Origin of the sequence: Rhizobium sp. TRM95796 (assembly GCF_025779995.1) — a bacterium.
GTDB lineage: Bacteria > Pseudomonadota > Alphaproteobacteria > Rhizobiales > Rhizobiaceae > Rhizobium_E.
The window spans coordinates 1-57208 of record NZ_JAOXHE010000009.1 but is presented as its reverse complement, the minus strand read 5'-3'; the positions used below and the strand labels follow the sequence as shown (position 1 = coordinate 57208).

General features: G+C 62.2%; 48 protein-coding genes and 1 pseudogene (1 of these 49 cut by a window edge). 26 read left to right on the top strand and 23 right to left on the bottom strand.

All coding sequences use genetic code 11. The features are described 5' to 3' along the window. Positions 1-563: the 3' portion of a DUF3095 domain-containing protein gene (locus OCK01_RS18665; RefSeq protein ID WP_263825227.1), read on the top strand. It extends 595 nt beyond the left edge of the window; the window shows 563 of its 1158 coding nt (coding positions 596-1158); its start codon lies beyond the left edge, outside the window; its stop codon occupies positions 561-563. Here OCK01_RS18665 and OCK01_RS18660 read toward each other — a convergent pair. The 7 genes from OCK01_RS18660 to OCK01_RS18630 form a co-directional block, all read right to left on the bottom strand. Continuing rightward, positions 553-1836: a nucleotide sugar dehydrogenase gene (locus OCK01_RS18660; RefSeq protein ID WP_263825436.1), complete on the bottom strand. Its 1284-nt coding sequence runs from the start codon at positions 1834-1836 to the stop codon at positions 553-555. The two genes, OCK01_RS18665 and OCK01_RS18660, sit on opposite strands and share 11 nt — an antisense overlap. A 236-nt stretch (positions 1837-2072) precedes the next feature. After that, positions 2073-3140: an ABC transporter ATP-binding protein gene (locus tag OCK01_RS18655; protein WP_263825226.1), complete on the bottom strand. Its 1068-nt coding sequence runs from the start codon at positions 3138-3140 to the stop codon at positions 2073-2075. Beyond that, positions 3137-4060, bottom strand: a complete 924-nt coding sequence (locus tag OCK01_RS18650; RefSeq protein ID WP_263825225.1) for a carbohydrate kinase family protein — start codon at positions 4058-4060, stop codon at positions 3137-3139. Before OCK01_RS18650 ends, OCK01_RS18655 begins: the two co-directional genes overlap by 4 nt. Continuing rightward, positions 4061-5083 (bottom strand): SIS domain-containing protein, encoded by a 1023-nt coding sequence (locus OCK01_RS18645; protein ID WP_263825224.1) that lies wholly within the window; start codon positions 5081-5083, stop codon positions 4061-4063. It abuts the gene before it with no gap. Then, positions 5080-5925: a carbohydrate ABC transporter permease gene (locus OCK01_RS18640; protein ID WP_263825223.1), complete on the bottom strand. Its 846-nt coding sequence runs from the start codon at positions 5923-5925 to the stop codon at positions 5080-5082. The genes OCK01_RS18645 and OCK01_RS18640 overlap by 4 nt, the downstream gene beginning before the upstream one ends. Then, entirely contained in the window at positions 5925-6809 is an 885-nt protein-coding gene (locus OCK01_RS18635; protein WP_263825222.1) for a carbohydrate ABC transporter permease, read from the bottom strand. Before OCK01_RS18635 ends, OCK01_RS18640 begins: the two co-directional genes overlap by 1 nt. A gap of 75 nt (positions 6810-6884) precedes the next feature. Further along, positions 6885-8123 carry an extracellular solute-binding protein gene (locus tag OCK01_RS18630; RefSeq protein WP_263825221.1) on the bottom strand — a complete coding sequence of 413 codons (1239 nt, stop codon included), beginning with the start codon at positions 8121-8123 and terminating at the stop codon, positions 6885-6887. 212 nt (positions 8124-8335) lie between these two features. On the opposite strand from OCK01_RS18630, the gene OCK01_RS18625 reads away from it, so the two are divergent. The 9 genes from OCK01_RS18625 (at position 8336) to OCK01_RS18585 (ending at position 20525) form a co-directional block, all read left to right on the top strand. Next, positions 8336-9547 carry an ROK family transcriptional regulator gene (locus tag OCK01_RS18625; RefSeq protein ID WP_263825220.1) on the top strand — a complete coding sequence of 404 codons (1212 nt, stop codon included), beginning with the start codon at positions 8336-8338 and terminating at the stop codon, positions 9545-9547. 186 nt (positions 9548-9733) lie between these two features. Next, positions 9734-10696: a polysaccharide lyase gene (locus OCK01_RS18620; RefSeq protein ID WP_412179035.1), complete on the top strand. Its 963-nt coding sequence runs from the start codon at positions 9734-9736 to the stop codon at positions 10694-10696. Between the two features lie 119 nt (positions 10697-10815). Next, positions 10816-12711, top strand: coding sequence for a dipeptide ABC transporter ATP-binding protein (locus OCK01_RS18615; protein ID WP_263825219.1), 1896 nt, complete (start codon positions 10816-10818; stop codon positions 12709-12711). Continuing rightward, positions 12708-14609, top strand: coding sequence for an ABC transporter substrate-binding protein (locus OCK01_RS18610; RefSeq protein WP_263825218.1), 1902 nt, complete (start codon positions 12708-12710; stop codon positions 14607-14609). Before OCK01_RS18615 ends, OCK01_RS18610 begins: the two co-directional genes overlap by 4 nt. Positions 14610-14611: 2 nt before the next feature. Further along, positions 14612-15610, top strand: coding sequence for an ABC transporter permease (locus OCK01_RS18605; RefSeq protein WP_182829707.1), 999 nt, complete (start codon positions 14612-14614; stop codon positions 15608-15610). Next, positions 15607-16782, top strand: a complete 1176-nt coding sequence (locus OCK01_RS18600) for an ABC transporter permease (protein WP_182829708.1) — start codon at positions 15607-15609, stop codon at positions 16780-16782. The genes OCK01_RS18605 and OCK01_RS18600 overlap by 4 nt, the downstream gene beginning before the upstream one ends. A 68-nt stretch (positions 16783-16850) precedes the next feature. Further along, the gene (locus tag OCK01_RS18595) at positions 16851-18062 is read left to right on the top strand and encodes a glycosyltransferase family protein (protein WP_263825217.1); all 1212 of its coding nucleotides are present in this window, start codon (positions 16851-16853) and stop codon (positions 18060-18062) included. A gap of 58 nt (positions 18063-18120) precedes the next feature. Beyond that, positions 18121-19365, top strand: a complete 1245-nt coding sequence (locus OCK01_RS18590) for a glycosyltransferase (protein WP_263825216.1) — start codon at positions 18121-18123, stop codon at positions 19363-19365. Then, positions 19362-20525 carry a glycosyltransferase family protein gene (locus tag OCK01_RS18585; RefSeq protein ID WP_263825215.1) on the top strand — a complete coding sequence of 388 codons (1164 nt, stop codon included), beginning with the start codon at positions 19362-19364 and terminating at the stop codon, positions 20523-20525. Before OCK01_RS18590 ends, OCK01_RS18585 begins: the two co-directional genes overlap by 4 nt. Positions 20526-20534: 9 nt before the next feature. Here OCK01_RS18585 and OCK01_RS18580 read toward each other — a convergent pair whose 3' ends face one another. Further along, positions 20535-21200, bottom strand: a complete 666-nt coding sequence (locus OCK01_RS18580) for a class I SAM-dependent methyltransferase (RefSeq protein ID WP_263825214.1) — start codon at positions 21198-21200, stop codon at positions 20535-20537. Between the two features lie 303 nt (positions 21201-21503). Here OCK01_RS18580 and OCK01_RS18575 point away from each other — a divergent pair, with 303 nt between their 5' ends. The 3 genes from OCK01_RS18575 (at position 21504) to OCK01_RS18565 (ending at position 25736) form a co-directional block, all read left to right on the top strand. After that, a complete protein-coding gene (locus tag OCK01_RS18575) occupies positions 21504-24218 on the top strand; it encodes an ABC transporter ATP-binding protein (protein WP_263825213.1) in 2715 nt (904 codons plus the stop codon). A 45-nt stretch (positions 24219-24263) separates the two neighbouring features. Then, positions 24264-24725, top strand: a complete 462-nt coding sequence (locus OCK01_RS18570) for a cyclic nucleotide-binding domain-containing protein (RefSeq protein WP_182829714.1) — start codon at positions 24264-24266, stop codon at positions 24723-24725. A gap of 105 nt (positions 24726-24830) precedes the next feature. Further along, a complete protein-coding gene (locus OCK01_RS18565) occupies positions 24831-25736 on the top strand; it encodes an MBL fold metallo-hydrolase (protein ID WP_263825212.1) in 906 nt (301 codons plus the stop codon). Between the two features lie 12 nt (positions 25737-25748). Here the strand turns inward: OCK01_RS18565 and OCK01_RS18560 are convergent, their stop codons facing one another. From OCK01_RS18560 to OCK01_RS18550, 3 genes are read right to left on the bottom strand one after another with little or no spacing between them, the layout of a single operon-like run. Continuing rightward, positions 25749-26477 carry a polysaccharide deacetylase family protein gene (locus OCK01_RS18560; RefSeq protein ID WP_263825211.1) on the bottom strand — a complete coding sequence of 243 codons (729 nt, stop codon included), beginning with the start codon at positions 26475-26477 and terminating at the stop codon, positions 25749-25751. A 3-nt stretch (positions 26478-26480) separates the two neighbouring features. After that, positions 26481-27572 (bottom strand): glycosyltransferase family 4 protein, encoded by a 1092-nt coding sequence (locus OCK01_RS18555; RefSeq protein ID WP_263825210.1) that lies wholly within the window; start codon positions 27570-27572, stop codon positions 26481-26483. Positions 27573-27622: 50 nt separating this feature from the next. Continuing rightward, on the bottom strand, positions 27623-28003 hold the full coding sequence (locus OCK01_RS18550; RefSeq protein ID WP_263825209.1) for a winged helix-turn-helix transcriptional regulator: 381 nt from the start codon (positions 28001-28003) through the stop codon (positions 27623-27625). Positions 28004-28105: 102 nt separating this feature from the next. Between OCK01_RS18550 and OCK01_RS18545 the strand changes: the two genes are divergently transcribed. Continuing rightward, the gene (locus OCK01_RS18545) at positions 28106-29119 is read left to right on the top strand and encodes a zinc-binding alcohol dehydrogenase family protein (RefSeq protein WP_263825208.1); all 1014 of its coding nucleotides are present in this window, start codon (positions 28106-28108) and stop codon (positions 29117-29119) included. A gap of 41 nt (positions 29120-29160) precedes the next feature. On the opposite strand, the gene OCK01_RS18540 is transcribed toward OCK01_RS18545, so the two are convergent. After that, on the bottom strand, positions 29161-29709 hold the full coding sequence (locus OCK01_RS18540; RefSeq protein ID WP_263825207.1) for a cysteine hydrolase family protein: 549 nt from the start codon (positions 29707-29709) through the stop codon (positions 29161-29163). 94 nt (positions 29710-29803) lie between these two features. On the opposite strand from OCK01_RS18540, the gene OCK01_RS18535 reads away from it, so the two are divergent. After that, on the top strand, positions 29804-30781 hold the full coding sequence (locus OCK01_RS18535; protein ID WP_263825206.1) for a GlxA family transcriptional regulator: 978 nt from the start codon (positions 29804-29806) through the stop codon (positions 30779-30781). A gap of 3 nt (positions 30782-30784) precedes the next feature. Here the strand turns inward: OCK01_RS18535 and OCK01_RS18530 are convergent, their stop codons facing one another. From OCK01_RS18530 to OCK01_RS18520, 3 genes are read right to left on the bottom strand one after another with little or no spacing between them, the layout of a single operon-like run. Further along, positions 30785-31057 carry a hypothetical protein gene (locus tag OCK01_RS18530; RefSeq protein ID WP_263825205.1) on the bottom strand — a complete coding sequence of 91 codons (273 nt, stop codon included), beginning with the start codon at positions 31055-31057 and terminating at the stop codon, positions 30785-30787. A 53-nt stretch (positions 31058-31110) separates the two neighbouring features. Further along, positions 31111-32184, bottom strand: a complete 1074-nt coding sequence (locus tag OCK01_RS18525) for an ABC transporter substrate-binding protein (RefSeq protein WP_412179034.1) — start codon at positions 32182-32184, stop codon at positions 31111-31113. A 27-nt stretch (positions 32185-32211) separates the two neighbouring features. Further along, on the bottom strand, positions 32212-32865 hold the full coding sequence (locus OCK01_RS18520; RefSeq protein ID WP_263825204.1) for a TetR family transcriptional regulator C-terminal domain-containing protein: 654 nt from the start codon (positions 32863-32865) through the stop codon (positions 32212-32214). 330 nt (positions 32866-33195) lie between these two features. Here OCK01_RS18520 and OCK01_RS18515 point away from each other — a divergent pair, with 330 nt between their 5' ends. Genes OCK01_RS18515 through OCK01_RS18500 form a run of 4 tightly spaced genes read left to right on the top strand, consistent with a single transcriptional unit; the run spans position 33196 to position 37865 of the window. Next, on the top strand, positions 33196-34815 hold the full coding sequence (locus OCK01_RS18515; RefSeq protein ID WP_263825203.1) for a phytoene desaturase family protein: 1620 nt from the start codon (positions 33196-33198) through the stop codon (positions 34813-34815). Continuing rightward, entirely contained in the window at positions 34802-36364 is a 1563-nt protein-coding gene (locus tag OCK01_RS18510; protein WP_263825202.1) for a phytoene desaturase family protein, read from the top strand. The genes OCK01_RS18515 and OCK01_RS18510 overlap by 14 nt, the downstream gene beginning before the upstream one ends. Further along, a complete protein-coding gene (locus OCK01_RS18505; protein ID WP_263825201.1) occupies positions 36361-37587 on the top strand; it encodes an aminomethyltransferase family protein in 1227 nt (408 codons plus the stop codon). The genes OCK01_RS18510 and OCK01_RS18505 overlap by 4 nt, the downstream gene beginning before the upstream one ends. Positions 37588-37595: 8 nt before the next feature. Further along, positions 37596-37865 carry a hypothetical protein gene (locus OCK01_RS18500; RefSeq protein WP_263825200.1) on the top strand — a complete coding sequence of 90 codons (270 nt, stop codon included), beginning with the start codon at positions 37596-37598 and terminating at the stop codon, positions 37863-37865. On the opposite strand, the gene OCK01_RS18495 is transcribed toward OCK01_RS18500, so the two are convergent. From OCK01_RS18495 to OCK01_RS18485, 3 genes are read right to left on the bottom strand one after another with little or no spacing between them, the layout of a single operon-like run. Further along, the gene (locus OCK01_RS18495) at positions 37862-38953 is read right to left on the bottom strand and encodes an ABC transporter ATP-binding protein (protein ID WP_263825433.1); all 1092 of its coding nucleotides are present in this window, start codon (positions 38951-38953) and stop codon (positions 37862-37864) included. The genes OCK01_RS18500 and OCK01_RS18495 overlap by 4 nt on opposite strands. An 11-nt stretch (positions 38954-38964) precedes the next feature. Continuing rightward, positions 38965-39771 carry an ABC transporter permease gene (locus OCK01_RS18490; RefSeq protein WP_263825199.1) on the bottom strand — a complete coding sequence of 269 codons (807 nt, stop codon included), beginning with the start codon at positions 39769-39771 and terminating at the stop codon, positions 38965-38967. Further along, positions 39768-40667, bottom strand: coding sequence for an ABC transporter permease (locus OCK01_RS18485; RefSeq protein ID WP_263825198.1), 900 nt, complete (start codon positions 40665-40667; stop codon positions 39768-39770). The genes OCK01_RS18490 and OCK01_RS18485 overlap by 4 nt, the downstream gene beginning before the upstream one ends. A gap of 200 nt (positions 40668-40867) precedes the next feature. Here OCK01_RS18485 and OCK01_RS18480 point away from each other — a divergent pair, with 200 nt between their 5' ends. Next, positions 40868-42271, top strand: coding sequence for an aminotransferase (locus OCK01_RS18480; RefSeq protein ID WP_263825197.1), 1404 nt, complete (start codon positions 40868-40870; stop codon positions 42269-42271). A gap of 294 nt (positions 42272-42565) precedes the next feature. Here OCK01_RS18480 and OCK01_RS18475 read toward each other — a convergent pair whose 3' ends face one another. The 3 genes from OCK01_RS18475 to OCK01_RS18465 all read right to left on the bottom strand — a co-directional run bounded on the left by OCK01_RS18475 (position 42566) and on the right by OCK01_RS18465 (position 45195). Beyond that, positions 42566-43177: a hypothetical protein gene (locus tag OCK01_RS18475; RefSeq protein WP_263825196.1), complete on the bottom strand. Its 612-nt coding sequence runs from the start codon at positions 43175-43177 to the stop codon at positions 42566-42568. A 458-nt stretch (positions 43178-43635) separates the two neighbouring features. Next, on the bottom strand, positions 43636-43920 hold the full coding sequence (locus tag OCK01_RS18470; protein WP_412179033.1) for a DUF982 domain-containing protein: 285 nt from the start codon (positions 43918-43920) through the stop codon (positions 43636-43638). Positions 43921-43980: 60 nt separating this feature from the next. Continuing rightward, positions 43981-45195 carry an aromatic ring-hydroxylating oxygenase subunit alpha gene (locus OCK01_RS18465; RefSeq protein WP_263825194.1) on the bottom strand — a complete coding sequence of 405 codons (1215 nt, stop codon included), beginning with the start codon at positions 45193-45195 and terminating at the stop codon, positions 43981-43983. A 209-nt stretch (positions 45196-45404) separates the two neighbouring features. Here OCK01_RS18465 and OCK01_RS18460 point away from each other — a divergent pair. Next, positions 45405-47732 (top strand): annotated as a pseudogene (locus tag OCK01_RS18460) (membrane-bound PQQ-dependent dehydrogenase, glucose/quinate/shikimate family). Here OCK01_RS18460 and OCK01_RS18455 read toward each other — a convergent pair. Continuing rightward, positions 47729-48739: a LacI family DNA-binding transcriptional regulator gene (locus OCK01_RS18455; RefSeq protein ID WP_263825193.1), complete on the bottom strand. Its 1011-nt coding sequence runs from the start codon at positions 48737-48739 to the stop codon at positions 47729-47731. The pseudogene OCK01_RS18460 and the gene OCK01_RS18455 sit on opposite strands and share 4 nt — an antisense overlap. A gap of 273 nt (positions 48740-49012) precedes the next feature. Between OCK01_RS18455 and OCK01_RS18450 the strand changes: the two genes are divergently transcribed. Then, positions 49013-49159, top strand: coding sequence for a DUF1127 domain-containing protein (locus OCK01_RS18450; protein ID WP_182829733.1), 147 nt, complete (start codon positions 49013-49015; stop codon positions 49157-49159). A 566-nt stretch (positions 49160-49725) separates the two neighbouring features. Beyond that, the gene (locus OCK01_RS18445; protein WP_263825192.1) at positions 49726-50976 is read left to right on the top strand and encodes an SAM-dependent methyltransferase; all 1251 of its coding nucleotides are present in this window, start codon (positions 49726-49728) and stop codon (positions 50974-50976) included. A 33-nt stretch (positions 50977-51009) separates the two neighbouring features. On the opposite strand, the gene OCK01_RS18440 is transcribed toward OCK01_RS18445, so the two are convergent. Then, the gene (locus tag OCK01_RS18440; protein WP_412179032.1) at positions 51010-51981 is read right to left on the bottom strand and encodes a sugar-binding transcriptional regulator; all 972 of its coding nucleotides are present in this window, start codon (positions 51979-51981) and stop codon (positions 51010-51012) included. 246 nt (positions 51982-52227) lie between these two features. Between OCK01_RS18440 and tal the strand changes: the two genes are divergently transcribed. The 3 genes from tal (at position 52228) to OCK01_RS18425 (ending at position 56957) form a co-directional block, all read left to right on the top strand. Beyond that, positions 52228-53187, top strand: a complete 960-nt coding sequence (tal, locus tag OCK01_RS18435) for a transaldolase (protein ID WP_263825191.1) — start codon at positions 52228-52230, stop codon at positions 53185-53187. 466 nt (positions 53188-53653) lie between these two features. Then, positions 53654-55681 carry a GumC family protein gene (locus OCK01_RS18430; RefSeq protein WP_263825190.1) on the top strand — a complete coding sequence of 676 codons (2028 nt, stop codon included), beginning with the start codon at positions 53654-53656 and terminating at the stop codon, positions 55679-55681. A gap of 4 nt (positions 55682-55685) precedes the next feature. After that, positions 55686-56957 (top strand): UDP-phosphate alpha N-acetylglucosaminyltransferase, encoded by a 1272-nt coding sequence (locus OCK01_RS18425; RefSeq protein WP_263825189.1) that lies wholly within the window; start codon positions 55686-55688, stop codon positions 56955-56957. Positions 56958-57208: the final 251 nt, after the last annotated feature.

The following is a 57208-nucleotide window of genomic DNA, read 5'->3' as shown; positions in this document are numbered from 1 at the left end:
CGATCATCGCGATGCCCGGTCCCGCGAATGATATGCCCGCCTTCGCGCGTCTGGTCGAAAAGATCGTGGCGATCACCGGCAGCGAAGAGCGCGACGGCCATCCCGTGCCGGCCGAGGGACCGGAGCCCAGGGTGTCCGGGGACGGCATTCGCATCGAAGGGCGCGCCGGTCCCCCCGCCGGCAGGATCAAACGCTTCCTCAAGGCGGTGGCGGCGACTGTTTTCGCCTTTGCGCTGATTCGATGGAAGATCACTGTGGGGCGGTTCGACCCCGTCGTCTATCGCCGCGATGTGGCCGACAACAGCGATTTCCGCAAATTCGACGACGGGCTCAAGATGACCGTGGATATCGATTCTCGCCGTCTCGCCGAGATCGAAGCGCTTTTGCGCGACGCGGCGGCGAGAGGCGTCTGCCGCTACGGCTTGAGCAAGCAGGACGCGGCGCTGATGACCTGTATCGTGCTGACTGCGCTCGAACGGGATCACATGCATTTCATCGACGGCGCGGCTGGGGGCTACGCCCGCGCCGCCGAGCATTTGAAGGCGTCGGCGCTCATGCTTTGACGATGTGATCGGCGGCGATGCCCATCCGCCCGAAGACGTTCCTTGTGTCGACGATCAGCGGCGACCACGCTGCGATGGACGCATAGTCGACGTCGTCGTGATCCGTCGCCAACAGCACCGCATCGAAGCCGCGCACCATCTCTTCGGTCAGGGGCGTCGAGGCGCGGCCCTTGAAGCAGAGATATTCGCGTGTTGCGGGAATGGACTGCACATGCGGATCATGGAAGGCGGCCTCGCCGCCGCGCGCTTCGATCAGTTCGATCAGCTTCAGCGACGGGCTTTCGCGAATATCCGGAACGTTCTTCTTGTAGGCCAGGCCCAGCACCAGCACCCGGCAGCGACTGAGCGCGCGGCCGAGCTTCATGTCGAGCGCCTCCGCCAACCGATCCACCACGTAGCGCGGCATCGAGGAATTGATCTCGCCGGCCAATTCGATGAACCGGGTCGGCAGCTCATATTCATGCGACTTCCATGTCAGGTAGAACGGATCGATCGGGATGCAATGGCCGCCGAGACCCGGGCCGGGATAAAAGGCCATGTAGCCGAACGGCTTGGTCTTGGCCGCATCGACCACTTCCCAGATGTCGATACCCATGGCGTCGTAGACGACCTTGAGTTCGTTCACGAGCGCGATGTTGACGGCGCGAAAGACGTTTTCGGTAATCTTGACCGCCTCGGCCGCCGCCGTGGACGAGACCGGCACGACCTTTTCAACCACCGCGCCATAGAAAGCCTGCATCAACGACGAGGCCTCTGCGCCGTCGCCGGCAACGATCTTCGGGATGCTGGCGGTGCGGAAATTGCGGTTGCCGGGGTCTTCCCGCTCCGGCGAGAAGCCGAGGAAGATGTCGGTGGCGGATTTCAGGCCGGTTTTTTCGAGAATCGGGCGCACCACTTCATCAGTGGTCCCAGGATAGGTGGTCGATTCGAGAACGATCATCTGTCCTCGGCGCAAAGTCGCGGCGATCGCCTCGGTCGTCTTGACGATATAGGAGAGATCCGGAGCGCGATGCTTGGTCAGCGGCGTCGGCACGCAGATGACGATGACGTCGCAGTCTCCGAGACGCTCGAAATCCGTGGTCGCCGCAAATGCGCCCGACGCGACGTGGCCGGAAAGGGTGTCGCTTGCGACCGCCTCGATATAGGAGGAGCCGGCCTCGATCCGCACGATTTTTTCCGGATCGATATCGAAGCCGATGACGCCGAAACCTCCATGGGCGACGGCCATCGCCAAGGGCAGGCCGACATAGCCTAACCCGATGACCCCGACCATTGCGGACCTGGATGCGATCTTCTCGGACAAGGCGGAAAAAGTGGAGACGGGTTCGGTCAAGACGGCTCTCTCGGGCTGATGCGTTGACGCCTTATAGAGGGCTCCGGGCACAGAGTGTCAAGCAAGGGCCGGGGACACAGCTTCGTGAAAGCTCGGCCGCCCCGGCTGGAACCTGTCGAAACATGTTGTAGCGTTGCTCTGACCTCTATCCGTGGCGAGACGGAAGGCAATCCGCCTCAGTTGAGGCGGAGACCGGTTTCGGGATCGAAGAGGTGCAGCGCTGCGAGCGGCGCGGTGAGTTCCAGCGTCTCACCCGGTTGGACGCGGCTATAGGGCGGGGCGGAGGCGAGCACCTGCTGTCCGCCGACTTTCCCGGTGAGGATGATCTCGGGCCCCGTCAGTTCCGTCACCTCGATCGTCACGGGCAGGCGCACGCCTTCGCCGCCAGGCTTCAGGGCTTCCGGCCTGACCCCGACGATGACAGGTTTGCCCGTCGCGATGGCCTCGGCCCCCGATGGCAGGGGAAGCGCGATATCGGCGCCGTCGATCGTCAGACCGTTTTCGCTGCGCCGGGCGTGGAGCAGGTTCATCGGCGGCGCGCCGACGAAGGTTGCGACATAGAGCGTGGCGGGACGATTGTAGATCGCCTCCGGCGTGTCCAACTGTTCGATCCGGCCGTTGCGCATCACCGCGATGCGGGTGGCGAGCGTCATCGCCTCGATCTGGTCATGCGTCACATAGACGACGGTGGTCTTCATCATCTGGTGCAGTCGCTTGAGCTCGGTCCGCATCTCCATACGCAGCTTGGCGTCGAGATTGGACAGCGGTTCGTCGAACAGGAAGACCTTGGGATGACGGACCAGCGCGCGACCGATGGCCACGCGCTGGCGTTGCCCGCCCGACAACTGGCTTGGCTTGCGGTCGAGCAGGTTTTCGATCTGCAGGAGGCGCGCGGCGTCCAGCACGGCTTTGTCGCGTTCGGCGGCGGGGACTTTACGCATTTCGAGCCCGAAGCCGATGTTCCGCGCCACGGTCAGATTGGGATAGAGCGCATAGGACTGGAACACCATGGCGATGTCGCGGTCCTTGGGATGCACGCCGACGACCGAGCGGTCGCCGATCCGGACATCGCCGCTGGTCGGTTCGGCGAGCCCTGCGATGATGTTGAGCAGCGTGGACTTGCCGCAGCCGGACGAGCCCAGGAGCACGAGGAATTCGCCGCTCTCCAAAGCGATGTCGATGCCCTTGAGCGTTTCGACATCGCCATAATTCTTGCGGATCTTGTCGATGGTGAGCGCGCTCATGCGGCGTCTCCTTGATGACTCATGTCGTAGCGGCGCGGAAATGTCGACACCGCGCGGGATGCGATGGCGACGCCGGCTTGAAGGCAGGCGGTCAGCGGCTCTTGCCGGGCCAGCGCGTCGAGGAATCCGGCATTGAAGACGTCGCCGGCGCCGATCGTGTCGATGACGTCCACTTTGGGCGCGGCAGCCTCATGCAACGCTCCATCCGCGCCGATGGCGACGGCGCCGTCCGGACCGCGCTTGACCACGACGATCGCGCCCTCCGGCATGATCGCCTTCAGCGCGCGCGCCGCCTCGATCGGGTCTGCGACGCCCGTTAGCGTGGTCGTCTCGATCTCGTTCATCAGCGCCAGACGGCAGCGGCCGAGCCAGGCGCGGGTCGCCGCGCAATTGGCCTCCGTCCAGCCGTCGAGCGGCCAGCCCGTGTCGAGCGCGACGGATGCGCCCTGCGCGTCCAGCCAGTCGAACAGCGCCGCGTAATCACGCGTCAGCGCATCGGTAAGGAAGGAGCCGCAGAGAAGGACGTAGCCGCCTGCGAGTCCAGAGTTTTCCAGCATCGTCCGCGTATCGCCGAGGCTGAAATGCGGCAGATGGCCTTTGGTGGTGAAGAAGGTGCGCTCGCCGTCGGGATGGGTGATGCCCACCGAGATCGTCGTGCCTTCGGGGCGCGCGGGCCAAGCGCTGGCATAAGCGCCGAACTCGCCTTGCAGCCAGCGGCCGAACTGGTCGTCGCCGATATTGGCGGCGATGGTGAAGGGCGTGCCCAGAGCCATCCAGGCGAGCGCCGTGTTGCCCGCGGCGCCGCCGACGCGCAATTCGTTGTGGTCGACGATGATCTCGGTTCCCGGCTGCGGCCAGGGCGCGGCGGGACCCATGATCAGGTCGACATTGACGTTACCGATGACGGCGAGCGGCTTCATTCATTCGCTCCGGGTGATCTTGGACGAGCGGACCGGCGTGCCGGCGTCGGGCACACGCGCCTCGGCAAAAGCGACCATCAGCCGCTGGGCCGTCGGCAGCATCGCGAAAATGGCCGCCATGCCGCTCGCCGGCTTGAAGGGAATGGTGATAGCGCCGTCGACCGGGGCTTCGCCCGAGGCGTCGAAGATTACCAGCGGCGCTGCGGTCTGGGCCACCGATGTCGCCATCGCCGTCACCAGTTCGGATGTGGCGTCCTGGCCGCGGAACAGCGCGACGCCGATCTCCGGCGACAGCATCTCCATCGGGCCGTGACGCAACTGACCGCCTTCGAGCGAGAAGCAGGGCAGGCGCGACAGTTCGGTGAGACCAAGAGCCAGCGCTTCGGCGACGCCCTGCAGGCGGCGACCCGACGTCACCACGGTCCGCAATTCTGAAAAGGCGGCGAGCGCTGGAGAAATGTCGGGATTCTCAGGCGCGTTGAGTGCAACGAGGGCGGCGGAGGGATCTTCGCCGAGCGCTTCGAGCACGGCGAGATGCAGCGCAAAGGTGATGGTCAGGCTGCGCGTGGCCGCAAAGGCGCGTTCGGTGCCGCCCACACCGACGAGGCTCTGCGCCGCGCCGGCGAGGAAGGAGCCGGCTTCGAGCGTCAGGCCGAATGTATCGGTGGTCGCGCCGGTCTCCTTGAACCAGCGGATGACTTCGGCGCTTTCGCCGGATTGCGAGGCAACGATGACCGTCTTGCCGTCGAGCGACAGCGGCGCACCGAGTTGTTCCGACAGCGGGATGGCCAGGGCGTCGATGCCGAGGGCGCGGTAAAGCGGCTCGACCGCGCGGCTGACGGCATGGGAGCCGCCCATGCCGAGCAGCAAAAGGCGGCCGGTCTTTTTCAGCGAGGTTGCAATCGCGACCGCGCCGTCGCGGGCGGCCTCGTAGGAGGAGATGGCGTCCGCATGCTGGCGGGCCATTTCGCGGTCGATGGCGAGCAGTCCTTCCGGACGCGTCTTGGTCTCGGTCATGGTCATCCCTTTACGCCGCCATTGGTGAGGCCTGATATCAGCGCCCGTTGCATCAGAAGACCCACGGCGACCGGCGGCAAAGCGGCGAGCACGCCGGCTGCGGCAATGAGCCCGTAATCGGAAACGCGGCCGCCGGCGAGATCGGCGATGGCCACGGTGAGCGTCTTGGCGCGCTGGTCGGAGGTAAACAGCAGCGCATAGAAGAATTCGTCCCAGGCGAGCAGGAAGGCGAACAGCGCCGAGGTCGCCATCACCGGCAAGGCCAGCGGCAATGTGACGATGCGCAGGGTCTGGAACAGGCTTGCTCCATCGATCATCGCCGCCGATTCCAGTTCGCGCGGAATGCCGTCGAAGCCGGATTTCATCAGCCAGGTGGTGAAGGGCGCAAGGATGGTGAGATAGACCAGCGCCAGGCCGAAGACATTGTTGAGCATGCCGAAATGCGCGAGCGCCATATAGAGCGGCACGGCAAGCGCCACGGGCGGCAGCATATAGGTGCCGATCACCAGCGTCAGCGACCAGCCCACCGACGGCGTGCGCGACACGGCCCAGCCGGCGGGAATGGCGAGCAGGATCGCCGCGATGGTCGCCATGCCTGAGACCACAAGGCTGTTGCGCAGCGAGGCGGTGAAGGCCGCGCCGGCGCTGTTCTCAACGGTCGAGAGCAACATGGCGTAACGCGAAAAATCCATCTCCGACGGCCACCATTTCAGGGGTTTGGCGGCGAGATCGGCGGCAGGCGCGATGCTCATGATAAAGAGCCAGACGAGCGGCGCGAGGATGACCAGCGCCAGGAGCAGCGCGGCGAGGTGGATGAAGATCGAGAAGAGGGGGCTCTGGCGTTCCATCAGGCGGCGCTCCCGGCGGTCTTGCGCACCAGCGCGCCATAAGCGAGCGCGAGCAGCGTGACGATCAGCGTGACGATGAGGGCGAGCGAAGCGCCAGATCCCGCCCGCTGGAAGGAGAAGGCTTCCTGATAGACGAGGATCGACAGCGTGCGGGTGGAGTTGGCCGGGCCGCCGCGCGTCATGACCCAGATGATGTCGAACACCTTGAAGGCTTCGATCGTGCGCAGCACCAGCGCCACCATCAGCGGGCCGGCGAGATAGGGCAAGATCACGAAGCGGAAACGCTTCCAGGCGCTCGCGCCATCCACCAGCGAGGCGGAAACGATGTCGCGCGGCACGGCCTGAAGGGCCGCGAGCGCAATCAGCGCCACGAGCGGGAAATTCTTCCAGCAATCGGCGACGATCAGCGCCGCCATGGCCGCGCCCGGTTCGCCCAGCCAGGAGCGATAGTCCGAGATCAGGCCGATCTGGGTGAGGGCGGCGTTGAGCGCGCCATATTCGGGATTGTAGATCAGCCGCCAGAGCGTGGCGTTGACGATGGTCGGCAGCGCCCAAGGCAGGATCATCAGCGCCCGCAGAATGGTGCGGCCGTAGAATTGCTGATTGAGGAGCAGCGCCGCAAGCACGCCGAGCACCATTTCCGCAGTGACGGAGATCACAGCGAACCAGGTGGTGGTGACCAGCGTCCGGCGGAAATTTGAGCCCGAGAGCATCTTCATGTAATTGTCGAGACCGACGAAATGGCCCGGGGTGCCGACGAGTTTGGCGTCGGTGAAGGACAGCCTGACCGTGTCGATCATCGGCCAACCGATCACGGCGATCATCACCGCGAGCAGCGGGAGCATGAGCAGCCATGCCCGGGTCGTGAGCCAGGTGCTGGACATCGTGTCCTCTCGGAATTTTCGGATTGGGTGGGTCTTTAAAAAGGCGGGCGGCGGCGAAGCCGCCCGCGGCCGGGCTCAGAGCCCGCTATTTTCGACGGCAGTCTTCAGCGCGTCTTCAGGCGAAGATTGGCCGAGCAGGGCTTCCTGGATCGCCTGTTGCAGCGCGGTCGACATTTCCTGATATTTCGGCGTGGTCGGACGCGGATACATGGCGGCGAGGCCGAGCTTGGCGGCGGCGATCAGCTCTTCCTGGCCCTTGGTGACGGCCGGATCTTCATAAGAGGACGCCCAGATCGGCAGGCTCAGCTTGGCGTATTGGTTCTGCACCTGCTGCGAGGTCATGAACTCGATGTATTTCCAGGCTTCGTCGGGATGCTTGCTGGCGGTGGTGACGCCGAGACCCATGGATCCGTTGACGGCCGAAACCTCGCTCTTGCCCGCAACGCCCGGAGCCGGGACCACGCCGACCTTGCCGGCGACCTTGCTGTCCTTCGGATCGTTGGCCATATTGTACATATAGGTCCAGTTGAGCGCGAAGGCGGCGTCGCCGTTCTGGAACACCTTGCGGACATCCTCTTCGAGGAATTCCTTGGAGTTCGGATTGGTCAGGCCCGACGTGTAGCTGTCGACCATGTATTTCAGCGCATCGAGCGCGCCGCCCTGATCGAAGACCGGCTTGCCGTCCTTAATGAAGTCGCCCTTATAGGCGCTGACCAGCGTCGTGTAATCGCAGATCGCGGCTTCGGCCTGTGACCAGGACCAGGCGATGGGGGTCTTCAACAAGCCCTTGTCCTGGATGATCTTGGCCTGTTCCTTCAATTCGTCCCAGGTCTTCGGCGGGGCCTTGATGCCGGCCTTCTCCAGGATTTCCTTGTTGTAGAACAGATATTTGGTGTCGAGGATCCAGGGCATGCCGTAGGATTTGCCGTCATATTGCACGGTGGTCCAGGCGCCTGGAAGCACACCCTTCTTCATGTCGTCGGTGATGCGCGAGGAGACATCCACCAGGACGTTGTTGGAGGCGTATTCGGCCGGCCAGATCACGTCGAACAGCACGACGTCATAGCCGCCGCCGGAACCCTGGGCGAGCACGGTCTTGTCGTGCAGGCCTTCATAGGGGACGAATTCGAGATTGATCGAAACATCGGGATTGGCCTTGGTGAAGGCCTCGGTCATGGCGCGCACATCGGCTTCGCTATAGGCGGCCTGCGCCATGAACAGCGCATTGATCTTGGTTTCGGCGAACGCCTGCGAGGCGAAGGCCGCGCCGATGGCGGCTGCGCCCATAAGGGTCATTGTCAGTGATTTCAACATGTCTGCCTCCAGTGAGTGGCTACGCTTGAGATCCGCGGCGGCCCTGAGGTCGAAGCGGTGTTCGATTGGGTTTAAAAACCCGTCGGATGTGGAGCGTCGCAGCGCGTGCGTGGCGCTTTCGCGTTCCCCGGAACTCTTCGGTTCCTTATTAAGTCAAACATCTTGACTTAATCCTTGTGGAATATTCTATGGGTGTCAAGAGGGTATTTCGCATGCATGACGTCAGAACCATCCGCGCCAAGAGCGGCACCAATCAGGAAGGCGCAGGCGCGCATAACAAGCGCGTCATCATCGACGCGCTCCGGCTGAATGGGCAGTTGTCCCGGGCTGATCTGGCGCGGGCGACGAGATTGACCAAGCAGACGGTCTCCAACCTCATCGAAGCGCTCGAACTCGACGGCCTGGTGATGTCGGAAGAGGTCGTGCGCAAAGGACGCGGCCAGCCGTCGACGCCCTATCGCCTGGTGCCGGAGGGCGCCTTCGCCATCGGTTTGCAGATCGACCGGCATGTCACCCGGGCGATCGCGGTGGATCTGGTCGGCAATGTGCTGGCGCAATCGCAGGCTGCCTTGCCGCCGGATGGACCGGCGCGGGGCGTTCGCGTCATTCTCGATCTCGTCGAGCAGACGCGGCGCGAACTCGAAGCGATGCGGCCGCAGGCCGAAAGCCGGCTGGCCGGTCTCGGCGTGGCGATGCCGGGTCCTTTTGGACTTGAGCCCGCCGCCGACGATCCCTGGATGATGGGCGCCTGGCAGGCCTTTCCGCTGTTGGAGACGCTCGCCGCCGGCACGGGTCTCGACGTGGCGCTGCAGAACGACGCCGCAGCCTGCGCCACGGCCGAGCGCATGGTCGGCGCGGCGCATGGTTTGGATCACGCCGTCTGTCTCTATCTCGGCTACGGCATCGGCGCCGGCCTCATTCTCGGCGGCGAACTCTATAGCGGCGCGCATGGCAATGCCGGCGAGATCGGCATGGCGCTGTTTTCGGATGGAGGCCGCCTGACGCCGCTCGAACATCGGGCTTCGCTCGCCTCGCTCTATCAGACGCTGGGCCTCAACCCGGCGGAAGGCGACCTGCATGACGTCGTGACCGAGCTCGTCGAAGCCGACGATCCTGGGCTTCTGGCTTGGATCGACGCCGCCGCGCGCGACCTGCGCTGGGCCGTTCACCTGATCGAGACGGTGTTCGACCCGCAGTCGATCGTCATCTCCGGCGGCGCGCCGCCGGCGCTCGCCAGCCGGTTGATCGCGGCTATCGAGCCGCTTCTGCCCTCGAACGCGGAACGGCGTGACCGGACGGCGCCGCGACTGAAGGCCGGCATGTTCGATCCCTGGGCCGTCGCGCTGGGCGCCGCCGCCGAACCGATCGGCCGCGCCTTCGAGCCGCGCTTCGCCGCCATCCTCAAGGAAGCCGCGGGCCGCTGACGGTCCCGTCGCCACCACACGCCTCTCCCTATCGCGGAACGTTCCCCGCGCGGTCACGTTTCCGTGCCGGCGATGTGAAGCACTGCATCTGGCGCCTCTTTGGTTTCCGATTATAGTGGCTGCCGAAGAATTGCGGTCGTGAGGTTGCACCGCGCTTTGACAAGCTTTTAGAGTGAGAGTGACGAAATGATCCGTGTCCTGATGTCGGGGGTGTTGATGTCTTTGCTGGCCGTTGCGCCTGTGCTCGCCGATCCTCTGAATACGCGACTTGCCGATCGCTTCGAAGGCCAGGATTTTTCCCCGGACGGAGGCCTTTATTACAAGGACAATGCCGAGCAGCGGGCAGGATCGGTCGAGTTTCAGGGCGCCGATGTCTTCGAGGGCAAGGGGGCGCTCAAACTCTCGGTTCGCCCGCTATGCGATGCCGCCGAGGACGGTTGCAGCGAGCGCGCCGAGATCTGGGAGAAGCCAGAACTTCGCACGCCCTATGAGAGCCCGGTCTGGTTCGGTTTCGCCGTCAAATTCGCAGATCCGATTCCCGATGACGATCACCGCTATCTCATCGCCCAGTGGAAACGCGAGATCGAGGCGGACGCCGAGGGCGATTACAGCCCGTTCCTGGCGTTTCGCATGCGCAACGGCAAACTGTTCGTCACGGTCGAAACCGATCTCTTCGAAGAGGGCGCGACGACCGGCGAGGACAATGTCCAGAATGCCTGTGCAACGGGCGGAACCCCGGTCTGGTTGCGCCCCAAGGTCAAGCAGATGCGCGCCTTCGTGGCCGGGGACGCCGATTGGACGCCCGGCGACGGCGGCGAGTTCAAGAGCTGCACCACCGCGATCCAGGTGACCCGGCGGGGAGAATTGCCGAAACCCTCGTCCGGCTGGATCGATTTCGCCGTCCTCAGCAAACCGGGGCCCGGCGGCGACGGCCATATCGAAATTTTCGCCAACAAGATCTGGATCGCCACCGTCAAGGGTCGGATCGGCCATCAGGGAAAAGGGCTGGGCCCCAATCAGTATTTCAAGTTCGGCCCCTATCGCGCTGCGCGTGACGGCGTCTGGTCGCTCTACTACGACGATTTCCGCCGGTCGCCCGACTGCCGCGACGTCTTGCGTGACGAAGACCTGTGCGCAGCCATCAAGTAAAACGCGGCGAATGTTCATAAAAATATTGTGAGCGGCGCATAGACGCATTCCCGGTCATGCGTTAGCCTCCCGGCAAAAAACAAAACGAAGCGTCTCAGGCGCGATGGGGAAATAGTGGAATGAGCCTTGGACGGGATCTCCTCAGGATCGAAGACCTGAGCATCTCCTTCTCTTTGTTGGGAGGGAAGATCGACGTCGTGAAAAAGGCGTCGCTGCGCGTATCTCCGGGCAAGATCACCGCGCTGGTTGGCGAATCGGGATCCGGAAAATCGGTGATCAGTCAGGCGGTCATGGGCATTCTTCCCTCGATCGCCAGCGCTTCGGGCCGGATCCTGTTCAACGACGATCTCTGTTCGCAGGGTCCGATCGACATCGTCGGCCTGCCGCGCGACGGTCGCGACATCCGGGCGCTGCGCGGTAATCGCATGGCGATGATCTTTCAGGAGCCGATGACGTCGCTCTCGCCGTTGCACACGATCGGCAACCAGATATCCGAAGTGCTCGCCATCCACGAAGACATCGACGCCGAAGAGCGCCGCCGGCGCACCGAGGAGATGCTGGGTCTCGTCGGTTTTCACGATCCAGCCCGCGCCTTCGGCATGTATCCGTTTGAATTGTCGGGCGGCATGCGCCAGCGCGCGATGATCGCCATGGCGCTGATCTGCCGTCCCTCGCTGTTGATCGCCGACGAGCCGACCACCGCGCTCGACGTGACCATCCAGGCGCAGATCCTGAAATTGCTCAAGGATCTCCAGGCCAAGCTCGGAATGGCGATCCTGCTGATCACCCACGACCTCGGCGTGGTCGCCAATGTCGCCGATGAAGTGGTGGTGATCTATCACGGCGAGATTATGGAAGCAGGCTCGGTCGAGGACATCTTCCGCGCGCCGTCGCATCCCTATCTCAAGGCCTTGCTCGCGGCCGTGCCTCATTTTGACATGGCGCCCGGCGAGCGGTTGAAGTCGCTGCGGGAAGCCAAGGTGAATGTGCATTCTCTGGTCGGTCGCGGCGACGCGGTGTCCGCGAAGGCGTCCGACGTCATCCTCAGCGTGCGCAACGTCTCGAAGACCTTCAGCAAGGGCCGCTCGATCTGGTCGCGCAAGGCGGAAACCAGCAAGACGCCGGCGGTTCGCGACGTCAGCTTCGACGTGCGACGGGGCGAATGCCTCGGTCTCGTCGGCGAAAGCGGCTGTGGCAAGACCACGCTCAGCAAAATCCTGATGCGCGCGGTGACGCCGGACGCCGGTTCGGTGACCTTCAACGGGGCCGACGGGCGCGATATCGACGTGCTGGCCGCAGAGGGCGCCGGCCTCAAAGATCTGCGCACGAAGATCCAGATGGTGTTCCAGGATCCGGTGTCGTCGCTGTCGCCGCGCACGACCATCCAGAACGTGGTGGCGGAACCGCTGGAAATACATGGGCGGGGCGACGCGGCGACGCGCGCTGAAAAAGTGGCGGCGCTGATCGAAGCGGTCGGTCTCGAAAGACGCCACCTCAATCGCTATCCGCATGGCCTTTCCGGCGGCCAGCGGCAACGCGTGGGCATCGCCCGCGCCTTGGCTTTGAGGCCGGAACTGGTGATCTGCGACGAACCGGTCTCGGCTCTCGACGTGTCGGTCCAGGCGCAGATCCTCAATCTTCTCAAGGATCTGCAGTCGGAGCTCTCGCTCACCTACATCTTCATCTCGCACAATCTCGCGGTGATCGATTACATGGCCGACCGGATCGCCGTGATGTGCCGTGGACGTCTCGTCGAGATCGCCCCGCGGCATACATTGATGCGCGCGCCGGTGCATCCTTACACCAAGTCGCTGCTGGCTGCCGTCCCCTTTCCCGACCTGGACCGCCCGCTGGATTTCAACACGCTTCTCGCCAACGGCGCCTCCGACCAGAAGAGTTGGAGCCCGCAGTTCCGGGAAGAGACGGAGGAGCAGGCGCTCGCGCCGGCGGATCTCGGCGACGGTCATTTCGTTCTGGCGAGACAGACGGTCGACGCGCGGGAGTTGCGCCCATGATGGACAGGCGGACGTTTTTGGGCGCGATGGCCGCGACCCTGCTTCCCGGCGCGGCGGGCGCAGCGGGGCGAGAGCCGAAATTCTTCGAAGAGCGCCTGCTCGCAGGCTCGCTCGATCCGATCGAGATGCGGCTTCCCCGCCATCCCCGTGTGATCAATCTCGGCGCCACGGGCCGCAAGCCCGGGGTCTATGGCGGCACGGTGCGCAGCATCATCGGCAGCCAGAAAGATATCCGCCTGATGACGATCAACGGCTATTCCCGTCTGGTCGGCTATGACGAGAACCTCGCGCTGCAGCCGGACATTCTCGAAAGCTTCGAATCGATCGAAGATCGCATCTTCACCTTCCGAATTCGCGAGGGGCACCGCTGGTCGGACGGGGCTTTGCTGACTTCGGAGGATTTCCGCTACACCTGGGAAGACGTCTACATGGACAAGGATCTCAAACGCGGCGGCCTGCCGCGCGAGTTGCTTGTCGATGGCGAAGGCCCGGGATTCGAAGTTCTCGACGCCTATACCGTCCGCTATACATGGAAATCGCCCAATCCGGATTTCCTGCCGCGAATCGCCGCGCCTCAGCCTTTGGTGATGGTCATGCCGGCGACCTATATGAAACAGTTCCATAAGCGCTATCAGGACGAATTCCGCCTGAGTTCGCTGATGAAGGAATACAAGGCCAAGAAGTGGGTCGATCTCCACATCAAGATGTCGCGCAGCTATCGACCCGAAAATCCCGATCTTCCGACGCTCGATCCCTGGCGCAACACCACGGCGCCGCCATCCGAACAATTCGTGTTCGAGCGCAACCCTTTCTTCCATCGCGTCGATGAGAACGGATTGCAGCTGCCCTATATCGACAGGATCTTGCTGAGCGTCAGCGCCAACGACATCATCGCCGCCAAGACCGGAGCGGGCGAGGCGGATCTGCAGTTCCGCGGCCTCGATTTCACCGATTACGCCTTCATGAAGGACGCGGAGAAACGCTATCCGGTGAAAGTGTCTTTGTGGAAGCGAACGACGGGATCGCAGGCGGCGCTGCTGCCCAATCTCAACGCCGCCGATCCGGTGTGGCAGAAGCTGATGCGCGATGTCCGGTTCCGCCGGGCGTTGTCGCTCGCCATCGATCGCAGCGAGATCAACAAGGTCGTGTTCTACGGGCTCGCGGCCGAAAGCGCCGATACCGTGCTGCCGGAAAGCCCCTTGTTCAAGCCCGAACTGAAGACGGCCTGGGCGACGTTCGATCCCGCCGGCGCCAACCGGCTGCTCGACGAGATCGGCCTGACGGCGCGTGACGACGACGGCTTGCGCCTGTTGCCCGATGGACGTCCGCTGCAGATCATCGTCGAGACCGCGGGCGAAAGCACGCTCGAAACCGACCTTCTGGAGCTCATCACCGATCACTGGCGCGAGATCGGCGTCTCGCTGTTCATCAAGACGTCGCAACGCGACGTATTCCGCAGCCGCGCCATCAGCGGCACGATCATGATGTCGATGTGGACCGGGCTCGACAACGGCGTCCCGACGCCCGACATGAATCCCGGCCAGCTTGCGCCGACCTCCGATGAGCAGTTGCAGTGGCCGCTTTGGGGCAGCCATTACCTGTCGAACGGGATGGAAGGCAAACCGCCCGAGATGCCCGAGGCGCAGAAACTCGTCGATCTCCTCGGCCAGTGGCGGCGTGCGAGCGGTACGGAGGAGCGGCGGCGGATCTGGGACGAGATGCTGTCGATCTATTCTGAGCACGTGTTTTCCATCGGCATCGTCAATTCGGCCCTGCAGCCGATGATGCGGGCCTCCCGCTTGCAGAACATGCCGGAGAAGGGTCTCTTCGGCTTCGATCCGACCTGCTATCTCGGCGTCTACATGCCGGACACGTTCTGGTACCAGGAGGAGGCCTGACCATGTTGCGTTACATCGCCTGGCGCTTCCTCGTAATGATCCCGACGCTGGTGATCATTTCGGCGCTGATCTTCACCATCATCGAATTGCCTCCCGGCGACTATTTCGAAAGCTATGTAGCCGAGATCCAGGCCCAGGGCGAAGCCGTCGATATGCAGGAGATCGAGGAGCTCAGGGCTGAATACGGCTTCGACCAGCCGCCCGTGCTGCGTTACTTCCACTGGGTCGCCGGCATGTTGCAGGGTGATTTCGGCTATTCCTTCGAGTACCAGCTGCCGGTCTCCGATGTGGTCGGCGACCGCTTGTGGCTCACCGTGCTGGTGTCGTTCTGCACCATCCTCTTGACCTGGCTGATCGCCTTTCCGATCGGCATCTATTCGGCGACGCATCAATATAGCTGGTCCGACTACGGTCTGACGTTTCTCGGACTGCTCGGGCTGGCGATCCCCAATTTCATGCTGGCGTTGATCCTGATGTATTTCGCCAATATCTGGTTCGGCACGTCCGTCGGTCATCTGATGGACCAGAAATATTTCGGCGAGCCGATGAGCTGGGCCAAGTTCACCTCCGTTCTCGAGCATCTCTGGATCCCGGTCCTGATCATCGGCACGGCCGGCACGGCGAGCATGATCCGCAAACTGCGCGCCAATCTGCTCGACGAGTTGCAGAAGCAATATGTGGTGACGGCGCGCGCCAAGGGCATGCATCCTTTCCGCGCGCTGGTGAAGTATCCGCTGCGTATGGCGCTCAACTTCTTCATTTCCGACATCGGCTCGATCCTGCCGGCGATCATTTCCGGCGCCGAGATCACGGCGATCGTGCTGTCTCTCGAAACCACCGGCCCGATGCTGATCAAGGCGCTGCAGAGCCAGGACATGTATCTCGCCGGCTCCTTCCTGATGTTTCTCGCTTTCCTCACGGTGGTCGGCGTGCTGATCTCGGACATCGCGCTGGCCTTTCTCGATCCCCGCATTCGTCTTCAGGGCGGGAGCACAAAATGAGTTCCTACCTGCCCGAACCCGGCGCGCCGCTTGGCCACTATGTGTCTGAAGCTCCCTTCGATCCCTATTCGATCGAACAGGATACAGCGGAACAGAGCCGTTACAACAAAGCCTCGCAACTGCAACTGATGTGGTGGAAATTCCGCCGCCATCGCCTGGCGGTGATCTCCGGGGTATTTCTCGCTCTTCTCTATTTCATCATCATGATTGCGGAATTCCTGGCGCCGTACAATCTCCATTCCCGCCATCCCGACTTCATTCACGCGCCTCCCCAGGCCGTGCACCTGTTCGACAACGGCAAATTCGTCGGACCTTTCGTCTACGGACGCGAGATGAGGCTCGACATGGATACGTTGAGGCGGGTTTACACCGAGCGCGCCGATCAGGTTCAGCCGCTGCGGTTCTTTTGCCGGTCCGATTCCTATCGGTTCTGGGGGCTCTTCGACAGCAATGTGCATCTCGTCTGCCCTGCCCAAGGCGGACAATTGTTCCTGCTGGGCACGGACCGGTTGGGGCGCGACGTGCTGTCGCGCATCATCTATGGCGCGAGAATTTCGCTCACCATCGGCCTCATCGGCATCGCCATCAGCTTCAGCCTCGGCGTCATCATCGGCGGCTGGGCGGGTTATCTCGGCGGTATTTTCGATCTCGTGGTGCAGCGCATCATAGAAGTGTTGCAATCCATCCCTAGCATACCCTTGTGGATGGCGCTCGCGGCCATCATGCCGGTGACTTGGAGCCCCATGCTGATCTATCTCGGCATAACCGCCATATTGGGCCTGCTGGACTGGACGGGCCTGGCCCGCGCGGTGCGCTCGAAGCTGCTGTCGCTGCGCGAGGAAGACTATGTCCTGGCCGCGCAGCTGATGGGCGCGAAGAGCAGTCGCATCATCGGCCGCCATCTGGTTCCCGGGTTCATGTCGCATCTGATCGCCACCGCCACGATGTCGGTGCCTGGCATGATTCTCGGAGAGACGGCGCTGAGTTTTCTCGGCCTGGGCTTGCGTCCTCCGATCACAAGTTGGGGAATTCTGCTCACAGAAGCGAAAAGTGTGAGTGTCATAGCCTTTTATCCGTGGCTGCTATTTCCTATTATCCCTGTCATGCTGGTGATACTGGCGTTCAACTTCCTTGGCGACGGTCTGCGAGACGCCGCCGATCCCTATAAATGAGGTGAGTTCGACATGTGGAAGAGTGACGCCCGCAGAATAGTCGCGTTTGCCGGATTGGGCGCCGCAGCATGACCCGCCGCCTCGAAGACGCTCGTATCCTGATGTACAGCCACGACACGTTCGGCCTCGGTCATCTCAGACGTTGCCGGACGATCGCCCATTCGCTGGTCGAAGACTATCGAGGCCTGCAGGTGCTGATCATTTCCGGAGCCACGATCGCCGGCGCCTTCGACTATCGCGCCCGCGTCGACTTCGTCAAAATTCCGAGCGTGATCAAGCTGCGCAACGGCCAATATGAGTCCATGGATCAGCACATGGACCTGCACGACACGCTGCAGATGCGCAAGTCGATCATCCGCCACACTGCCGAAACCTTCCAGCCGGACATCTTCATCGTCGACAAGGAACCGATGGGGCTCGAAGGCGAGGTGGAGGAGACCCTCGCGCTTCTGAAGGCGCGCGGAACGACATTGGTGCTGGGCCTGCGCGAGGTCATGGATTCGCCGCGGCTGCTTCAGGTGGAGTGGGAGCGCAAGGGCGCAATCCCCAAGATCGCCAGATATTACGACGAAATCTGGGTGTACGGCCCGCCGGATTTTTACGATCCGCTTGTCGAACTGGACGTGCCCGAATCCGTTCGGAAGCGAATGAATTTCGTCGGGTTCCTGCAGCGCAACGTGCCTAGGGAGGAGCTGCCGGGTCACAAGCCCGAGGGGGACTATATACTGGTGACCACCGGCGGCGGCGGCGACGGCGCCGAACTCGTGCACAACGTGATTCACGCCTACCAGCAGGATCCCGAGCTTACTCATCGCGCGCTGATGGTGCTCGGCCCCTATATGCCTGCCAAGAAACGCCGCAAGCTGATCCGCAAGGGCCGTTCCGTTCCCTATCTCGAAGTCATCGAGTTCGACAATCGCATGGAAGAGCTGGTGGCCGGCGCCAAGGCGGTCGTCGCCATGGGCGGCTACAACACCTATTGCGAGATCCTGTCCTTCGACAAGCCGGCGCTGATCGTGCCGCGCGTCCAGCCGCGCGAGGAACAGTTGATCCGCGCTCAAAGGGCCTCCGAGCTCGGGCTCGTCGACATGCTTTTGCCCGAGCAGGCGGAGGATCCGCTGCTGCTCGCCGCCAAGCTCAAATCGCTGCCGACCCAGCCTGCGCCCTCCAAGCGCGCTCAGGCCGGATTGCGCCTCGAAGGTCTGCCGCGCATTTCCGAGCTCGTCGGCCGGATTTACGATCGCAGGCAGCCGAACCGGCTGATGCTGGTCAAAGGGTGACGTGGGGGCCGCGATGGTTTAATCCCTCCGGCCGGGCTTGCGAAAACATCGAGGCGTCATGAACCGTCGGAAAATCGTCGTCATTCTGAAAGGCTATCCGCGCCTTTCGGAAACATTCATCGCACAGGAGCTTCTCGGCCTCGAACAGGCTGGCTTCGAGTTGGCGCTGGTGGCCATGCGCCGACCGACCGACAAGAAGCGGCATCCGGTGCATGACGAGATCCGCGCGCCGGTTTTCTATCTGCCTGAATATCTGCATGAAGAGCCCGTCCGGGTCGCCAAGGGCCTGTTGAAGAGCCTTGGCAAGCCGGGCTTTCGGACAGCGCTCGGCGCATTTCTGCGCGATCTGCCCCGCGACGTCAGCCGCAACCGCTTCCGGCGCTTCGGCCAAGCCGCAGTTCTCGCCGCCGAATGGCCGGAGGGATTTACCTGGCTGCACGCGCATTTCATCCACACGCCCGCATCCGTCGCCCATTACGCCAGCCTGATCACCGGCATCCCCTGGACCTGTTCGGCCCACGCCAAAGATATCTGGACGTCTCCGGACTGGGAACTCACGGAAAAGCTGATCGCCAATCGCTGGACGGTAACCTGCACCGAGAGCGGACATGCTCATCTGAGCCGGCTCGGCGGGCCGCAAGGCGATGTGCATCTCAGCTATCACGGGCTGGATCTGGCCCGCTTCGGCCCCAATGACACGCTGCGGTCTTCGAGGAACGGCTCCGATCCCGCCGATCCCGTGCGCATTCTCAGCGTCGGCCGGGCGGTCGAGAAAAAGGGCTTCGATATCCTGATCGAGGCGTTGAGCCGCTTGCCGAAAGATCTGCAATGGCGTCTCGATCACATCGGCGACGGCGAGAAGCTCGCCGGCCTGAAAGCCCAGGCGGAACGGGTTGGCGTCGCCGACCGCATCCATTGGCGCGGCGCGCTGGACCAGACCGACGTTCTCTCGGCTTACAGGACGTCCGACATTTTCGCGTTGGCCTGCCGCATCACCAGTGACGGGGATCGCGACGGGCTTCCCAATGTGCTCGTCGAGGCGTCGAGCCAGGGTCTCGTCTGCGTGTCGACCTCGATATCGGGCGTGCCGGAATTGCTGACCGACGGCGAGAACGGCTTCATGACGCCGCCGGAGGATCCGGGCGCGCTGGCGAAAGTTCTGGAGCGCGCCATTCGCGATCCCTCCCTGCGCCATAGGCTCGGCGCGGCCGCGGAGCATAAAGTGCGCAGTCGTTTCGATTTTCACACCAGCATCGCCCAGCTTTCGGCTCTGTTCGAGCGCGCCTGGAAGGCTCCGTCATGACCGAGACGCCGTTTCGTGGTGATCGCCCCCGCGTAATGTTCTATGTTCAGCACCTGCTGGGCATCGGCCATCTCGCGCGCGCGAGTCGAATCGCCAGCGCTCTGGCGGACGATGATTTCGATGTCGCCATCGTCACCGGCGGTTTGCCCGTGCCGGGTTTTCCGCCTCCGGATATCAGGCATATCGCGCTGCCCGCGATCGCCACGGGTGACAAGGGCTTTTCCGGGCTGGTTGACATCGATGGACGCCCCGTCGACGATGACTTCAAGGCGGCTCGCCGCGACCTCTTGCTGGCAGCCTATCGCGATTTCGCGCCCGATGTGCTGGTGACGGAAGCTTTTCCGTTTGGACGACGTCAGGTCCGGTTCGAGCTTCTGCCTCTGCTGGACGAGGCCGCCGCCTCGGCCAGGCGACCGCTGATCCTGGCGTCGATCCGCGATCTTCTGCAGGAGCGGGCCAAACCGGGGGCCAATGAAGACACGGTGGCGTTGATCGGGACCTATTTCGATGCTGTGATGGTCCATGGCGACCCGCGCTTCGCCAGACTCGAGGACAGTTTTCCGCTGCAGAGCGAAATTGCCGACAAGGTCGTCTACACCGGTCTCGTCGCCGCGCCGCCGCCGGCGCCCGCAACTGAGATCTACGACATCATCGTCTCCGCGGGCGGGGGCGCTGTTGGATCGGAACTCGTCAGGGCGGCCGTCGGCGCCAGCGCATTGCTGCCGATGGATCTCCGCTGGTGCGTCATTGCCGGGCCGAACCTGCCCGAAGTTGATTTTTCCGAACTGTCTCGCAGCGCTTCGGCGAATGTCGGGATATTCCGGTTTCGCAAGGATTTTCCCAGCCTGTTGACGGGGGCGCAACTGTCGGTGTCCCAGGCCGGCTACAACACGGTCTGCGATGTGCTGCGCGCAGGGGTTCGCTCGCTGCTCATCCCCTTCACCGCAGGCGGCGAGACCGAGCAGACCGCACGGGCCCAACGCCTTCGGGAGCGAGGCCGCGCGTTGATGCTGACCGAAGCCGAATTGAGCGTTGAGACGATGCGCGCCTCGATCGAAAAGGCCTTGACCGCGCCGGCCGGCGACCTGCCGGATCTCGATCTGGACGGCGCGCGCGGCACAGGAGCCATCATTCGTCATCTGCTCGAGAAGCGTCGTTGACGGGAGCGGTTACACCTCGCCGATCAGCATGAAGCGCGTGTATTTCTTCTGCGGCAGAGATCCGGCATAGAGGACCGTCGAAAGCCCCGCCTGCGCCTCGAACGCTTCGAGCGAGGCGACGCAACTGATATGGGTCGGCTCGCTGAAATAATCGTTGGACTGGAGCAGCACGCGCGCGCCCTTCGGCAGCAAGTCGAGCCAGGCCCTGAGATCGGCGATATGTTCGCAACTCGTATTGACCACGAGGTCCGCTCTATGATCGCGATAGGGAAGGGCGTACATATCCTCGGTCACGGCGTCGAAACGGTCGGCCCATGCCCCGTTCAGAGTGCGGGCCACAGGTCCGACGGTCTCGTCTATATCGACGCTGACGATTTTGCCGATCGTGAAGCGCGGATCATCGAACAAGATCCCCGCAAACACCCCGTACCAACCGCCGAGAACGAGAATAGAACCGATGTCGCCGCCAAGCGTGTCATAGACGGCGTCGCGAGCCCAGGTCTTGCAGGCGACCTGTTTGTGGTTGAACGCCACGTCGATCTCGGCTTCCGGATGGCGGGCTGCGACCTCGGCCAGCCCCTGCATGAGAGTGCTTCGCGTATAGGCGTTTACGCCGCGCAAGAGATCGAAAGCGGCTTCGCGCGAAAACGAAGCGGTGTGCTGCTGACTTGTCATGGGACCTGTAAATTTGGTGGTGCAAGTTGATGTTTTGCGTCTTATGAATAGATAGGCGGCGGGCATGGCTTCGCTAGAGGCCGGGCGGGATTTAATGGAGGGGCGACGTTGAGACCATGCGGCGACACCGGTCCTGCGCGTTGTGGACCAACGGCCAGAAGCGTCACATCGGGAAATGAGATGGCGCTGAAGCCTCGACTTTGCGCGGCCGTCGGCCAGATCGTGGAAGACGCTCACGCGGCGATTCGTTGCGTAGGGGGCTCACGCGATACGTTGTCGGCCGTGTCGCACTAAGGAGCATTCGTGGAAAAAGGTCTGCTCTCCTACATCTGGAACAACACCCGAAAACAACAGCTGTGGATTCTGCTGGTCGTCGCAGTGTCCATGGTGCCTTACTTCCTCTCCTTCGACCTGCCGAAGCAGATCGTCAACGGCCCGATTCAGGGCGACGGTTTCGAAGGCGCCGGGGCCAGGCAGATGTTCATGCACATCGCCTTCGATCTTCCCTATTTTGGAGAAGTCACGCTGTTTCCGGGAGTCGAGCTCGACCGTATGTCGATGCTGTTCGCGCTCAGCCTGGTCTTTCTGCTCCTCGTGGTGATCAACGGTCTCTTCAAGCTTTACATCAATACCTATAAAGGCCGGCTCGGCGAACGATTGCTGCGCCGCATTCGCTTCGACCTCATCGACAAGGTGCTCAGATTTCCGCCCGGCCAGTTCAAGCGGGTCAAAGGCGCGGAAGTCGCCAGCATGATCAAGGACGAAGTGGAGCCGCTGGGCGGTTTCACCGGGGACGCCTTCGTATCTCCCGCCATGCTCGGCGGCCAGGCGCTGACAGCGCTGATCTTCATTCTGGTGCAGAATCTCTGGCTCGGCATCGTTGCGGCGCTGATGGTCGGCATTCAGGGCTTCATCATTCCGCGCATGCGCCGCCGGCTTCTCGTTCTCGGCCGGGAGCGGCAATTGACGGCGCGCGAACTGTCCGGCCGCGTCAGTGAAATCTTCGACGGCATCCATACGATCCGGACATACGACACGTCGAACTACGAACGCGCCGACGTCGCCGAGCGGCTCGGCAAGATCTTCAAGATCCGTTACGACCTCTACCAGTGGAAATTCCTCGTCAAGTTCATCAACAACTTTCTCGCATCCGTAACGCCGTTCCTGTTCTATTCGATCGGCGGCTATCTGGCCCTGAAAGGCCAGTTGGACGTCGGCCAGCTCGTCGCCGTCATCAGCGCATACAAGGATCTTCCCGGACCGCTGAAGGATCTCATCGACTGGGACCAGACTCGCCAGGACGTCCAGGTCAAATATGTGCAGGTCGTCGAACAGTTTTCGGTGGACGACATGCTCGAGCCCGATATCCAGAAGCTGGCGCTCACCACTCAGCCGCTTGCCGACGCCTCGATCGCGGCCGCGAATCTCTCGCTCGCCGACGACAGCGGCGCTCAATTGCTCACCGGGGTGTCGACGACGATACACGCCGGCGAAACGGTGGCGTTGGTCGGCTCGGCTGCGGCGGGCGGCGAGGCTCTGGCCGAAGCGCTCGGGCGCATTCTCTGGCCGGCGACGGGGCGAATCCTGTTCGGCGGCGAAGATATCCGTCTCCTGCCGGAATCGGTCACCGGTCGTCACATCACCTACGCCGCCTCCGACGCGTACATGTTCCAGGGCACGCTGAGGGACAATCTGCTCTACGGGCTCAAACATGCGCCGCTGGCCGAGGCCGTCTACGATGAGGAGGCGGCCAAATACAGGAAATGGGCGCTCGCCGAAGCCAAACAAGCCGGCAACCCACTCTATGACATCAATGGCGACTGGGTCGACTACCGCGCCGCCGGCGCGAGCAGCCCAGAAGATCTGGCCGAGCAAGTCGCAGAAATTCTCGACGCCGTGCAACTATCGAAAGATATTCTCGATCTGGCGATCCGCACGACGGTGGATCCGGCGCGCTATCCCGACGTCGCCGAGCGCATCGTCGACATTCGCCGGGCCTTGCGCCAGGAACTCGAACACAACGGTCTCAAGGATCTCGTCGTCTACTTCGAGCCGAACAGCTACAACACCGAAGCGACCGTCGGCGAAAACTTGCTGTTCGGCACGGCCGTCGGTCCCGAAATGACCGGCGCATCGCTCAGAAAGAACAAATACTTCCTGTCCTTCATGCGCAGCACCGGACTGGATCTGACCTTCTACAAGATCGGCTTCGCGATCGCGGAGAACGCGGTCGATCTGTTCGGAGATCTGCCGCCCGACCATCCCTTCTTCCAGCAGCTGACCTTCATGGCCGCAGACGAGGTGCCGGAATACCAGCAGCTCCTACAGAGGCTGCGCGGCAAGCGCTTCGAAGACGTCGCCGATGACGACCGCGTCCAAATCATCCGGCTGACCTTCTCCTATATCGAGCCGCGGCACCGCTTTGGTCTGCTGACCCGCGAACTGATGGCGCGTATCGTTGAAGCGCGGCACGAATTCTACGCCGGTCTGCCGAAAGAGCTTACAGGCGCCTTGGAGCGCTACGACCCCCATAAATTCATGCTCGCCGCCAATCTGATGGACAATGTTCTCGTCGGCCGCATCAGCCACCAGCATCCCGACGGGGCCGAGCGTATCCGCAAGATCCTGGCGGAACTCCTGCATTCGCTCGGGCTCTATGAGCGGGTTCTTTCGATCGGTCTGGACTACAATGTCGGGGCTGGCGGACGAAGACTGACGATGGTCCAGCGCCAGAAGCTCAATCTGGCGCGCGCCGTAATCCGTCGCTCGACTTGCTATGTGCTGAATGCGCCGATCGCCAGCCTCGATGCGCGATTGAAGAACCAGATCTTGCGCAGCGTGCTGCAACTGTTCGAAAGGCGAGGAGACAAGCCCACGGTGATCTGGGTCCTGTCCGACGCGTCGATGGCGGAGTTGTTCGACCGGATTCTGGTTTTTGACAGAGGAAAGCTCGTGGAGGAGGGATCACATGAGGCGCTCTTGGAAAATAACGGCATTTTTAAGGAGCTTGTGTCATAAAAGCGTTCATGCTCTGATGCTAACCGCGCGTCCGTGAAGGGAGCCATGATGTTACAGGACGAAGTACAGAGTTTGAGGCAGGTTCCATTGTTTTCGCGGGTAGCGCCGTCGAAGCTGAAACTGTTGGCCTTCGCGTCCGACCGGGTGAATTATCGTTCGGGCGAGGAGTTGTTCCATCAGGGCGACGCAGGAGACGCCGCCTATGTCATTCTGTCGGGACGGGCCGACATCCTGACAGATTCCCCCAATGGGGAGATCAAGGTGGCCGAACTGGCCTACAACACCATCGTCGGCGAAATCGCAATTCTGTGCGATATCACCCGCACCGCGACCGTTCGCGCTTCTGCGCCCATGGAGGCGCTGCGCATCCGCAAAGACGTGTTTCTCAAGCTGATCGCCGACTATCCCGACATGGCCATCGAGATCATGCGCGTGCTGGCCGACCGTCTCAACAGGACGACGACGGAATTAACGGAAGCGCGCAGCCAGATCAAAAGCGTTCATTAACCGCATGAAATTATCGTAAGGCGGGCGGAACAAGATGATCTTTGCTCGCATTCGCCTATTTTATGCGCTAGCCTTCCAGAACTTGGGAAAAGGGAATGCTTACGAATGGCAGTAGCGAATTTCGTTGGCAGGAAACTGGATTGTCGGCCGGGCGGTAGCCTCGACGACGTCCGGCGCGGAGCCACAGACACAAAATTCAGACTGCGCGCCTGGGGCGTTCGCGGCAGCCTGCCGGTGTCGGGTCCCGAATTCCAGCACTATGGCGGCAACACGATCTGTATCGAGCTGCAGTGCGGCGACCACAGGCTGATGTTCGACGCCGGCTCGGGCATCCTGCCGGCGGGCAAGGCTCTTCTGGCCGAGGGCGCCTCGGAATGCCAGTTGTTCTTCAGCCACTGCCATTACGATCACATCATCGGGCTGCCCTATTTTTCTCCCATCTATGATCCTCGCTCTTCCGTCACGGTATGGTCGGGCCATAGCAGCGGCAAGATGACGACGCGGGACATGATCACCGAGTTCATCCGGCCGCCATGGTTTCCGATCGAGGTGAAAGCTTGTCGCGCCAATCTCAGCTGTCGGGATTTCATGCCGCATGACGTCTTGCAGCCCTATCCCGGCGTCACCATCCGCACCGGCATGCTCAATCATCCCGGCGGGTCGATCGGCTATCGGGTCGAATGGCAGGGACGGGTGGTGGCGATCATCACCGACACCGAGCATGTTCCCGGCGTGCTGGACCCGGAAGTCCTGGCGCTGATCGAGGGCGCCGATCTCTTCCTCTACGACACCAGTTATACCGACGAGGAAATGCCGACCTATGTCGGTTACGGTCATTCGTCCTGGCAGCATGGCATTCGCCTGGCGCGCGCCGCCGGCGCCCAGCGCGTCGGCTTCATCCACCACTCGCCATTGCGCACAGACAAGGCGTTACGGGCGATCGATCACATGGCGGCGGAAAATTTCCAGGGCGCCTTCTCGGTCTGGGAAGGCCAGGTCATCGACGTCTGAAACTGACCCGTCTTACTGCGCCGCCGCATCGACCCAGGTCGCGCCTGGGTGATTGTCGACTGTGTCGATCAAACGCGCCAGGAATGTCCATGCCTTCTCGTCATGGACGAGATGATGGCTCAGGAAGCCCATGACGCCGTCGCTGTCGCGCAACGCCTTCAACCGGATCGTGATCTCTGTCAGCAGGGGCGCATCGTCGCGGCCGCCCCGCGCGCCATGCCAGTCCATCAGATCGACATGGGTGTTGACGAGCTTGATCGGAGCAGACTTTTCGGGGCCGAACACGCTCAAGGACTGAAATCCCAGGCGGTGTAGCTCGGTCGTGATCTCGGGCGAGATTCGGTTCCACGGCGGCACGAGCATCGACACATGCCGGTCCGGATAGAGCGTTTTCAATTTTCCGAGGCCCGCTGACAGCTCCTCCAGCACATCTTCCCGCGGGCGGTGAAGGCCCAACTCCTGTTTTTTTTCTCCCGCGCTTGAATAGCTGCGATGAGACCAGCCGTGAACCGCGACGGACAGGCCGGGCGTCGCCGACAGTCGCTCGGCCAGCGCCACGCCGGTGTGTTCGGGAATGACGGCGAGCGTCGCAGGCAGACCAAGGTCGGCCGTCAGCCCGATCAGTCGCTCCAGCGCCGGTGTCGGCTCGACGGCGTCGTCGTCGCGCAACCAGAACGGCGCGGTGCGGCCCTCATCTGCCCAACGGGTGAGCTCGTCGTTCAGCACGGTCCAGGTGGTCATCGTTCAGTCCTTATGGACATGGGTTTCGAGTATATTGCCGAGACGCGCGGTGGCCGCCTCGAAAGAGCGTTCTTCGCGGGCGAAGCGGGCCGCGCCTTTCGCCAGAGTTGTGCGTCTGCTCTCATCGGTCAGTAGCGAGCGAATCGCCGTCGCATAGGCGGTGATATCCCCCGGCGCCGTTAAAAGACCGGTCTTGTCGGCGATCACCACTTCCGGCACGCCGCCGTCATTCTGGGCCACGACGGGAATTCCCGCGGCTTGCGCTTCGAGATAGGTGAGGCCATAGGCCTCGCGGCAGCCGGGCCAGAGGAAAATAGATGCGCGCGCCATCATCGCCGCAAGATCGTCTCGCGCCTTCAGTCCGTGAAACATCACGCGGTTCGCCGGGAAATGCGCGAAGGCCGCCTCGACCGTCTGCCGCATCGGTCCATCGCCGACGATGTCGAGCCGCCAATCGAGGTCTCCCAATTGTTCGAGGGCGGCGGCCAGCATCAGATAGCTTTCCAGTTTGTTGCCATCGCGCATCATCGCCGCCGTGATGAGCCGGCCGCGCTCCGGAGTCGCTACCAAAGAGATCGGCAGCCGCTGGTCCAGGAACGGCGGCAGCATGGCTGTGATGGTAGACGGGGTAATATCGATCAGCCCCTGTCGGTCACGGCCGGTGAAACAGATATTGACCGCGGCGAGATCGAGGCCCTTTTTCACCAGCGCCTGGCTGTCGGCCCAGGCGCCGATATTGCGTCGCTCGGAATAGGAGCTTTCGGCCGTCACATAGGCCATGCCGAACTCGCGACAGAGGGGTGGGCCGAGCAGGTCGGGCGACTTGTAGTAGGGGTGGTAGCAGAAAAACAAATCAGGCGCTCTGTGGTCGCGCCAGAGTTTTGCGATTTGGGCTCGCTCCGCTGACGCCTGCTGGACGAGATCGGCATAGCGTCCAGCGTCGGGCTCCTTCAGATAGGTCCGCAGGGCGGAGATGACGGAGACCTGGTGACCAAGGGCCTCCAACGCCGATAGCAACAGCAGCGCCATCAGCCTGTCTCCGGAGGGGACGGGGTGATCGACGGGCTTCAGCGGCGCATGGAAGGCGATCTTCATTCCCTGGATCTAGGACTGCTCCGGCAGTGGGTCAAGCGCAGCTTCTGAGTTCAGGCGGCGCGCTCAACGGCATCATCCTCGACTATCGGCTTTCCGAACCGGCCGATATTGACGTCGCCCCAGGCTTTCAAGGCGGTGAGGATGGGGACCATGCTCTCGCCGAGCGGCGACAGCGAATATTCCACTTTCGGCGGCACGACGGCATAGACCTTGCGGATAATGAGCCCGTCTTCCTCCAGTTCGCGCAGCTGATTGGTGAGCATGCGCTGGGTGACGCCGGGGATGTGACGCTTGAGCGCGTTGAAGCGCAATGTTCCACTCATCAGATGAAACAGAATCACCGACTTCCACTTGCCGTCGATCAGCGCGATGGCGGCCTCGACGGAACAGCCGGGGCTGCAGTCGAAACGTGAGTGGCGGGCCTTGGCCATGACAGTATCCTTTTCGACACTATACGCGAATCTTGTGCGTATTTGCATTTCGGGTAGTTAAGCGCACATAGCAGGTCATTCAACCACGTTCAGGAGCAGATCATGAAAGCCATAGGATATCAGCAGGCCGGACCTATCGATCGAGACAATGCGCTGGTCGATATCGACCTGCCCAAGCCCGTCCCGGAAGGCCGAGACCTGCTGGTCGAGGTCGCGGCGGTGTCCGTCAATCCCGTCGACGCCAAGGTGCGGCGGTCGGCCACGCCGGCGTCGGGTGACTGGAAGGTGTTGGGCTGGGACGCCGTCGGGCGCGTTGCGGCCAAAGGGGAGGCAGCGACGGGTTTCGAGATCGGCGACGCCGTCTATTATGCAGGATCCATCGCCAGAGCGGGCTCGAACAGCGAATTTCACCTCGTCGATGAACGCATCGTCGGCCGCAAGCCTGAGAGGCTCGGCAATGCCGAAGCCGCCGCCTTGCCGCTGACGGCCATTACCGCCTGGGAAATGCTGTTCGACCGGCTAGATATTCGCAAGACGGTTCCGGGCGGGGCGCCCGTCATCTTGATTATCGGCGGCGCCGGCGGCGTAGGATCGATCGCGATCCAGCTCGTCCGCGCCTTGACCGATCTCACCGTCATCGCCACGGCGTCGAGACCGGAGACGAGGGCCTGGACGCAGGAGCTCGGCGCGCATCATGTCGTCGATCACAGCCGGCCGCTCGCGCCGCAGATCGCCGAACTGGGACTTGGCGCACCGTCCTATGTCTTCTCGACCACGGAGACGCATCGCCATGTAAAGGATGTCGTCGAACTCATCGCGCCGCAGGGCCGCTTCGGACTGATCGACGATCCCGAGGCGCTCGATGTCATGGGCTTCAAGCGGAAGTCAGTGTCCGTTCACTGGGAGCTGATGTTCACCCGCTCGCTGTTCGAGACGCCCGACATGGCGCGGCAGGGCGAGTTGCTGTCGGAGGTGGCGCGCCTCGTCGATGAAGGACACGTCCGCACCACGTTGACCGAGGTGCTGTCGCCGATCAATGCGGCCAATCTCAAAACCGCCCATGAACGGATCGAGAGCGGCCGGTCCAAGGGCAAAATCGTGCTCAAAGGCTTCTGAAAAGGCGCGGCCCGGAGTCGTTCCGGGCCGCGTTCCCGGCGTCAGGCGGCCAGATAATCTTCGGTCGATACGACCTGAGCATAAGCAAAGGCGAGCGCCGACATCATCGCCGTCTGCACCTGTTCGGCCGGCGTCGTCTCGCCTGCGAATTCCAGGTCGAGCGTGGCGGTGGCGTCGTGGACGACCGTGACCGTATAGCCGTAGTCGGAGGCGGCGCGGGTGGCGGCGTCGACGCACATATGGCTCATCGCGCCCGTGATGGTTACAGACTCTATACCGGCCTCGTCGAGCTTGGCCTTCAGGTCGGTGCCCAGAAAGGCGTTGATCTGCTGCTTGACGATCTTGAGCTCGCCGTCCTTGGGCGCAACTGACGGATGGATTTCGACGCCCTCGGTGCCGGACGCGAAGAATGGCGCGTCGGCTTCGGCCGAGACATGCTGGACATGCACCACGAGGTCGCCCTTTCTGCGCGCGGCTTCCAGCAGACGGGCGGCGTTGGCGGCGGCGGCTTCGGTCTTGTGCAGCGGGAACTTGCCGCCCTCGAAATAGTCGTTCTGAAGATCGATCACGATCAACGCGGTCTTGCTCATGGAAATCTCCTCATGCTGTTCCGCTTGCGAAACTAGCCGCGCCGGCGCAGATTGCCATTGGCGGAAGTGACAATCTGAGAGGCAATTCGGACAGATGAACTGGCGTGGCGCGGCGCATATCGGCATCCTCACCTATCCCGGCGCGCAGATGTCCGCGGCTTTAGGTCTGGCCGATCTTTTCATGGTGGCCGGGGACCTGCTAGCGGAACGTCGACCGGAGGCGTCGCCGCATCTGATTGTCAGCCGACTCGTCTTCGACGTCCAAAGCGGCGCGGTGACAGGATTTCCTCTCGGCACAGAAACCCTCACCGCACTCCTGCTGCCGCCGAGCCTTGGGGATCCGCCTGTTGGCTCCAATCTCGATCCGCTGCTGCCGTGGCTCAGGGCCAGGCGAGACGAAGGCTCGGTTCTAGCCTCGGTCTGCGCGGGCGCCTTCCTTCTGGCGCGGGCGGGACTGCTTGAGGGCAAGCCGGCTACCACGCATTGGGCGCTGGTCGATGACTTCCGCGCCATGTTTCCCGAGATCGCGCTCCAACCGGACCGGTTGCTGGTGACATCAGGCGACATCATCACGGCTGGCGGGTTGATGGCGTGGACGGATCTCGGTCTGCTCATCGTCGAGCGACTGTTCGGCGCGGAAGCGATGATTGAGACCGCGCGCTTCCTGCTGATTGATCCGCCGGGTCGGGAGCAGCGCTACTACAGCGATTTCAAGCCGAACCGGGGGCATGGCGATCCGAATATTCTGAAGGCGCAGCAATGGTTTGACAGCAGGCTTTCATGTGAGGTTTCCGTGGAGGAAATGGCCGGCGTCGCCGCGCTGGAGCCAAGGACTTTCCTGCGCCGCTTCCAGAAGGCGCTTGGCATGAAGCCGATCGAATATTGCCAGCAGATGCGCGTTGCGGAGGCGCGGCGACGGCTGGAGACCAGCGCCGCCAGCATCGACCAGATCGGCTGGGAGTGCGGCTATCGCGATCCCGCTTCCTTCCGCAAGATCTTCCTGAGGATCGTCGGCTTGACGCCTGCCGATTATCGCCGCCGCTTTCATGGCGGCGAGATGGCGCTCGCCTGAGCGTCAGGCGCTCAGACGGCCCCAGTCGGAATTCCAGGTCACGCCGTCCGTCAGTTCGATGAAGACGGGCGCATCTGGCCCTTCCGCCAGCCTGTTGCCGGCGAGGCGGAAGGCGATCTCCGGCTCGAGTTCTTCGGTCGGAAACAGCGTGTCCGTTTCACCTTCTTCTGCGACCTCGCGCAGAAAAGCGCGTATTTCTCCGCCGGAGCGATAGAAGCGGATCACGAGGGCGCCCTCGGGCGTCACGCCTCTGATAAAGTGCCGGTATTCAACCATCGGCGTCCTCCTTTTCCGCGCAACGGATGGAGCGCGCCGACGGTTCCGGCGCGTCAGTAACCCGCCTTGATCTTTTCGAATTCGGCGATCATCTTTTCGCGCAGCACGATCGGTAGTGGCGACTGGAACAACGTGTTCGAAACAAAATTGCCGACATCGGCATAGCCCTTCGCCTTGAGAATAGCGGGATCGACCACGGCCATGCCCCTGGCGTTGGAATGACCATAGCCCCAGGAATCGACGAGATAGGCGGCGATGTCGGGGTTGCTGACGGCATTGAGGAAGTCATAGGCGTTTTCAGCCGGAGCCTCGCCGCCCTTCAGCTTTACATAGCCGCAGACCCAGGTGGAGTGGCCCTCGGCAGGATTGGCGTTGGTCGCCACCGGCTGGCCGTCCTTCTCCAGCGTCGTGGCGGTCTCGTTCCAACCCCACGCGAGATCGACTTCGCCGCTCGCCATGGCCTGGCTCAGATCGGTGTTCTCCGTCCAGTAAAGACGGACATTCTTGTGAACCTCACGCAGGAAGGCGGAAGCCTGTGTGAACTGCGCGTCGGTCATCTTGGACCAGTCCTTGAGGCCGATGGCGAGGCTGGCCAGCGCATAGGCGTCGTCGACATTGTCGCCGATCGAGATCCGATCCTTAAACTTGGGATCGGCGAAAGCTTTGAGCGTTGCCACCTCCTCGGGTTTGACCGTGTCGGTGCGGTAGATCATCAATGAATTGCCCCATTCGAACGGCAGGAACCAGGCTTTGCCGTCGGCGGACGTCATCAGGTCCTTCATCGCTGCGATGCCGGGCAGCACATCGTTCCAGTTGGCGAGCTTTGAGGTGTCCAGCGGTTCGATGAGACCGGCGTCGCGCCACTTTACCACGCTTTGCGAACAGGGATGGGCGAGATCGGCCTTGAAGCCGGAACGCAGCTTCTGGAAAGCTTCTTCTTCGTCGCCGAAAAAGGTGAAATCCGGTTCGTCGCCATGCTTTGCGGTATAGGCGGGATGAAATGCGGGGTCCTCGTAGCCCGACCAGTCGAAGACGGTGAGATCGGCGGCGAAGGCCGGGATGGCGACGCTCGCGGCGATCGTCGATGCGAGGGTTGATAGTCCGATCCTGCGAAGCGTTTTCAACATGCTCTTCCGCCTTTCCTTTGTTTGAAACTATGTCTTGATGGGGCCTTCTCTGCCGATGTGCTTCGGGAAGAAGCCGACGAGGCACTCGATCGCCGCCTTGTGCGCCGCCTCGCGGGTGAGGCCGTCGCTCATCATCAGGCGCAGCCACAGGCCTTCCATCGACGAGCAGATGGCGAGCGCCGCCGAGTCCGCGTCATAGGCGTAGTCTCCCTCGGCCTTCATCTCGGCGCAGAGATCCTCGAAAGTGCGCTGATATTTGAGATCGCGGGCGCCGCAGAGCGCCTGGTAAGTGGGCCTCGACTTGGCCTCGCCCCAGAAGGCGCACCAGGCGGCGAGCTTACGCTTGGTGGTCATCCGCCGGTCGAAATCCGCCGCGACCAGCGCCCAAATCCGCTCGGCGGCGCTGGGCCCCGCCTTTTCCAGGGCGTTCGACCAATGCTGGGCATATTCGTCCGCCATGAATTGCAGCGTGGCGATCAGCAGGTTTTCCTTGCTCTCGAAATGGAAGTTGACGATGCCGCGCGACAGTTTTGCCCCGTCGGCGACATTGGCGAGCGTCGTCTCGGCATAGCCGCGCTTGGCGAGCGAATCGATCGTCGCTTCGATCAGTTGCTGCTTGCGTATTTCCTTGGAAGCCTTGCGGCTCTTCTTTTCGCCCGCCATCGGCTCGGCAGTATCCATCGTAATCGTCCGCGTTGCGCCCGCCGGGCGCATGGCGCGCCCCGCTCTTTCGTATCTATGCATCTGAGGCGCATAAGCGAGGCTCCTGTCAAGCCGATGCGCGAAGGCGGCGCGGATCGGCCGCCGCCGCCGTATGGGCGCTCCGCCGAAGCTTGGATGTTGCGCATGCGCCGAGCGGCTCATTCCAGGTCCCATCGCCGTTCTGTCTTCTGTCAAAAATCTTAGCGCGATTTCATGGCTTTGCAAGATGCTTGCTGAATGATCATTCAAAATATATGGACAAGCCTATGGCGTTCATGCATCTTTTTGATCACTTCGGTGGGGATGCTGATGAAGAAATATGATGTCGTGGTGATCGGCGGCGGCCATAACGGGCTTGTCGCGGCCTGCTATCTGCAGCGGGCGGGGCTTCAGGTCGCTGTTGTCGAGAAGAATGACTGGGTGGGGGGCGCCGCCACTTCGCGCAAGCTGGCCGACGAGGTGTTCTACTCGAATTGTTCCTATGTCTGCTCGCTGTTCCGGCCAGAGATCATGCGCGATCTCGAATTGCCGCGCTTCGGCCTGCAGATCGTCGCCTATGAAGGCGGCGCGGTGCTGACGCGGGACGGCGGCTATCTCTCCTCCTATCGCGATCATCACCGCCACCGGCGGGAATTCGCCCGCTATTCCGCCCGCGACGCCGAGGCCTATGACCGCTACGCCCGTGACGTGACCAGGCAATGCCGTTTCATCCAGCCGTTGTTGATGCGGACGGCGCCCGATCCCTTCTCGTTCCGGCCACGCGATATTGGCGAATTGCTGTTTCTCGCCCGCAAGGTCGGCGATATGAGCGCCGCCGAATTTGCCCGGACGACGCGTTTCTGGACGATGTCGATCGCCGATTTTCTCGACGAATATTTCGAGACCGAGGTCATCAGGGCCTATCTGGCGATCTCCGGCATCATCGGCACGGCGCTCGGGCCGATGTCGCCAGGCACGGCCTATGTGCTGCTGCATCACTATATGGGCGAAGTCGACGGCTCCGTCGGCGCCTGGGGCTATGCGCGCGGCGGCATGGGCGCGATCACGCAGGCGCTGTCCGCCTCTTTCCAGGCTGCCGGCGGCGACATCCGGACAGGGGCGGAAGTGGACAAGGTCATCATCCGCAATGGCGAGGCCGAAGGCGTGGCGCTCGCCAATGGCGACGAGGTGAGGGGCCGCCTTGTTTTGTCCAACGCCGACGTCAAGCGCACTTTCCTCAAGCTGGTGGACGAAAAAGAGCTTCCGGAGCGCTTCGTGCATCGCGTCAAGCATTTCAAGATGCGCGGCTCGTCGGGTAAGGTGAACATCGCCCTCGACGGACTTCCGGACTTTCCGGCTCTGCCGCCGGGCTGCCATGCCATCAAGGGCGATCTGCATTTCACCGACACAGTCGAGCGGATCGAACGCGCCTATGACGACTGGAAGGACGGCCGCTGGTCGGCTGATCCCTTCCTCGACGCGATGATCCCGACCACGCTCGATCCGACCATGGCGCCGCCCGGCAAGCATTTCATGAGCTGTTTCGTGCAATATTGTCCGCCCAAGGTGGAAGGCCGCGACTGGACCAACGCCGACCGCGACGCCTTCGCCGAAACCGTGATCTCGCAGATCGCCGATTATTCGCCGGGATTCCGCGATCGTATCCTGCATATGGAGGTGCGGACGCCGAGGGAACTGGAAGCCGAAGTCGGCCTGACGGAAGGCAATATCTTCCAGGGCGAACTGACCTTTGACCAGTTGCTCTTCAACCGCCCGGTGCCGGGCTACGCCCAATATCGAAGCCCGGTGAAAGGGCTTTATCTCTGCGGCTCTTCCACCCATCCCGGCGGCGGCGTGATGGGCGCGCCCGGCTACAATGCCGCGGCCGAAGTGCTGCGCGATCTCAAACTGCCCCGCACCCATATGAGCCCGGCCCATGACATCCTATGACACAATCATCATCGGCGGCGGCCATAACGGCCTGGTCGCTGCGGCCATGCTGGCGAAATCAGGGCGCAGCACCGTCTGCATTGAGGCCTCCGACCGGTTCGGCGGCGGCGCCGTCACCCGCGAGTTCCATCCGGGATTCCGGGTCAGCGGTCTCGCCCATCTCCTCAACCGGCTCGCGCCCGAGGTCGAGCGGGCGCTGGGTCTCGATCTCTCGCGGCTAGGAGGTCGGCTGGCGTCGACGGTCGCTTTGGGCGCCGATGGCGAGGCTGTCATGCTCGACGGCGCCTATGGCGAGCGGTTGCGAGGCGTGAGCGACGCAGAGGCAGGCAAGTTCGCGGAATTGCGGACGCTGTTGCTGTCGCAGGCGGGAATTCTCAAGCGCTTTCAGTCGCGCCGTCCGCCGATGCCAGGAAAGTTCGCGGTCGCCGACATCGTCGATTTTGGATTGGCGGGACTGTTGCTCATCCGGCATGGCCGCGATTTCGGGCGCGACTTCGCCCGGATGCTGCTGATGAATGTCGCCGATGTCCTTGACGAGCATCTGACCGACGACAGGCTGAAAGGGCTGCTGGCCTTCGACGCCACGCTCGGCGTTCATCTCGGCCCGAGATCGCCGACCTCGCTGATGGGGCTCTATTATCGGCTGGCCGGCGAAAGCCTGGGCGCGGCAGGCGGACAGATCGTGCCGAAGGGCGGGATGGGCGCGGTGACGGATCTGCTCGTTGCGGCTGCGAAGTCTCACGGAGCCGATTTGCGAAGCGGGGCGCGGGTCAGTCGTATTCTGACAAGTTCGGACGGCGTAACCGGCGTCGAACTTGCCGACGGCGCAAGGCTTGTCGCGCCAGTTGTCGTCTCGGCCATTCATCCCGGCGTGGCGTTGGGCGGCCTGCTGTCGCCCGGAGAGGTCGATACCGGCCTGTCCACCGCGATCCGCAAGATCCGCAGTAAGGGCGATGCCGCCAAATTGCATCTCGCGCTCGATCGCATTCCGGATTTCACCGGCATGGCGCGACAGGATCTCTCGGGGCGGCTGGTGATCGCGCCATCGATCAATCAGGTGGAGCGGGCGTTCAATCCGGCCAAATATGGCGAGTTCTCCCCCGAGCCCGTGATGGAAATCGTGCTGCCCAGTGTCAGCGATCCCACTATGGCGCCGGGGGGCAAGGCGAGTTTATCGGCCGTCATCCAGTTCGCGCCCTATGCGCTCAAGCAGGGATGGGAAACAGGGCGCGCAGCGTTTCTCGATCGCGTCCTCGACCGGCTTGAGGCCCATGCGCCGGGGCTGAAATCCTCCGTGCTCGCCGCGGAGCTTCTCGTTCCGCCCGACATCGAACAGATCTATGCGATGCCCGGCGGGCATTGGCATCATGTGGAATTGCAGGTGGATCAGATGCTGTTCAACCGACCGGCTTACGGCGCTTCCGGTTACGATACGCCCGTTTCGGGCCTGTTCCTGGCCAGCGCGGGATCGCATCCCGGCGGCGGGATTTCCGGTCTTCCGGGTTACAACGCCGCCCGGCATATCCTGTCCAAGGGAGGCGTGCGATGACGCAGGCGCTCTCGCAGAACGCTTTGGCGCGCAGCCGTGGGCATGCGCTCGTCAATCTGGAGCCGACGCCTTTCCTACCCAGGCTCGAAGCCCTGTCGATGGAGAATGACTGGTATTCCTGGTCCGGCTTCAAGGCGCCCGGGTCGATCGACGACGAAGAACTCGAATATTTCGCGATCCGCTCGACAGCCGCTTTGTTCGACATCTCGCCGATGACGAAATATCGCATTCGCGGGCGCGACGCCGAGGCTTATCTCAACCGTCTGACCCCGCGCGACGTGCGCAAGCTCAAGCCGGGGCGGGTGCACTACACCGCCTGGTGCGACGATTTCGGCCATGTGCTGGATGACGGCACGCTGTTTCGGCTGGGATACCAGGATTTCCGCCTGTGTTCGCAGGAACGGCATCTGCCGTGGCTGCTCGACAGCGCGGTGGGTTTCGATGTCTTGATCGAGGATGAAACCACTGCTGTGGCGGGCCTAGCGCTGCAGGGGCCGACGTCGTTTGCCCTGCTGTCCGACGCGGGTTTTTCAGGCGTCGAGCGGTTGAAGCCCTTCGACATCGGCAGTTTCGCCCATGCTGGCCGCGATGTGCTGATATCCCGCACCGGCTTCACCGGCGATCTCGGCTATGAATTGTTCTGCGCTGCAGACCACGCTTTGTCGCTCTGGGATCGGCTCTGGGAACAGGCGGATCGCCATCGGTTGCGCGCCATCGGCTACCATGCGCTCAACCGCACCCGCATCGAGGCGGGCTTCATCGTCGCCAATGCCGATTTCGTGACGGCGGAGACGGCGTTGCGGGAGGATCGGCTACGCCTGCCCGACGAGATCGGCCTGGACTGGATGGTCGATCTGGACAAGCCCAATTTCAACGGACGCCGCGCCATTCTCGCGGCGCGGCGCGACAAAACGCTAAAACACATGCTGGTGGGACTCGAAATCGACGGCAATACGCCCGCGCCGCTGGCGCTCATCTATCACCGCAAGAAGAAGGAAGCGGGCCTGATCACCGCCTCGGTCTGGTCGCCGCTTCTCAAGAAGACCATTGCGATCGCCAGTCTGCGTCGTCCCTATGGAACCGAGATCACTGGCGATCTCTGGGCGGAAATCTATGCGTTGAACGAACTCGGCTACACCAAGATGATGAAGAGCGTTCGGATCGCGCCGCGCCCTTTCATCAAGCTGTCGCGTCGCACCGCCACCCCGCCCATGCGGACATAGGATCAGTGATGGCGGAGGACGATCTGGACTTCTGGCGTCAGATCCTGACCCCGACCGGCGTGGAATGGTCGGGGCGGGCGCGTTATGCGGCGGCGATGCATTTTCATCTTCAAGGCGACATGTCGGCTGGGGTCTTGGAGATCTACAGGATCTGCTCGCGGCTCGATGATGAAGACCCGCTCGACGCTCTCCGTGCCTATCATCTGGGCGCGGATTGGATAGGCCAAGCCGTCGCGATGCACGAAAAACTCGGGCTTGATCTGCACGGAGCGGCTTAGCGGGCCGCAGCTGCGTCGTCGCCCAGAAGCACAAATCCGTCGGGATCATAGGCTAACCGGACCTCTGCGCCGACCGGCAGATCGTCGGCGCCAAAAGCATTCGTCTCGATCAGCGTGACGCTGTGCTCCAAGCCCTCGATCGCGACATCGAGATGGGTGATCTCGCCGAAATAGGCGCGGTTGATCACTCGCGCCGAAAGGCTGTGGGCGTCCGTATCGCCCTCCCACAGGATGCGCAACCGTTCCGGCCGGATGCCAATCGTGGCTCTGCCGCCCTCAGTCTGGAAGCCACGGGGCTTTTCCATTCGGACCTCGCCGAACTTGCCTGTGCGCACTACGAGCTCCGCGCCCTGATCGGCGATGATGTCGGCGGAGAGAAAATTCATGCCGCCGAGAAAGGCGGCGATGCGGCGGGTGAGGGGGCGCTGATAGATTTCTTTGGGCGTGGCGACCTGGGCGATGCGGCCATCGAACATCACCGCGATGCGGTCCGACATCGCCAAAGCCTCATATTGGTCATGGGTGACCAGCACGAAGGTGATGCCGACGGTCTTCTGCAATTGCCGGAGTTCGAACTGCATTTCCTCGCGCAGTTTCTTGTCCAGCGCCGACAGCGGCTCGTCGAGCAGCAGCACCTTGGGACGCAGCACCAGCGCTCGGGCGAGCGCCACGCGCTGCCGTTGGCCGCCGGAAAGTTCATGCGACTTTCGCTTGCCGAGCGGGCCGAGCCGGACCTGTTCCAGCGCCTCGCCGATCCGCCGCTTTTCTTCTGTGGGATCGAGCCGCAGACGCTTGAGGCCATAGGCGATATTGTCGGCGACATCGAGATGCGGAAAGATCGCGTAATTCTGGAACACCATATTGACCGGGCGGTGATTGGGCGGCCGCGCGCTCACCTCTTCGCCATCGATGCGGATCTCGCCGGATGAGGGATGCTCGAAACCGGCGATGGACCGCAGAAGCGTGGTCTTGCCGCAGCCTGACGGGCCGAGAAGCGAGAAGAATTCGCCGCTGGAGATGGTGAGATCGATATCGGTCAACGCCTTGTAGATGCCGTAGCTCTTGTTGACCTGCCGGATCTCGATCATGTCGTTCTGCATCAGGGCGCTCCCATAGCGGTCAGTCGGTCTTCGGCCCGCTTGCGCAGGATTTCGGCGATCGCGAGCAGCGCGATCGACAGGACGAGAATGAGCGAACCGAGCGCGAGCACCGAGGGCAGCTTTGCCGCAAACCGCAACTGACCCCAGATATAGACGGGCAAGGTCGGCTCGGAGCCGGACAGGAAGAAGGCCAGGATGAACTCGTCGAAGGAAATGGTGAAGGACACCAGCAGGCTGGAGACGATCGCCGGCGACACGACCGGCAGGATCACCCGCCGGAACGTGCCGAACGCCGTTTCGCCGAGGTCGCGCGACGCTTCTTCAAGCGACGGATCAAGATTCTGGAAGCCGGCCGTCAGCACCGACATGGCGTAGGGCAGACAGAATACGGTGTGGCCGAGGATCACCGCGATCAACGAGGCGGAAAAGCCGAGCGACAGGATGATCGTCAGCAGCGACACCGCCACGATGATTTCCGGCAGAAACAGCGGCGCCATGATCAGCCCGCTCGCCGCCTTCTGGCCCGGAAAGCGATGGCGGCTGAGCGCGCGCGCCGCGAGAACGCCGAGCGTGGTGGTGAGCAGCGACACGGATAGGCCGACGATCAGGCTGTTGAGGGCGGCGCGCAGCATCTGCGCATTGCCCCAAACCATTTCGTGCCATTTCAGCGTGAAGCCGCTCAGCGGCAGGGTGGGCGCGGCGGCGGTATTGAAGGAAAAGACGGGGATGACCAGGATCGGCGCATAGAGAAAGACGAGATAGAAAACCAGATAGATCGACAGGAAGGGCAGCCTCAGGCTCTTCATCTTATCCTCCGCGCGACCAGCTTGAGGAGAAGCACGACGATGGCGGCGCTCAACGATACCGCGATCATGGTGGTGACCGACAACGCCGCGCCGAGCGGCCAATTGTTGCCCTTGCCGAATTGCGCCTCGATCGCGGCGGCGATCATCACGCCTTCCTTGCCGCCCACCAGCTTTGGCGTCACGTAATCGCCGACGGTCGGGATCATCACGATCAGGAAGGCCGAGATCACGCCGGGCATGGAGAGCGGCAGCGCGACGCGCAGGAAACTCTTGAAGCGGCTGTCGCCGAGATCGCGTGAGGCTTCGAGCAAGGAGCGGTCGATCTTTTCAAGCGACACAAAGATCGGGATGATCGCGAAGGCGGCCCAGGAATGCACGAGCGCGATCAGCACGGAATTGGCGTTGTAGAGCAGCGAGGTCAGCGGCTGGTCGATCAGGCCGAGGTTGAGCAGCCCGCCATTCAGCACGCCCTTATAGCCGAGGATCACCTTCCAGGCCATGACGCGCAGCAGATAGCTGGTCCAGCAGGGGATGGTGACAAGAAACAGCAGCAGGTTCTTGCGATAGCCGCCATGGAAGGAAATGTACCAGGCGATCGGATAGGACATCGCAACGGTGATCGCGCTGGTGGCGAGCGAGATGACCAGCGAGCGGGAAAGCAGGTCGCGATAGATCGGATCGGTCAGCGCCGTCGTATAGTTGGCGAGCGTGAAGGTCCTGTCGATGGTCAGGTAATTCTGGCTCCAGACGCTGTAGATGAGCACGATGAGTATCGGCAGCGCCAGTAGCGCCAGCGCATAAAGAACGGTCGGCGAGATCAGCAGCAGGCCGGCGGCGCGGCTCGACAATTGCCAGTCTCCGCCGGTTGCGGAGTGCGCGCGCGGTTCAGCCGGCATCGTCCGCGTTCCCGCGGCGGAGATGTGTCATTCCCATTTCCAGTTCCCCTATGCCTTTTATGTCTCTTGGCATGTTGTCGTCAACAATGCCGGAATCAGGATTGAAATCAAGCGGAAAATCTGAAATATTGATTGAACGGACATTCAGAATAATTCGAATTGCGCCGTGCTCAGAGAGGCTTAACCCCGGAGGTGTCGATATGGCGGCGGTCGTGAAAGATGCATATGCGGCGGAAGATCCGGCCGATCGCCTGGCCCGGGATCATCTCGTGCAGCCCTGGCCGGTGTCCGGCTCGATCGGCGCGGAGGCGCGCGGGCGCATTCTCGAAGGCGACGGCATCTATGTGACGGATCATGCCGGCCGCCGCCTGATCGATGGCCCCGCCGGCATGTGGTGCGTCAATGTCGGCCATCGCCGCCGCGAGATCGTTGACGCCATGGCGGAACAGGCGATGGCGCTGTCCTACAATTCGCCCTGGTACACCACCAATGATCCATCGGCGGAGCTCGCCGCGCGTCTCGCGGGTCATGCGCCGGAGGGGCTGCAGCATGTTTTCTACACCACCGGCGGTTCGTCTGCGGTGGAGACGGCGCTGCGCTTCATGCAGTTCCGCAACAATGTGCTCGGTCGTCCCGCCAAGAAGCGGATCGTTTCGCGCGAAGGCGCCTATCACGGCTCGACCTATCTCTCGGCCTCGCTCAACGGCCGACCGCGCGACCATGACTGGATGGACAGCGCCAGCGAACAGGTCTTGAAGCTCTCCTGCCCCAATCCTTTCCGCCGTCCCGCCGGCATGGCGGTCGAGGCGTTTTGCGCGCATCTGCTGCAGGAATTCCGCGATCTCATCGCGCGGGAAGGCGCAGATACGATCGGCGCCTTCATCGCCGAGCCGATCATGGCCTCGGGCGGGGTGATCGTGCCGCCGGACGGCTATCTCGCTGGCATGCGCGCCATTTGCGCCGAGCATGACATTCTGTTCATCGCCGACGAGGTGGTCACCGCCTTCGGCCGGCTCGGCGATGTCTTCGCTTCCGAACAGGTGTTCGGCATCGCGCCCGACATGATCACCTTCGCCAAGGGCGTCACCTCAGGCTATTTCCCGCTGGGGGGCGTGATGATCGCCGAACGCCTGTTCGAAGACTTGCGCCGCTCCAACCATTCGGATGCGATGTTCGCCCATGGCCTGACCTATTCCAGCCATCCGATCGGCTGCGCCGTCGCCAACGCCAATCTCGACCTGCTCGAAGGCGGCATTCTCGACCATGCCCGCACAGTGGCGCCCTATTTCCAGCAGAGCCTGAAGGCGCTGGAAGCGCTGCCGCTGGTCGGCGAAGTGCGCGGACTCGGCCTGATGGCCTGCGTCGAATGCGTGGCCGATCATGTCAGCAACAACCCGCTGGCGCTGGATCTCGAAGTCGGCAAACGCATCGACCGCCACTGCCAGGACCTCGGCCTCTTGGTGCGGCCGCTGATCCATATGTGCGTGATGAGCCCGCCGCTGGTGATCGAGCGCGGCGAGATCGACCGGATGCGGGAGATTTTGGACAAGGCGATCAGGTTGACGCAGGATGAGCTGGTGAGGGAGGGGCTTTGGCGGGGGTGAGGGGGCTTGACTACCGCGATAGACAATAGACTTTTGATGAATTTGGCACCACTTACCAAACTGTCCCATATGGAATGTATCCAGTATCTATCATCTCGGTGAGTTGACTACGTCGACGTTGCTGTTCTTTAATTACGTCCGACAAGCCCTGCATATAATGCTGAATCTTAGATCGGGCACCCTCGTCAACCGTTTGATTAAATACATCAGTGAAGCTCTGTAAATCCGCTTTCCTGTAATTAATACTGCGGTCTATTTGATAAATCCAATAGTTTGGATCAAAATCTAGAGTTATTAATGCACTTGGTTTCTGCCCATCTGGGTAAACGGGTAGATCGCAGTGTATGTTCCATCGGATCGTGTCATTCGCTGAGCCATCATGCGAACAGATTCGTCAGTGTCATTTTTAATGTAGTCGGTAATTTGGTCAGACAGGGCAATGAAAGGAGTGCCTTTTTCAGCGTCGCTTGACTGGAGAAACCGAACCTGACTTTCACCTTTGTACGCAGACATGTATCCGGTGCCGAAAAACTGCGCGTTCGTGTGATAGATTTTGCCGCGTATTATGCTTCCGCGACAGAGGGCTCCTTTGGCGAGAAGCTTCAAAGAAATTCCATAGCAATGAGAGAGAAGATTTATAATTCCAGCAGGTGATATTTCTACTGATATCACGACACAGTCAGAAATCTGCGTGGCCTGAAAGTCGAGATTTTCCTCAATTCGAGTCGAGCTTGGGCAGGTTGTGGGGCCAAAACCTGCTAAGCTGACCGAGCAGATATTAGGCCCGAGAGCCTCCGTTAGTTCTAGCGCTTCAGAAAATCCTTCTCCATTTTCTTCGAGTTTTGCAATTAACTGAGAAAATCCAAGTATATCTATGAAGGCGATGAACTTATCTTTCGGTTGCATTCAAGTTCCTCAAAATGAGCTCTATGGAATGATTTTTCTGTCGATCAGCTCCCCACTATATAAGAACCAACGGATGATGTTTAGCTCTGCCTGGCTCGTCGGCGGCTATTGGTAACGGTTCTTTACGGCCTCTGAGTGAGCCGAGGGTGAAGCGAGAAATTCGATACCGTGCGCTCTGCCAGCCTAACGGGAGTCTACCTGCGCATTATCATATGTGGGCAAAGCTGGCGCGTGCGCGTCTTATCACGCTACCCCTTCTTATCCTGATCCCGATGCCACTTGATCGCATAAAACATGCCAACGCCCAGCACGGCGATCTTGAGCGGGAAAAATACGATGGGGAACCAATCCCAGATGTCGGACGACTGCATATGATTTTGACCCTTGTTCAGTGAGTGAGCCCTACGCCCAAACCGGGTCTCGCGACATTCGCCATGTTGACGCAGAGAGGCGCCGCGTCACTCCCGCATCTCGATTTGCGCCTCGCGCGCGGCGGCGATGAAGGCCATGCGGGCGTCTTCGGGTTTTTTCTTGCCCTTGAGCGCGGCCTCGATCACGATCAGGGCACGGTCGAGCGCCGGGCCGTCTTCGAGCGGCCAGTCCTCGATCAGCGCCCAGGAGGCTTCGCGGAGATTGCGGATGGTGGTGAATGTGCCGGGGCCTTCGAGCGCCAGGGTCACGGGTTTGGTCCAGTCTTGGCTCACGGCAGAATCTCCAGCTTGATGATTACCCCCTCCTAGCATCGATCGGCGCCGATAATGAGAGGGGACGCGATTTCGCTGAAGGGGCCGGCGGGCGCGCCGTCAGGGCAGGGGCGCAGACGGCGCAAGGCGAAGCGCGGCGTTGACGGTCTCCATCTCGCTCTCGGCCGGCGCGGCGTCGAGCGTCATCACCGGCAGCGCCCGGCGGAGGTGGTCGTGATGGGTGCGCACGCCATATTCGAGATCGGAGAGAAAGAAGCTCGAAAAACTTTTCGACGCCATGGCCTCGTTCGACCAGACGGTCAGTTGCACATCTTCCGCCATCGTGTCGCGGTCGATGCGGGCGGCGAGATAGCGGGCGAGCCGCTGGCGACGGTCTTCCTCCGGATAGCGATAGACCGCGCCGCGCAGCAGCGTCTCGCCGGTCGATAGCGGAAATTCCTGGTAGAACTGAATGGCCTCGGGCGTGACGGCGATGACGTTGTTGGGAAACAGGCCGTAATAGATCCAGGCCTTCTCCAGCGTCTCCGGCAGGCCGATGGAGTTTTTCGACAGTTTCACATAGTTGCGCACGCTCCAGCGCCGCCCGGCATGGGGATTGTAGGTCGCGAAAGACCGGCAGACGCCGTCGACGAAGGGCTCGTCATAATAGGTCGAGCCATAGAGATCCTGCAGCGCCGGATGCGCCATGGCGACGTGATAGCCCTCATTGTCGACGTCGCGCACCGACTTCCAATTGACCGGCGAGGTCTGCGTCCAGAGCTTGCCGACAGGCACGGCCGTATCCGTCCGGTAATGGGCGAGCTGCTCGTGATAGGGGGCCATGAGATCAGCGACGGCGGGCTGATCGCCGGCGGCGAAGCGGATGAAGACGAAACCGAGCCAGACCTCGCAATCGATTTCGCTGAGGCCGAATTCGCGTTTGTCGAGCGGCGGAAAGGTGTCCGGCCGCGCCGGCCCGCGCAGCGTGCCGTCGAGATTATACACCCAGCCATGGAACGGACAGACCAGCGCATTGCGGCAGGCGCCTTTCTCGTCGGCGACGAGCCGGGAGCCGCGATGCTTGCAGATATTGTGAAACGCCCGGATTGCGCCATCCTGCCCGCGCAGCACCAGCGCCCGCTCGCCGACGATGTCCAGCGTGATATAGCTGCCGGGCGTGGGCAGGTCGGAGACATGGCAGGCGAGCTGCCAACTGCGGCGGAAGACATGCTCCTTTTCGAGCTCCAGCAGAGCGGGGCTGTGATAGGTCCAGCCGGGAAGTCCGCGTCGATCCCAGCCCTGGGGCGGTGCGGCAATCTTGGTCTGTATAGTCATCGACCTCATCCTTATTTGCTGAACGTCCATTCAATATAATTGAAAATATGAAATTAAGTCAATTCCGTAAGCCATCGCGCGAACATCAAGACTGTCCACATGTCCGGCAGCGGGATTTTCTTGGCGTCTCAAGGGGATGGCGTCTTCGCGCGTCTTTCTGCCCGCGCGTTGTTCTGTTAAAAGTCGCGGCCCGCGGAGGAGGGGCCGTGTTGATTGAAAAGCTGACATCCATAATTTGCGCGGCGATCGGGCTCGTGCTGGCGCGCGAGGGTTGGACGCTCATGTGGCTGGGCGGCAGCGTCGCCTATTTGGCCATCGGCATGGCCTATCTCGCTTCCGCGGTCCTGCTCTGGCGTCGCGACCCGGTCGTGCTTCCGGTCTTCGGACTGGTGGCTCTCTCCGTTCTCGGCTGGGCCGTCGCCGAGGCGGGCTTCGACTGGTGGGGGCTGCTGCCGCGCATCAGCGTCATCGTGCTGACCGCCCTGTGGCTCTCGACGCCATGGCTCCGCAAGCGGCTGACGCGGCGGGCTTCCCTGCCGCCGCGCCTTGGTTATCTCGGCTATCCCTTGGCCCTCGTCGTCGCGGTCGTGGGGTTCGGCGAATTCACTAATTTCGATCTGGCGCCGAATGCGGACCCGTCCGACAAGCCTGCGGCCATGACTTCGAATGCGCCGGGCGCCGACTGGCCGCATTATGGCGGATCGCTTGCGGGGCAGCGCTTTTCCACCCTCGATCTGATAACACCTGGGAATGTCAGCTCTCTCGAGGAGGCCTGGCGCTTCCAGACCGGCGACAAGAAGCGCGGGAAAGAGGTGGTCGAGGCGAGCTATCAGGCGACGCCGCTGAAGATTGGCAACCGGCTTTTCCTCTGCACGCCGCATAGTCAGGTCATCGCGCTCGATGCGACGACGGGCAAGGAAGTCTGGCGCTTCGACGCCGTCAAACAGGCGAAGGCTGCCCCGCGCAGCCAGACCTGCCGCGGCGTGTCCTATTTCCAAGATGCGGCGGAAGCCGGCGCGACATGCAGCCAACGGCTCTTCCTGCCGGCCGCCGGCGGTCGCCTGACCGCCATCGACGCCAATACGGGATCGCTGTGTCGAAGCTTCGGAGACAGTGGCGTCGTCGATCTCCTGCGCGGCCTGCCGCATGCGGAGACGGGATTTTTCTACAACACCTCGCCGCCGGTGGTCGCCAAGGGCAAGATCATCATCGGCGGCGCGGTGAGCGACAGCGCTGGCCTGAATGCTCCCTCCGGTGTGATCCGCGCGTATGACGCTGTCACGGGTCGCCTTTTGTGGAACTGGGATTCGGGCAATCCGGAGGCGACGCAGCCGCTCGGCGAGGGCCAGTTCTACACGGCCGGGTCGCCCAACAGCTGGTCGATCTCGTCTGCCGACGAGGAACTCGGGCTGGTCTATGCGCCGATGGGCAATCGGCCGCCGGATCAGATGGGGCAGGGCCGCAGCCCGGCGATGGAAAAGTTCTCCTCGGCGATCGTGGCGCTCGACATCGAAACGGGCAGGGCGCGCTGGTCCTTCTAGACGGTGCGGCATGACCTCTGGGACATGGATGTTCCGGCGCAGCCCTCGCTCTTCTCCTTCCGCGCCGCCTCCGGCGAAATGGTCCCGGCGCTCGCCGCGCCCACCAAGCAGGGCGACATCTATGTGCTGGACAGGCGGACCGGCGCGCCCCTGCTGCCCGTCGGCGAGGCGGAGGCGCCGGCAAGCCTCATTCCGGGAGAACAGACCGCGCCTCGGCAGCCTTTTTCGACCCTGTCCTTCTCGCCGCCGCCGTTGACCGAGGCGGATATGTGGGGTGTGACGCTGTTCGACCAACTCTCCTGCCGCATCCGGTTTCACTCCCGCCGCTACCAAGGGCGCTATACGCCGCCCTCGCAGCAGGGAACGATCGTCTATCCCGGAAATTTCGGCGTCTTCAACTGGGGCGGGATCGCGGTCGATCCCGAACGCCGCATCCTGTTCGGCATGCCGACCTATCTGGCTTACGTGGCGCGGCTGGTGCCGCATGAGAAGCCGAAGGAGACCCCGCCGAAGCGCATGAAGAGCGTGCTGATCGACAATGCCGGGCTGCGTTACAGCGTGCGTCTCGGACCCTTCGTGGGACCGCTCGGCCTACCCTGCCAGGCGCCGCCATGGGGCTACGTCGCCAGCGCCGATCTCGATACGGGGGCGCTGCGCTACAAACGCGTCAACGGCACCGTGCGCGATCTGGCGCCGGTTCCGCTGCGTTTCGAAATGGGCGTTCCCGGCATCGGCGGGCCGATCGTCACGCGCGGAGGCGTGGCTTTTCTGGCTGCGACGCTCGACGATTACATCCGCGGCTACGATGTCGCCAGCGGCGAGGAGCTGTGGCGCGCCAGGCTGCCCGCCGGCGGACAGGCGACGCCGATGACCTATCTCGACGCGAATGGCGATCAGATCGTGGTGATCGTCGCCGGCGGCCATGCGGCGCTCGAAACCACGCCTGGCGACTACGTCATCGCCTATCGACTTCCAAAAAATCTGCAGGAACCCTAACGGCTGCTCTCGCGCACGATCAGGGCCGGGGCGATCTCGACGTTGTCGCCCGGATGCCCATCGAGGATGTCGAGGATCAGTACTGCGGTGCGTTCACCGATCAGCCGCGACGAGGGATCGATGGTGGTGAGCCGGGGATTGGACACAGCGCCGATCTCGAAATTGCCGAAGCCGCCGACGCCGATATCCGTGGGCGGCGTGAGGCCGCGCCGCTGGCATTCGGTCAAGGCGCCGAAGGCGGACTGGTCGGAGACGCAGATTACCGCCTCTGTGTCGGGATAGGTTTCCAACAGCCGCGCCATCGCCGCGGCGCCCTCCAGAGCCGAAATCGGCGGCGGGCCGGCGGCGATCAATCGTGACGCATCGAGTCCGTGCGCGGCCATCGCGGCAATGAACCCCATGCGCCGGTCGCTGCCGCGCGTGTCGCGTCCGACATCGCCGCCGATGAAGGCGATGCGACGATAACCGACAGCCACGAAATGATCGACCATCTGCCGCACGGCGCCGGCATTGGAAAAGCCGACGTAATTGCCGATCGGCTCGCTCGGGGAATCCCAGGTTTCGATCACAGGCATATGGGCGTTCTGCAGCAGCTTGCGGGCCCGCTCGGTATGCCTGCCGCCGGTGACCACGATCGCCTGCGGCTTACGCCGGAGAAACTGCTCGATCAGCCGTTCCTCATCCTGCATGTGGTAATTCGTGTAGCCGAGCAGGATCTGCAGGCCGCGCGACGCCAGACGATCCGCCAGCCCGCCGATCGTGTCGGCGAAATTGGGGCTGCTGATCGCCGGGATGGTGACGGCGACGAAATCGGATTTCTGCGATCGAAAATTGGAAGCGGTGGAATCGAAGACATAGCCGATGTTCTCGGCGGTCGTCAGGACGGTTTCGCGCGTCTCCCGGCTGATCAAACTGTCTGGTTTGAAGGCTCGGGACACCGTCATCAGGGAGACGCCCGCGATGCGGGCGATATCGGCCATGGTCGGCGGCTTGCGATTGTCGGCCATCCCGGGCGGGGCTCCTGTTAACGGTATCATCGGGGCTTAGCCCCCGGGGCGAAACTTGGCAAGACGATCGAAGAGAATACGACCGAAGAGGGGGCCGAAGCCGGCGCTTCCAGTGTTTCCGGCGGAGATATGCGTTGGAGGCATGGGTGCAGTGAGAGCTTTGCGCTGTTAGAAAACTCTCGCAGCGCCTATATTCCAATCATCGAAACGACGCCGGGGCAAAGCGGAAACGCATAGCAGCTGACGTCACAAAGACCCGGGAAAGGGATCATCATGAACGTCGCACGCAGCATCAACGCTTGGCGCAAATATCGTCAGACCGTCAACGAACTCGGTCGCATGAGCAACCGCGAACTGAACGACCTCGGCATCGCCCGCGATGATATCCGTCGCATCGCACGCGCCTCGGCCGCGGCTTAATCGCTCTCGCCGATAGAAATCAGAAATCTCACGCAGCGCCCGCCTTCACCATGAAGGCGGGCGCTTTCTTTTTTGCGCTCGGGCTGCCTCAATCCTGTCATATTTGAACATGGATGTCCGCCCGCCCAAGTTGAGCGCATTCCCGATAAATCATATTTTTCATGAGGTTGTGGACAAGGCGGGATGACCTATCGAAAAATTGCATGGCTGCGCTGCGAAATTCAGACTTTTTGCGGTCGATCCTCCAGGCTATCTATATCCCCACGAGAGCGGCGCATCCTCCTCCCAGCGCAGCTCTTCACCGAAGCAGCTACTCCTCCTCCCAGGCTGCTTCGCAGGATTGGCGACACTCCTCCTCCCGTCGCCAAGCCGACTTTCGAAGGCCTGCCGTATCCTCCTCCCACGGCAGGCCTTTTCGATTCTCAGCTTCCCCAATAGCCATTCGGCGATCCTGACAGCGCCCGAGATTGCCGCCTTCGGCGATTTCGACTTGCGGTCGGTGTCGCTCCGACGCATTCTCTTATTTAGATTCCAGTAATCATTTGCCCTGGGGCAGGGAGGATCGTATGGCGGACGTCGCCCAAATGATTGGCAAGATCGTGCAGACAGGGTCGCTCAAGCTCGTCTTGGCCTCGGGCGAGACGCGGACCTTCGGCGACGGCTCGGAAGACACCATAATCGTTCGCATTGCCGACGCCGAAGCAGAGCGGGCTATCGTCGATGATCCTGCGCTCAAACTCGCCGAAATGTATATGGACGGCAGGCTGATCCTCGAAGCCGGCAATGTTTTCGATCTCCTGTCGCTGCTCAGGCGCAACGGCGTCCGCAAGGCAGGCAATGTCAAGCTCGCCGCCAGGACATTTGCCCGAGCTCTGTCGACACAGCTTTGGAGCCGGTTTCCAATCAACCGAAACCTGCAAAACGTCTCGCATCATTACGATCTCAGCGCCAAGCTGTTCGATCTGTTTCTCGACGAGGACTGGCAATATTCCTGCGCCTATTTCGAGCCTCCGGGCATCTCACTCGATGAGGCGCAATTGGCCAAGAAACGGCATATCGCCGCCAAACTGCTGCTCGAGGACGGCAACCGCGTGCTCGAAATCGGCTCTGGCTGGGGCGGGATGGCGATGTATCTCGCCGAAGCGGAGAATGTCGACGTCACGGGCGTAACACTGAGCGAAGAGCAATTGAAAGTGTCGCGAGATCGAGTGCAGCGCCGTGGGCTGTCCAATCGCGTGCGCTTCGAACTCACCGATTATCGGGATGTCCAGGGCAAGTTCGATCGCATCGTCTCCGTCGGCATGTTCGAACATGTCGGCGTCGGCAATTACCGCCGGTTTTTTCGTAAGGTCTCCAGCTGCCTCGATAAAAAGGGCGTGATGGTTCTGCACTCGATCTGCAGGACCAAGCCCAATTTCGCCACCAACCCTTTCATTGAAAAGTATATATTCCCTGGCGGATACATGCCCTCGATCGCGGAGGTTCTGCCAGCCGTCGAAAGCGCCGGCCTGTTGATTAAGGATATCGAGATCCTGCCGATCCATTATGCGCACACGCTCCGGGCGTGGCGCGAGCGCTTTGTTGCGCGCAAGGCCGAAGCGATCGCGCTGTATGACGAGCGGTTTTTCCGTATGTGGGAGTTCTATCTCGCCTTGTCGGAGACCGCATTCCGCCACGACCGGCTCTTCATCATGCAATTGCAATTGGCCAGACACCAGGATGCGGTGCCCTATGACCGCAATTATATCGCAGCGCGCGAAGCGACCCTGCGAGAGTTCGAGGCCGGACGCAGGCCTCTCGAAAAAGTCGTGTTCTGAGACGCGACCGGAGAGACCCCCCGCGTCGCGGCGTCAGTCCAGGCCGAGCAAGCCCCGCGCGGCCGCCTCGTCGGTCACGAGCGTATGGCAGCCGGTGCGTTTGATGGTGGCCTTGATCGCCGGAACCCGCCGCCTGCCGCCCGAGGCGAGCACGATGTGCTTCGCCTGCGATATCGCATCGAGCCCGACGGTCATCACGCGATCCTGGATCGGATGGCTGACGTCGCGTCCGTCCGCGTCCAGGAAATGACAAAGCGTGTCGCAGACCGCGCCTGTCTCGAGCAGCGACGCATGGTCCTCCGCAGAAATGAAATTGTGCGACATAGACGTGCCGGTCGGGCTGAAATCGCCGCAGCTGATCACGGCGAGGTCGAGGTTTTTGGCGCGCTCGAAAAGTTTGCCGAGGCCGCAGCGCTCGATCAGTCTCTGCTTGGTCTCGGCCGAATCCACGATCAGCGGCGCCAGCAGAAGCAGGCAATCGGCGTCGAGCTGGCTCGCGAGCCGCCAGGAGTAGTCGATCGGATTGATGACCGCATTGGTTTCCACGATGCCGCCTAGCAAGGATACGATCTGCACGTTTTCGCGCCGTGGAGGGCGGAAGGATTGTAGCGATGCGTTCAGCGTGCGACCCCATCCGACGCCGACGGCATGTCCATCCGCGATCACTTCCGAGAGAAAGCGACCCAGCGCCGCGCCGACATCGCGCGCGGTCTCGTCCGTGTTTCCTTCTCCCGGCACCACGACGGCCTCGTCGAGCCCCAGCATCTCCTCGAGGCGCAGGGCGAGCGCGGTGCAATCGCCCGGCTGCTCGTTGATCCAGATCTGCACTTCGGCGCGCTTCAGCGCTTCATCCAGCATGCGAATGACGGTGGAGCGGCTGACGCCGAGATGTTCGGCGATGTCCTTCTGCGTCAGGCCACGGTTGTAATAGAGCCAGGCGGCCCTGAGCCGCAGCGCGCGCGAATCCATCAGATGCGTATGATTGTTTCGCTCGAGTTTCGCCAACTGTCTTCGTTCTCCCAGTCATTTCTCGTCCGGCCCCTCCGCTGGGCAGGGGCGATGCAACCTTGCGCGCCGCGCCACGTTGACATGGAAGCCGCAGCTTGGCGCTCCGAAGCGCAGCGCATTTTTTCTGAAACATTTGCGCTCTTTGTTTGACATAAGTCGCATAATCCGGCAATAGACAAGCCATATATTTCTCTCGCGGATTCTCCGGCGCGCCGGGTCCGAGTAGCTCGAACGGAGGACAATGTGACATCCAAACTGGAACAACTTCGCGCCATGACCACCGTCGTGGCCGACACTGGCGATATCGAAGCCGTGGCGAAACTCAAGCCGATCGACTGCACGACCAATCCGACCATCGTGCTCAAGGCTCTCGGAACCCCGATGTTCAAGGATCAGGTCGCTGAAGCCGTTGCCTGGGGCAAGACACGGGGCGGGGCGGAAGAGGCGGTTATCGCCTCGGTGGCCGACCGTCTGGCCATTTCGGTCGGCGTCGAGCTCTCCAAGCTCGTTCCCGGCCGCGTCTCGACCGAAGTCGACGCCGACCTCTCCTTCGATATCGAGGGCTCGGTCAACAAGGCGCGCGGCGTCATCGCCGCCTATAAAGAGCGCGGTATCGAGCGCGACCGCATCCTGGTGAAGCTCGCCTCGACCTGGGAAGGCATTCGCGCCGCCGAGATCCTGCAGAAAGAAGGCATCGACTGCAATCTGACTCTGTTGTTCAGCATGGCCCAGGCTGTGGCTTGCGCCGACGCCAAGGTCTTTCTGATTTCGCCCTTCGTCGGCCGCATCCTCGACTGGTACGCCAAGTCGACGGGCCAGACCTACACGTCGGAAACCGATCCGGGCGTGGTGTCGGTGCGCGAGATCTACAATTACTACAAGACGCATGGCATCGACACCGTGGTCATGGGCGCATCCTTCCGCAACACCGGCGAGATCGAGGCGCTGGCGGGCTGCGATCGGCTGACGATCAGCCCGGCGCTGCTGGAACAACTCGACGCCGATCAGGGAACGCTCGAAAGGAAGTTGTCGCCGGAACGGTCCACGCCCGTCGACAAGATTGCCGTCGATGAAAAGACTTTCCGCTGGATGATGAACGAAGACGCCATGGCGACGGAGAAAGTTGCCGAGGGCATCCGCGCCTTCGCCAAGGACCTGGTCGCGCTGCGCGCGATGGTGAAGAAGGAATTGGCGGCCGCCTGATCCTGCGCCGAATTGATTGCGAGAACCCGCCGAGGCGCAGCCCGGCGGGTTTTCCATGCGCGCCGTGCGGAAATCGCATAGCTGCACTGCAGCAATTTTGCTGGCGCTTTTTCGCGGTCGCGGCTATACCTATCTTCAACAAGGCGATGCATCCTCCTCCCGCAAAGCCTTGTAGATCGCAGGATCCACTCCTCCTCCCAAGGGTCCTGCCTCGTAGGATGACGACGCTCCTCCTCCCAAGTCGTCATCGAGTTTACCGAAAGCCCGTCGCACCTCCTCCCGCGGCGGGCTTTCGTGTTTTCCGGCTCTGGCCGATCCGGGATCACCTTGGTGGATGCCTTGAACGCCTCCTTCGATGGCGGCGAACCCCCTTTGAATTTATCTTCCGTTAACCATAAGCCGCGATACTTGCGGACCAATGGGCGGCTTGATTCCAGCCATTCAAAGGCCGTTTCAGAACCAAGGCATGAGCATGGACATCTTCGAACTCCCGGGCATTCTGTTGCGGCGGTGGCTCTATGTCGTCGTCACGGCGGCGATTTGCCTGGTCCTTGCCGGCGCCTATGCGGTTGTGGTCAAGACGCCGACCCAGGCTATCGCCCAGATTTTGATCGATCCGGAGGGACTCTCGACGGTCCAGACGGAACTCTCGCCGCAGATCGCGGGACCCGCGCAGGATGCGGCGATGCTGGAGAGCCAGATCTACCTGATTCAATCCGCCGAGATTCTCGGCGAGGTGGTCGACAAGCTCGATTTGACCAACGACCCGCTCCTGGTCAGGAAAGCGCCACCGGACAAAGACCTGGCCCGCTCGGCGGCGATCGCCGTGATGCAGAAGAATCTCTTCGTGACGCAGCAGGGCCAGTCTTTCGTCGTCGCCGTCGCGTTCAAGCACCAGGATCCCGTCAAGGCGGCGGAAATCGCCAATGCGATTTCCAGCGTCTATCTGAAGAAGATCCACGAAGCCAAAAGCGAAGCGTCAGAGCGCGCTTCGGACGCGTTCCAGCTGCAGGCCCAGGCGCTCGCACAGCGCCTGCGCAAGGCCGAGAACGAGCTTGAGGCCTTCAAGGCGGCCAACCAGATCGTGTCGACCGGCCAGCAGGGGCTGGTGATCGACCAGCAGGTCGAGGGCGTCAACCGACAACTTCTGGCGGCCCGGGCCGATCTCGGCGCAAAGCGCGCCAGCTATGACCAGGCAAAGTCTCTGACGGTCGGCTCGGTGCAGGACGGGGCCATCCCTGAGGCCATCGCTTCGGTGCCGCTCGGGACCATGCGCGCCCGCTATGCCGATCTCGTGGCGCAAATGAACGAAAGGTCGTCGTCGCTCGGCGCCAATCACCCGCAGATGCGCGCCATCCAGAGCCAGGTCGCCGGCATGCGTCAGGCGATCGAACAGGAACTCGAGCGCATCAAAGTGTCGCTCAAAAGCGCGGTCGATCGTGGCGAAGCCAATGTCGCGGCGCTCGAACGGCGCTTGAACGACCTGACCGGCGTGAGCTTCGACGCCGGCGCCGCCGCCATTCAGGCGCGCGAGCTGCAGAGCCAGGTCGATACGCTGCGAACGCTCTACAAGACCTTCCTGTCGCGCTCGCAGGAGCTCGGCCAGCGTGACCTCGCCGACACCAACAATTCGCGGATCATTTCCAAAGCGGTCGGCGTGGCGTCCTCGTCCATGCTCGCCAAGATCATGATCGTCATCGCCGGCGGTCTGTTCGGCGTTATGGCCGGTTGCGGCATCGCGATCTTGCGCGAGCTCGGCGGCGCGCTGTTTCAGCGGGTGAGAGGCGAGGCGGCGACGACCGAGGTCCCAGCAAACTCCTCGCCGTCCGAGGCGCGCGACCGAACAGCTTTCTCACTGGACAAACCGGAACAGATTGCCGCCACGCGTCCCGATCTGCCGATCATCGCGCATCTCGTCGAGCGCTCGCCCGTTCTCGGCCGTCTCGCCAACGCTTCGTTTCGTGCGCGCGGCGACAGCGCCGAGATCGGCAGCCGCGGCGTGGGGCTGATCGTCGAGGAGATCGCGGAGCGGGTGGTCCGCGGAGCCACCGATATCGTCATCCTGTTGTCTCCCGATCGCGCCAGGCCAGCGGCGGGCCTGATCTCCAAATTGGCGGAGGGTCTGCATGCGGAGGGACTGGACATCCTTTATGCGGATGGTGACGACATGGCGCAGGACGACGCGGAGCAGGAGGACGCGCCGCTCGCGCATATCCTGCATTACTTGCGCCTCTCGCATGCCCCGTCGCTCGCGGGCCAGGCGCCGACTTTTCGCAACTTCGTCAACCGGCTGCGTCGACCGCACGTCATCCTGGTCGATGGTCGCGGGTCGGTGGCGCGCCGCCATCAGGCCGCTCTGCTCCAAGTGGCCGACGGCATACTCGTATTGGCCGAGCAGGGTTACGGCCGGGACGATCTCAGGACTTTCATCGACAACCTGCCTGATGGCGACGACAGGCTGATCGGCGCGGTGATGATCGACAGGGCGGCGTGACGGCATGGCGGCGGCGGAGACGATACGGATTGCCGAAGAGCGAAACGGGTTCTCGCCGGCCATCCAGTTCGCGCGGTTCGTCGCCGTCGCAAGCGTGTTGGGCACGCTGACGTTCAATCTGTTTCTCTGCTTCGTCAATACTCGCATCACCGCCATGTCGGACAGCCATGTGATGCTGATGGAGATGGCGTTGACCGGCGGCGCCTTCGTCGCGGCTCTGGATCGCCGTCCGGGTCTGCCGCTGTTTCTGGCGATCTTCGTCAGCTATATGCTGTTGCTGTTCGCGCTCCGCCAGCAGACCGATCTCAAGGCGATTCGCGATGTGGCGAGCCCGGCGATCTTCTTTGCGCTCGGCTACAAGCTGCGCGACCTCAGGCTCGCCGACCGTCTGGCGCTTGCGGCGGGCGTCGTCACGCTGACCTTCGCCCTGTTCGAATATCTCATGCTCGACACATACCTCGAATGGTTCAACGTCCTGGGCTATTATATTTCTCGCGGCGCCGTGACGTTGCAGGACAGCTTCGGAGCGACCAAGGGCCTGTTCATATCGGGCACCCGCCCCGAACCACGGACGATCCTACCTTTTTTGGGCCAGCACCGCGTGTCCTCGGTGTTCCTCGAGCCTGTTTCCATGGGCAATTTCGGCGTGATCCTCTATTCCTGGGGGCTGTTTCGCAGCGAATGTCGCTATCGGTGGCTGTTGATGATCATCGCCCTGTCGCTGGTGACCATGGCGGACGCTCGCTTCGGCCTGTACACCTGCATCGTCGTGACGGTCATGCGGCCCTTGTTCAGCATGACTCCGAAGCAGATCTGGATCATCGCGCCGTTTCTGTTCCTGACGATCTTCGCGCTCTACGGCTTGGTGATTGGATATGACGACACCGACAATGGGATCGGCGGAAGATTTACCGCCACCGCGATCATCCTGACCAACCTGCCATCATCGGTGATCTTCGGCGCGGAGGCCACAGATGTCTTCACCGCCGATTCCGGCTATGCCTACACGCTCACCAAGTTCGGGCTGTTCGGTTTCGTCGGTCTTTGGACGACATTCGTGCTGCTGCCCGTGAGCCATGCGCGAGGATGGACCTTTCGGGGAATGATGATCATCTATCTTCTGCTGATCATGATCATCTCCAACTCGTTCTACTCGGTGAAGACGGGCGGACTGATGTGGTTCCTGACCGGGGTGGCCTCGGCGGCCAGTTTCGTGGATCGGACCGGTTGGCTGAATGGCCTGCTTGCGCGGTTTCAGGCGCGGGCTGAACGCTGAAACTATCGAGATACCCGAAACAGCCGCCAGACCTGCCGGAAACAGGTCTGGCGCCCCCTCTGTGTTCGCGCCACAAGGCCTTCACGAAGTCGTCACGGAAACATCTTAATAAAATCAACACGTTATCATTTTTCTTTTGTTGTTTTTGATTTTCCGGTTGACGGTATTGGGGTCGGTTTGTATAAGCCGGGACATCGACGGGGGCGGCGGTTGCTTCTAGCGGCAGGCGCGCTCGTCTCTGAATTCTGGCT

What these genes read in the sequence shown, in the direction of transcription:
- OCK01_RS18450 (WP_182829733.1), top strand. Translation starts at nt 49,013, where the DNA reads ATGAACGTCGCACGCAGCATCAACGCTTGGCGCAAATATCGTCAGACC.
- OCK01_RS18620 (WP_412179035.1), top strand. Translation starts at nt 9,734, where the DNA reads ATGATCCGTGTCCTGATGTCGGGGGTGTTGATGTCTTTGCTGGCCGTT.
- OCK01_RS18600 (WP_182829708.1), top strand. Translation starts at nt 15,607, where the DNA reads ATGAGTTCCTACCTGCCCGAACCCGGCGCGCCGCTTGGCCACTATGTG.
- OCK01_RS18465 (WP_263825194.1), bottom strand. Translation starts at nt 45,195, where the DNA reads ATGACTATACAGACCAAGATTGCCGCACCGCCCCAGGGCTGGGATCGA.
- OCK01_RS18530 (WP_263825205.1), bottom strand. Translation starts at nt 31,057, where the DNA reads ATGGTTGAATACCGGCACTTTATCAGAGGCGTGACGCCCGAGGGCGCC.
- OCK01_RS18625 (WP_263825220.1), top strand. Translation starts at nt 8,336, where the DNA reads ATGCATGACGTCAGAACCATCCGCGCCAAGAGCGGCACCAATCAGGAA.
- OCK01_RS18430 (WP_263825190.1), top strand. Translation starts at nt 53,654, where the DNA reads ATGAGCATGGACATCTTCGAACTCCCGGGCATTCTGTTGCGGCGGTGG.
- OCK01_RS18570 (WP_182829714.1), top strand. Translation starts at nt 24,264, where the DNA reads ATGATGTTACAGGACGAAGTACAGAGTTTGAGGCAGGTTCCATTGTTT.
- OCK01_RS18550 (WP_263825209.1), bottom strand. Translation starts at nt 28,003, where the DNA reads ATGGCCAAGGCCCGCCACTCACGTTTCGACTGCAGCCCCGGCTGTTCC.
- OCK01_RS18555 (WP_263825210.1), bottom strand. Translation starts at nt 27,572, where the DNA reads ATGAAGATCGCCTTCCATGCGCCGCTGAAGCCCGTCGATCACCCCGTC.
- OCK01_RS18640 (WP_263825223.1), bottom strand. Translation starts at nt 5,925, where the DNA reads ATGGAACGCCAGAGCCCCCTCTTCTCGATCTTCATCCACCTCGCCGCG.
- OCK01_RS18605 (WP_182829707.1), top strand. Translation starts at nt 14,612, where the DNA reads ATGTTGCGTTACATCGCCTGGCGCTTCCTCGTAATGATCCCGACGCTG.
- OCK01_RS18535 (WP_263825206.1), top strand. Translation starts at nt 29,804, where the DNA reads ATGAACTGGCGTGGCGCGGCGCATATCGGCATCCTCACCTATCCCGGC.
- OCK01_RS18580 (WP_263825214.1), bottom strand. Translation starts at nt 21,200, where the DNA reads ATGACAAGTCAGCAGCACACCGCTTCGTTTTCGCGCGAAGCCGCTTTC.
- OCK01_RS18510 (WP_263825202.1), top strand. Translation starts at nt 34,802, where the DNA reads ATGACATCCTATGACACAATCATCATCGGCGGCGGCCATAACGGCCTG.
- OCK01_RS18505 (WP_263825201.1), top strand. Translation starts at nt 36,361, where the DNA reads ATGACGCAGGCGCTCTCGCAGAACGCTTTGGCGCGCAGCCGTGGGCAT.
- OCK01_RS18560 (WP_263825211.1), bottom strand. Translation starts at nt 26,477, where the DNA reads ATGACCACCTGGACCGTGCTGAACGACGAGCTCACCCGTTGGGCAGAT.
- OCK01_RS18470 (WP_412179033.1), bottom strand. Translation starts at nt 43,920, where the DNA reads ATGCTAGGAGGGGGTAATCATCAAGCTGGAGATTCTGCCGTGAGCCAA.
- OCK01_RS18635 (WP_263825222.1), bottom strand. Translation starts at nt 6,809, where the DNA reads ATGTCCAGCACCTGGCTCACGACCCGGGCATGGCTGCTCATGCTCCCG.
- OCK01_RS18660 (WP_263825436.1), bottom strand. Translation starts at nt 1,836, where the DNA reads ATGGTCGGGGTCATCGGGTTAGGCTATGTCGGCCTGCCCTTGGCGATG.
- OCK01_RS18645 (WP_263825224.1), bottom strand. Translation starts at nt 5,083, where the DNA reads ATGACCATGACCGAGACCAAGACGCGTCCGGAAGGACTGCTCGCCATC.
- OCK01_RS18615 (WP_263825219.1), top strand. Translation starts at nt 10,816, where the DNA reads ATGAGCCTTGGACGGGATCTCCTCAGGATCGAAGACCTGAGCATCTCC.
- OCK01_RS18495 (WP_263825433.1), bottom strand. Translation starts at nt 38,953, where the DNA reads ATGATCGAGATCCGGCAGGTCAACAAGAGCTACGGCATCTACAAGGCG.
- OCK01_RS18585 (WP_263825215.1), top strand. Translation starts at nt 19,362, where the DNA reads ATGACCGAGACGCCGTTTCGTGGTGATCGCCCCCGCGTAATGTTCTAT.
- OCK01_RS18455 (WP_263825193.1), bottom strand. Translation starts at nt 48,739, where the DNA reads ATGGCCGACAATCGCAAGCCGCCGACCATGGCCGATATCGCCCGCATC.
- OCK01_RS18490 (WP_263825199.1), bottom strand. Translation starts at nt 39,771, where the DNA reads ATGAAGAGCCTGAGGCTGCCCTTCCTGTCGATCTATCTGGTTTTCTAT.
- OCK01_RS18565 (WP_263825212.1), top strand. Translation starts at nt 24,831, where the DNA reads ATGGCAGTAGCGAATTTCGTTGGCAGGAAACTGGATTGTCGGCCGGGC.
- OCK01_RS18650 (WP_263825225.1), bottom strand. Translation starts at nt 4,060, where the DNA reads ATGAAGCCGCTCGCCGTCATCGGTAACGTCAATGTCGACCTGATCATG.
- OCK01_RS18425 (WP_263825189.1), top strand. Translation starts at nt 55,686, where the DNA reads ATGGCGGCGGCGGAGACGATACGGATTGCCGAAGAGCGAAACGGGTTC.
- OCK01_RS18475 (WP_263825196.1), bottom strand. Translation starts at nt 43,177, where the DNA reads ATGCAACCGAAAGATAAGTTCATCGCCTTCATAGATATACTTGGATTT.
- OCK01_RS18520 (WP_263825204.1), bottom strand. Translation starts at nt 32,865, where the DNA reads ATGGATACTGCCGAGCCGATGGCGGGCGAAAAGAAGAGCCGCAAGGCT.
- OCK01_RS18445 (WP_263825192.1), top strand. Translation starts at nt 49,726, where the DNA reads ATGGCGGACGTCGCCCAAATGATTGGCAAGATCGTGCAGACAGGGTCG.
- OCK01_RS18485 (WP_263825198.1), bottom strand. Translation starts at nt 40,667, where the DNA reads ATGCCGGCTGAACCGCGCGCGCACTCCGCAACCGGCGGAGACTGGCAA.
- OCK01_RS18545 (WP_263825208.1), top strand. Translation starts at nt 28,106, where the DNA reads ATGAAAGCCATAGGATATCAGCAGGCCGGACCTATCGATCGAGACAAT.
- OCK01_RS18610 (WP_263825218.1), top strand. Translation starts at nt 12,708, where the DNA reads ATGATGGACAGGCGGACGTTTTTGGGCGCGATGGCCGCGACCCTGCTT.
- OCK01_RS18515 (WP_263825203.1), top strand. Translation starts at nt 33,196, where the DNA reads ATGAAGAAATATGATGTCGTGGTGATCGGCGGCGGCCATAACGGGCTT.
- OCK01_RS18540 (WP_263825207.1), bottom strand. Translation starts at nt 29,709, where the DNA reads ATGAGCAAGACCGCGTTGATCGTGATCGATCTTCAGAACGACTATTTC.
- OCK01_RS18655 (WP_263825226.1), bottom strand. Translation starts at nt 3,140, where the DNA reads ATGAGCGCGCTCACCATCGACAAGATCCGCAAGAATTATGGCGATGTC.
- OCK01_RS18500 (WP_263825200.1), top strand. Translation starts at nt 37,596, where the DNA reads ATGGCGGAGGACGATCTGGACTTCTGGCGTCAGATCCTGACCCCGACC.
- OCK01_RS18590 (WP_263825216.1), top strand. Translation starts at nt 18,121, where the DNA reads ATGAACCGTCGGAAAATCGTCGTCATTCTGAAAGGCTATCCGCGCCTT.
- OCK01_RS18525 (WP_412179034.1), bottom strand. Translation starts at nt 32,184, where the DNA reads ATGTTGAAAACGCTTCGCAGGATCGGACTATCAACCCTCGCATCGACG.
- OCK01_RS18480 (WP_263825197.1), top strand. Translation starts at nt 40,868, where the DNA reads ATGGCGGCGGTCGTGAAAGATGCATATGCGGCGGAAGATCCGGCCGAT.
- OCK01_RS18630 (WP_263825221.1), bottom strand. Translation starts at nt 8,123, where the DNA reads ATGTTGAAATCACTGACAATGACCCTTATGGGCGCAGCCGCCATCGGC.
- OCK01_RS18595 (WP_263825217.1), top strand. Translation starts at nt 16,851, where the DNA reads ATGACCCGCCGCCTCGAAGACGCTCGTATCCTGATGTACAGCCACGAC.